Source organism: Soonwooa sp. T0.1_25 (assembly GCF_057652215.1).
Window position 1 is genome coordinate 1 of sequence record NZ_JBYFBZ010000012.1, and the last position, 55179, is coordinate 55179.

The window sequence follows — 55179 nt, forward strand, 5'->3', positions numbered from 1 at the left end:
CATATTTTATTAAAATCACTCAAAAAAAATAATACTTTTACAAAAACAAAAGTTGCACTAGCAATTTGAGACCACCATTTTTTGCTGAAACTTTAAGTTGTTGATGGTTTTGCAAAGCCAAATCCATCACTTTATATACGGATAGATCGCGAGATTCTTGAGCATAAGACAGTCCAAATGTTAGCATACTGAGTGCTAACATCGTTTGTTGTACCTTATTTTTCATTGTTTTCCTTGTTGTTATTTTGAAGTTTTTTCTACTTTAATTTTAAAAGGACAAAGTCAGCGCGCTAAACAAGCGTTTAAAATGATTCAGTTTACGTGTTTTGATGTTCAAAAGTAAGATTGAAATCTAAAATTGATTTCGATACTGAGAAGGACTCAAGTTTTCATGTTTTTTAAAGAAATGACTGAACGAATATTGATCACTGAATTTCAGATCGTTAGAAATCTCATTAATCGGTTTTAAACTTGAACTAAGTTGCGCCTTAGCTTCGTTCAAAACAAATTCATTAAGAATCTGAATAGCGCTTTTTCCGAAAACTTCTTTTAAAACCACAGTTAAATGCCGACTAGAAATCATTAAGCGCTGCGCGTAATATTGCACATTCCGCTCAATTTTAAAATTGCCCGTAACCAGTTTTATAAAATCGAACGCAATCTCCTGAGACCGTGACATTTTTTGTTTGGAAATTATACGTTGATGTGCGACAATATTGGCCAATTGATAAATTAACGCAGCAAATAAAGATTCAATAATTTCGATTTGATATTCTTGTTGGTCGATGTTTTCGATATAATATTGAATATTGAGAACGTTCTGCCATAAAGCAGGAAACTCGGATTCGCTTGCTTGATAGCCTTTCTTAAATTCGGCTCTGATACTTCGAAAAGCATGAAGTCTATTGAGTTTTAAGTTAAGTGTATCAAAGAAATTTCGATTATAAGCAACGATAAGAATATCGATATCTGGGCTGTATTCAAGGATTTCATAAACGGAAGTGCTGTCGATAAGAGTCACGCCGTTTTTATGAAGCGTGTACACATTGATCTGCTCACGAAGCTTGATGTAACCTTCCTTCAAAAACAAAAAAGCAGGTCTTGCGGGATGATACGGATGACCGACAACCAAATGCTCCAGAAGGTTTTCTTTGCTAAAAACTTTGGCTTCCTCGAAAATCATATTCTTACAATTTGTTCAAAAGTAAGAAAATTAAAATTGATCATGAATCTGGATTTTATACTATAGTAATTTTATTATTATATTAGCCCCGATAGAAGCGGCATCCTTTGAGGCGCCATGAGGCGGCGGAGCTTTGCGGAGCCGTCCGAGCGGCGCATTAAAGATATAGCGGATAGCGGGAAAAAGCTACAAAAAAATAATACAAAGCTTTTCGATGAAATCAATTGCTCCTAAAAGCAATAGACGTAGTTAAAAAGCTACCAACAAAAAAAAATAAAAGCTTTTCGATGAAAACAATTGCTCCTAAAAGCAACATTTATTTGAATTAAAAAAAACTGTTTTAGTATGCCAGCTTCTTTAACAGGCAATTGAAACATCTCACATTAAATGTATTTTCTATGAAAATAATTTACTAAAATTAATGTTCTGATAAAAAAACATAAATTAAACTGATGCAAATTTTATCTTTCAAAAAAACGCACTTGTTAAAATAGATTTTTCTTTAAGAAATAAACTAAATTTGCGTTTGACTTTATTAAAAACACAATAACAAAGAGCAAATTGTTCTTTACACGAAAAAAATATGACTGCAAGTAAAAAACGTATTTTAGTTCTTGATGGGCTAAGAGGTTTGGCAATTCTGCTGGTATTATTATTCCATGGTTACTCGGTGTGGGACGCGTACTATCCTTATAAAAGACAATTTTCGGAAATTATCTTGTTCAAATATGGAAGTCTCGGCGTTCAATTATTTTTTTTGATATCCGGATTTGTGATTTTGATGTCGGTTGAAAAGACACCAAATTATTGGAAGTTTTTGAAAAATAGATGGATTAGACTTTTTCCGAGTATGTTAATTTGCAGTTTTATCGTATATTTTACCGCAAGTTTTTTCTATGAAAGGCCTTTCGGAGTTCCAGAGTTAAAATCGCTTTTGCCAGGGATTACATTTATTAATAATGGTATTTTGGAAATGATTTTTAAAACAGATTTTCCTGTTTTAGAATTGTCATTTTGGTCGCTATATGTCGAAGTTAAATTCTACATCATTTTTGGTGCGTTATACTTTATGTTTAACAGAAAAATAGCATTGTTAGGCATCTTTCTTTTGTATTTGTCAGCATGCATTTTACAAATTCTTATCTTCCACAATCTTATCCACGAATCTGGATTATTGAAAACTTATATTGGATCTTTTATACATTTTGGATGGTTCGTCGCGGGTGCATTAACTTATATGTATTATCAAAAACCCGATAAAAAGAAGCTTGCGGCTATCATCTTTACAGTAGTATGCTCGCTATTTTATGCTTATAAATTCCAAGATTTGACATTACTAATCTATTTGATTGCGGTTAATCTGGTATTTTTTGCAGCATTGTTTTGGGAGAAGTTTGGGGCTATATTTTGTACAAGACTTTTTACATTTATTGGCTTTATAAGTTATCCGTTATATTTGTTGCACGAGAATATGCTAATTGCATCTATCATTAAAATTCATAATTATTTCCCACAAATACCATATTTTTTGTTGCCTATTTTATCGTCAATTTTCATCATAGTGCTAGCTTATATCGTTGCAAAATATCTCGAACCAATACTCCAAAAGCAGTTAAAAAAAATAATTTAATTTGTTGATTTTTCCCTTCTAATGCTAATATATATCACTGGTAAATGAAAAATTTTTCGCTTTTAAATTTAAACTTCAAACAATATCTTTGCGCATCGAAAAATTAGAATGGTTAATCGCAAAGTTTTAGAAAAATTATCGAATCGGGAGCTTAACAACTATCTGAAACCAGAAAGTCGTTACATTGCAGAAGCCATTGAAATGGCTTTCGAAATTCTAAAACAACGCAATGTTACTTTCGACACTTCCGAAACTGAGCGCATCAAATGTTTAATCGAAAATCGTCGCGAAGAAGAAATTAAAATCCAAGAAGAGAAATCGCTAGAACACAAAGATTACATCACAGAAAATCCTCACGCTTTTCCGTTGCAAAACCGTTATTTAATAACAATGTTTGCTTTGGTATTTGGTGCTTTTTCTGGAAGTATTTTATTAGCTTATAACTGTTTCAAACTCAAGAAAACATCGAGTGCTATTGGCGTTTTAATATTTGGATTGACTTTTAGCATCTTGCAAATTTTAGCTTTTCCATATCTCAAACCAATGTCAGATCACAACAATTTTTCCTTACGAAAAAGTCCCGAAATGTTATTTGCTGCAATTGGTTTTCTCATGTTATTATTTGTTTGGAATGAGGTTATCCCAAAGAAATTCGAGTACCGCCAAGCCTCATTTTTACTTCCATTTTTAGTTGCAGCAATAATGCTTTCAATTATTTTGTGGAATTATAACAACTGGTTTTCAAGCTTTTTAATTCATAGATTGTTGCAAGGTTTATTTTAAAACAAATTATACAGATTAGGCTTTTTTTGAGTATTTTTAAATTCACAATTAATTGAATGAAAAAAAACTTCTTAGCCTTGGTGGCATTTTTATTATAGCCATTATTGGATTAATTTATCTTTCGGGTTACAAAATTCCCAATACTAACAAACATCCTGAAAATCCGTATTTTCCAAAAACGACCAACTCAGATCAATTTGTAAACAGACAAGTTGACAGTCTTTATATTTACAACTATTATTTAATTCTGAAGACCGATTATATTTTAATCAATTATAAAAAAACCGACAACAATAATGACGAAGCTAGAATCGCTATTATCAAAAAAATAATCTAAAACCTATCTACGATTTCTATTCTAAAGGCAGTGTATCATATGGTTACGACGCAGAAAAAAATTGGGTTTATTTTAGTTCTGCATCAAGCGAAAATAAAGATTTGGAATCATTTGTTTTAGATATTAATACATTAAAAACTCATGATATAACAGAAACTGAATTTAAAAACAAAAAATTAAGTTTTGACGGAAATCTTATTGCAATAAAAATGGCTGGTGATAATGGCATCAATGTACATAATATTCAGCTTTTTGACAAAGCAGTTACTGGTAACAGTCTTGGTCGTATAAGCTATGGGACACCATCTTCTGGCGTTGAAGGGCGCGGAAAAGTTTACGAAAAAGACAGAGGCATCTTCACACAAAGTCGAGATTATTTCTTTAAAATGAAATTAAATAATGAAGAAGTCGAGTTCAAAACCAATTTGTTTTACAATTCGGATAATTATTTTGATGAGTTAAATTGTCCAAAAACTGACCAAGACACGTTACTATATTATTCGGACAAAAGATTCTATAAATTTTATAAAAAGAAATAGTATGAAGAATTTTAATTCAATTTATATATCAGTCATCATTTTTATGTAATTTGGTTGCAAATCTCATAAAGAAAAAAAGAAGATTGAAAAAGTAGCAACTTCGAGAACGGAAAATATTAAAAGTTATAAAAAAAACAATAGACAGCATCAACCAAAATTTTGCTTGGACTAAAACCAGCTTTGGACTTTACAAATCTAAAAACGGTGATTTGGCGTTAAAAGCCAACGAAGGCACCGAAGAAGGTATTATCATCGGTAAATATATTACTGAAATGGCTGATGGTCAACCACTAAAATCCGTAATCGATTCTGCAAATTTTTCTTATATTGGAAGTTCTTTTTACAAGGATAAAAACCATGTCTACACGCATTATATGATGGTGGATGGTGGTAATTTTTGGATTGTTGACAATGCTGATGTCAAAACTTTTCAGTTGTTGGGAAACTGTTATGCAAAAGACAAAAACAAAATGTTTACAGAACGAAATATGGACAAAGATACTATTTTCGATTATCGAAGCTTCCGAACTTGCGATGATTGCGAATGTTTTGCAAAAGATAAAAATGGTTACTACTTTTGGGATGAAAAAATTGACATCAAAACTATCGATAATAAAGAAACAGAAAGTATTATCAATAGATTGAAAAAATTGTAAATGCATGTAATAAAGCACAAGATGAAACTGACTTGGAAAAAAAATATTGCTAGTGACTATTCAATTTTTAATGATGCGCAAAAAATTGGAAGCTTACGCAAGGAAGATCTATTTACCGATAAAATCATTGGAAAGATAGGTACACAAGAATTTATGTTCTATAAAAAGAGCATTTTTGATAGTTCTGTAAGTTTTAAAAATACGGAAGATTCTAGCCAAATAGGAAACATTAATTTCAATATTTGGAATAACAAAGCGAACATTGAATTTGGAGGCCAACGTTACATTTGGCGGTACAACGATTTTCTCAACAACAAATGGATTATTGAAAGCACGACAGGCAACAAAGCTGAGTATACATCGAGTTTTAGCAATGGAGAAATCAATATTAAAGACGATGATCAACTGATGATTCTTTTAGGATTATATGTTAAAAAATATTATCAACGGAATACTTTCATCATATTTTTCGTTCTTTTTTTACCGATAATTTTACGAAGCATTCTTACTAATTAAAAGTAATTCCAGGCACAAAAACACGAAAATGAAACTAAAAATTACAGCTATTCTTTTACTAATTTTTGTATCACAAAAAAGCCTTGGACAAGTTTCTGACGAGCAATACCGCAACATTGTATACGACATAAAAGGTGATCTTAACAAAGATGGACTTGCTGACAAAGTTGTGGTTAGAGAAAATGACAATGACTCAAAACATCTGTATTTGTTGGAAATCTTTTTTAAAAATGTTGATGGTTCTTAAAAAAAAATTTTGAGATTGACTAAAGCTGTTACGCCAAAATTCCCAGGTGGAGGAGACATCTCTGACGTTAATTTAGAAAATCTTGAAATTAAAAATGGACTTTTAATTTTCACCAATCAACATATTAGAGGAAATTATGTACATAAATTTCGGTTTCAGAATGGAAATTTTGAGTTAATCGGCTTTACAGAAAATAATGCTTCTGCGGGTTATATAGAATATGTAGATTACAATCTTTCAACTGGCATTAAAATCAACAAACATATTGACTACCAAACAGATAAAGTATTAATGCATAAAAAATCGATTGAAAAACTAAAGCCACTTCCAAAACTTCAAGATTTTGAGCCTTTAGAATTTGTATATTAAAAACAATATTTATAACATTGAACAACGCTAAATTTCTCTAAAAATGCGCAATTTATATTTTTTATTTACTCTTACTATTTTTCTGTCTTGTGGACAAAATTCTTCAGAAATTAAACAATTTGACGCTTCATTGGTTGAGGTTATACCAGAGGCCAAAGCTGTCGATCTTGCGAATGACAAAACGCCACAACCGTCGCCAAATTCACCGGAAAATCCCGACCTCAATATTGATAAAAAAATCATCAAAAGCGCTAATCTTGATATCGAAGTTTCTAATATTGAAAAAGCCAAACAAGGCATCCAAGAAAGTCTAAAAAAGAACAAAGGCTACATCCAAAATGAAACCTTTAGCTCACGAGATGATAGAGATGTTGTTTCGTTTTTCATAAAAGTTCCGAACGAGAATTTTGATGCCTTGATTAATTCGTTTTCGACAGGTTTGGGAGATTTGATTTCTAAAAATGTAAAATCCGATGACGTCACCGAAGAATATACAGATGTTTCGATTCGACTAAATAACAAATTAGCCTTTCTTGAAAAATATCGTGATCTTCTAAAACAAACCAATTCTACAAAAGATATTCTCGAAATTCAGGAGAAAATAAGAGCTTTGGAAGAAGAAATTGACTCAGCGAAAGGCCGACTAAAATTCATTGATGATCGTGTTAAATACAGTACAATTGACATGACAATTGCGAAAATAAAACCTCAAAACTCGGTAACTTCCAAAATAGGCTTCGGAACCAAATTCTTGGATTCTATCTCTCAAGGTTGGAACAATTTTGTTGATTTTGTTTTAGGATTGGTTTCATTTTGGCCATTTTTATTGATTATTCCTGTATTAATATTTCTTTGGAAAAAATGGAAAGCAAGGAGAAAGAAATAATTAGTCTGAATTTAGGTAACTAACTCAACGTCAGTTCAAGTAGATTTTGAAAAAATCGCATCGAGAACTTTACTAAAAATAGTTCTCAACACGCTTCGCTACTCGAACTGACGGAAATTGTAATTTATCCCCAACTATCCTAGCCCCGATAGGAACGGCATCCTTTTGTGGTGGTGCGAGGCGACGGAGCGCAGCGGAGTCGTCCGAGCGACACTACAAAAGATATAGTGGATAGCGGGAATTGCTCCTAAAAGCAATCGACGTAGTCAAAAAGCTTCCATAAAAAATTGTAAAAGCTTTTCGATGAAATCAATAGCTCCAAATAAAAATCCTAACTAAAATTTTAGTTAGGATTTTTTTTATGTTTTTTAAAATTCTAAAATTGTCCGCCACCAAGTGCACGATAGAATTCGGTCATGGCTTGCAACTGTTGCAACTTGTCATTAACTGCAGATAATTGCGCCTGTAACAAGGCTTGTTCTGCTGTCAAAACATTAACGTAATTAACTTTGGATGAGTAAGTTAACAACTCATTACTAAAGTCAACCGTCTTTTGCAAAGATTCGATTTGTAGTTGACGTGTCGCCTCTTTAGATTTTGCTTTTTCGTAAGTTACCAAAGCATCCGAAACCTCTGCACCAGCTGTTAACAAAGTCTTTTCAAAATTGAGATAAGCTTGTTCTTTACGAGCTTCCGTTATTTTCACTTGCGCCTTGCGATTGCCTTGTTGGAAGATATTTTGGGTTAAAGTTCCGCCAACGGTATAAAACAACGACTCTTTGAAAAAGTCTTTAATATTTTTTGATGAAAGCCCTAAAGCAGCTGTAATATTAAGCGATGGATACACCTGCGCCAAAGCTACATTTTTGTTTTCGAAAGCTTGACGAAAAGCCATCTCAGCTGATAAAACATCTGGACGATTTTGCAACAACGACGCTGGCAAGCCAGTTCTGAAGTCCGACGAAACAACTTGCGAGTCAATACTATTTCTTTCAATATCTTTTGGTGCTTCGCCCATTAAAAGATTAAGGGCATTTTCGGTTTTTTGAATCTGAATTTCCAAATCTGGAATCATCAACTGCGCCGAATATAAATTAGCTTTACTTTGCTCAACATCCGCACCAGTCAAATACGCAGCGTCCATCAACAACTGCACAGCTTCGACATTTTTGGTACGAAGATCGACCGTTTGCTTTGTAATTTCTAACTGTTTATCCAAAGACAACAACTGATAATACAAACTTGCTGCTTGCGCCACCAATTGCGTTTGCACTGCTCTTCTAGCCGCTTCAGTTTGTAGAAAACCTGAGTAAGCAGAACGCTTCATTGCAGCCATCTTTCCCCAAATATCAACTTCCCAACCTGCAGAAACGCCCAATTGGAAATTCATAATGTCTGGCATCCTAAAATTGTTACCTTGCGCCGCCGCACTATTTTTGGTATCTTTTATAGAAGCAATCCCGTCAAGAGTTGGCAAATGATTGAGTTGCGATTGTTTGAAAACCGCATCCGCTTCATTAATTCTCGTTACAGCGATTTTTAAATCATAATTGTTCTCAATCGTTTTTTTGATGACACTTTGTAGTTTGTCATCAGCAAAAATTTGAGTCCAAGCGACTTTTGCCATAGATAACGAATCGGCGTTGGTTTGCTTTCTAAACAACGACTTATCCCAATCGGCTTTTACACTTGGTTTTTGATAGGTTTCCGTGACTTTACAAGACTGCATTAATCCCGCTAAAGCTATTGTGGAAACTATATGTGAAGTTTTAATTTTCATTGTAATAGATTTACTTGTGAGATTATTCGCTAAGTCTGTTTCCATAATCTTCTTCGAAAACTTTCTTGTTAGACACACGTTCTTGTAAATATTGGAAAATTGCAAATAACGCAGGAATAAATAATACCCCAAATATTGTCCCAACCAACATGCCGCCAATTGCACCAATACCAATTGATTGGTTACCAATCGCACCTGCACCACTTGCTGTTGCTAACGGAATTAATCCAAATATAAATGCAAACGATGTCATCAAAATAGGACGAATCCTTTGTTTAGCTCCAGAAATTGCAGCTCGACCAATACTGTAACCCATTTTACGAGCATCCAAAGCAAACTCAACAATAAGAATCGCATTTTTCGCCAAGAGTCCAATCAACATAATCAAGGAAATCTGCGTGTAAATATTGTTTGATTTACCAATCCAGCTTGAGAACATCATCGCACCAGCCAAACCAACTGGCAACGACAACATTACAGCAAATGGAAGTAAATAACTTTCGTATTGTGCCGCCAACAAGAAATAAACGAATACACAACAAAGCATAAAGATAAATACCGTCTGACTTCCAGAATTTACCTCTTCCCTTGTCAAACCTGAGAATTCGTACCCATAACCTGTCGGAAGCGTTTCTGCCGCAACTTGTTTTACAACTTCAATCGCGTCACCAGAACTATAACCCGCATTTGGTGTGCCATTAACTGACACAGAAGTAAAGAGATTAAAACGTCCAATTGCTTGCGGACCATATACCTTTTTAGTGGTTACAAAACGGCTAACTGGTGCCATAACACCTGCACTATTTCTCACCATCATCGAGTTGAGATTTTCTAAACTTTGACGTTGATCTGCTGGCGCTTGGTAAATAACACGATATTGTTTTCCAAACAAATTAACATTGGAAGAATATACTCCACCGAAATAACCTTGCATCACCGATAAAATATCATTAACTGTAAAACCAGCTGCTTTAGCCGTCGGCACATCAATATCGATCATATATTGCGGATAGTTTGGATTAAAAGACGTAAAAGCATTTTGTACTTCTGGACGGCTTTTCAGAGCGTTGATAAAATCGTTACTTACTTTTGTTAAATCTTCAATACTTCCACCTTTTTGATCCTGAACTTGGAATTCGAAACCAGCCGCATTACCAAAACCTTGAAGCGTTGGTCGACCAAAGAATACCAATTTTGCATCTTTAATACCTGCAGTTTTTTGATATAACCTTGCTAAAAGCGCTTGTGTACTTTCTTCTTTACTTTTACGTTCTGACCAAGGTTTTAATTTCAAAATTAACATACCATTGTTACTTCCCGATCCCGACATCATACCACGACCAGACACTTTAAGAATATGTGCCACTTCTGGTTCTTGTTTAACAATAGCTTCTACTTCATCAAGAACGGCTTGTGTTCTAACTTCATTTGCTCCCAATGGTAACGAAATATCAGCCATTACACCACCCATATCTTCTGACGGAACAAAAGATTTAGGCGTTGTATTCATTAACCAAATAAATATTCCTGTAAATGCTACAAGTCCTAAACCTGCAAGCCATTTTTTTCTTAATAAAAATAATACCCAAGTTGAATAACGCTTAACAAATGCATCGAAAATAGTATTAAAATACATGAAAAATCGTTGCATCACATTCATTTTTTTAGCTTCATGCGAATGTGGTTTTAAGAAAATCGCACACAAAGCTGGACTCAATGTCAAAGCGTTAACCGCCGAAAGTGCAATCGAAATTGCTAGTGTTAAACCAAATTGCTTATAAAATACACCTGCCGAACCTGTAATAAAACTTACTGGTACGAAAACGGCGGACATAACTAACGTAATACTGATGATCGCTCCACTAATCTCGCCCATCGCATTAACCGATGCACGAAGTGGCGATTTTTCACCTTGTTCCAATTTACTATGGACTGCTTCAACAACAACAATGGCGTCATCCACAACAATACCAACTGCAAGAATCAAAGCGAAAAGCGTTAGTAAGTTGATTGTAAATCCGAAAATATTTAGGAAAAAGAATGTACCAATAATCGCAACAGGAACCGCAATCGCTGGAATTACTGTCGAACGCCAATCTTGTAAGAATAAAAATACCACCAAGAAAACCAAGATAAATGCCTCGATCAAAGTATGTACAACTTTCTCGATAGAAGCGTCTAGGAAGTCATTCGCATTAACAAGCGTTGTCCATTTAACCCCTTTTGGAAAACCTTTTTCTGCATTGGTTAATACTGCTAAAGTCTGATTAATAACATCTTGTGCGTTAGATCCCGCCGTTTGCGAAATTGCAATACCAATACTCGGATTACCATCTGTAAAACTCTTCCCAGTGTAATCTTGCGCACCTAATTCTATTTTCGCAACATCTTTTAGACGAAGAATTTGACCGTTTTCAGTTCCTTTCAAAACGATTTCTTCAAACTGAGGAATCGTTGTTAAACGACCTTTATATTTTAAAGTGTATCTAAAACTTGTATTAGCCTCGTCTCCAACACTTCCTGGCGCAGCTTCTATATTTTGCTCTGCTAAAACAGTGTTAATATCCGAAGGAACTAAGCCATAAGCCGCCATTTTTTGCGGATCTAACCAAATCCTAACCGAATAATCTTTAGTACCAAAAACAGTTGCATCACCAACACCTGCTACCCTTTTAATCTGTGGAATAATGTTGATGTTCGCGTAGTTTTGGATAAAAGTTTGATCAAATTGCGGGCTTTCACTATACAATGAAAATATTAAAACATTGGAACTCTGACGTTTAACAACTGTAACCCCAGCTTGCGTCACCTCGCGAGGTAACAAACTGTTAGCTCTAGAAACTCTGTTCTGTACGTTAACCGCCGCAATATCAGGATTTATCCCTTGTTTGAAATAGACTGTAACCGATCCCGATCCATCGTTAGTCGCTGATGATGTCATGTACGTCATACCTTCCACCCCGTTGATTTGCTCTTCCAGAGGGACAATGACACTTTTTAAGATAACATCAGCATTGGCTCCCATATAGTTGGCATTAACTACAACTGTCGGTGGCGCAATATCTGGATACTGCGCTACGGGAAGCGTAAAGATGCCCAAGACTCCCAAAATGACGATAATGATGGAAATTACCGTCGAAAGTACTGGACGTTCTATAAATTTTTTAAACATAAATCTTATTTAAAATTCAGAAAACTCTCAAATAATTAGTTCTTCAAAGTTGCTTGAAGAGTGGTTTCTTTAGGTACAATTTCGGTGTCATCTTTTAGTAAACCAACACCTTGTACAACTATTTTATCACCAGCTTTTAGACCAGAATCTACGGCATAAGTTATACCGTCTGGAAGCTCTGTAATTTTAATTTCTTGAGATTTTACTTTATTGTTAGCTCCTACAACGTATACAAAAACCTTCCCTTGAAGTTCGTAAGTTGCTTTTTGTGGAATAACAATGATATTTTCTAAATTGTTCGGAAGTAAAATCGTTGCGCTATAACCACTTCTTAACAAGCCTTGAGGATTAGTAAATGCTGCACGCATACTAAAAGATCCAGTACTTGGATCTACCAAACCACTTATAGATTCTAGCTTTCCTTTTTCGTTATACATCGTGCCATCAGAAAGACGAAGACTTATCAAAGGCGTATTTTTTATTTTTTCTTGAATTGAAGCGCCAGGAGAATGTTTCAAAAAGTTAAGCTGATCTTTTTCATTAATAGAAAAATAAGCAAATATTTTTGAGATATTTGAAACTGTTGTCAAAGCTTGTGAAGTACTGGCACTCACATAGCTACCAGCCTTTAACGGAAGTGTTCCTACAACTCCAGACACAGGACTTGTAATTACCGTATAACCTTGGTTAACTTTCGCATTAGTCAATTGTGCTTGTTGTTCAGCAAGACTTGCTTGTGCCGCTTTTAGATTAAGTTGTGCCGCTTGCAATTCGTAAGCAGAAATAATCTTGCGATCAACCAAAGGTTTAGTTTTTGTCACTTGCATTTGCGCTGTCGCCACCGCAGCTTGTGCACTGTTAACAGAAGCTTGCGCTACACGAACCATCTGTTCATATTGAGGATTACGAATTCGGAACATAGACTGTCCTCTGCTTACCATTTGTCCCTCATCCACATAAAGATTCTCGATAAAGCCATCAATCTTCGGTCGTATTTCTACATTTTCCACACCTTCTAATCTTGCTGGATATTCGGTATGATTATCTGCTGCTCCGGCTTTCGCAACGATATATTCATAAGGTTGCGGTTTGGCATCCTTCTGCGCATCAGGCTTCTTATCTTGTGAACAAGAGACTGCAATAAGCGCCGAAGCCGCCATCAGTATCGATATTCTTCTCATAAATATTAAAAAAATTAAATGATTTGCTAAAATAAAGTTTTAAAATCAAACAATCGATTGATTTACATCAATAAAAACAATTAAAGATAATAGATATTATGTATCGAAGAGCATTGTGACACTATGTTTAACGTTTACTTAACAAAAAAATCCGAAAGCTATAACTTTCGGATTATCGGTAATATTTCATTTTTTTGAAGGGCAAAACGTTTTTGATCGTTTTCTGAAAAATTTTGAGAATAATAATTAATATCAACCTCAAAACCAACACTTTTTAATCGATCAAAATAATCCATCCCATACCATCTGACATGGTCGTATTGTCCAAAATGCTTCTGCCTTTCTTTAGGATCAGTAATACTAAAATCTTCATAAGTCTCGGCTAAACTGTTCTTCATTGGGACTTGTACAATTCCCCATCCGTCTTTTCTCATCACACGATACAACTCTGACATTGCTTTTCTGTCATCCACAATATGTTCTAAAACATGATTACAAATAATAACATCAAAACTATTGTCCTCAAACGGCAAATCCAAAATATCGGCTTTAACATCAACAATCGGCGAATACAAATCCGCAGAAGTGTAGTCAAGATTTTTCATTTTTTTGAAACGACGAAGAAACTCCTGTTCTGGCGCAATATGAAGCACCTTAATATTCTTTGAAAAAAACTCTGTTTCATTCTTTAGATACAACCACATTTGACGATGTCTTTCCAAAGATAAGGTCCCTGGTGACAATGCATTTTCGCGTTGCTTACCATAACCATAGGGAAGAAATTTTCTATAAGATTTACCATCTATAGGATCCGTGAATCGGTCACCTTTAAAGATCTGATAAATCATGGGGCGTGCCAAAATACTAAGTTGAATTAGCATTGGTCTTGGCACTTTATTAAGAAGAAATTTTGCTATTTTTTTCAAATGAAATAAACTATATTTTACTTTAAATAAATTTTACAATAATTTAATTAACAACTATTTATAAATTTTAATTAAAGTTATTTTTACAAAATTAAAAATCTAACTGGAATGCTTTTTCTTCATCCGAAACAATCCCTAAAGCATCATAAATATATTGGTAAGTTGATAGTAAAACAGGCTTACCTTTGATGATACAAACGTCATGCTCAAAGTGTGCAGAAGGAAGCATATCCAAAGTTGTAACCGTCCAACCATCATTATGGAATTTTACTTTTTCGGTTCCCATATTTGTCATCGGTTCGATGGCTAAAGCGATACCATCTTTCAAGACTTTACCACTTCCTTTTTTACCATAATTGGGCACCTGCGGATCTTCATGCATTTTGCGTCCCAAACCATGTCCTACAAGCTCTCTAACAACGCCATAACCCTCCTTCTCACAATGTACTTGGATTGCATTTGCAATATCACCGACACGCTTACCACGAATACATTGTTCAATACCTTTATAAAGCGATTCTTTGGTCACACGAAGCAATTTTTTAACTTCTTGAGACACTTCTCCGACTTCAAAAGTATAAGCATGATCGCCATAAAAATCGTTCATGTAAACACCACAATCTACGGACAAAATATCACCATCCTTCAAAAATTCATCATTCGGAATCCCATGCACTACTTGCTCGTTGGGAGAAATACAAAGATTTTTCGGAAAATCGTACATTCCTAAAAATGCCGGATAACCACCATGATCACGAATAAATTCGCCACCCAATTTATCTAAATAGTTAGTTGTAACACCAGGTTTAATTTCCTTCGCAAGCATACCCAAAGTTTTAGAAACCAATTGAGCGCTTTCTTTCATCAAGCGAAGTTCTTCTATTGTTTTTAACTGTATCATTATATTAAAAAATTAAAATGCTGATTAAAAAACCAGCATTAAAAATGTTTGTCTAAATATTTTACCAAAAAAGACCTCTCTTTTTTTCCTTTTTCATTTTTGAATAAGCGTGTACTTCTCCTCCAGCAACCTGAAACTCGATACGCTCTTTTACGATTTGATAAACTTCGCCCCAACCAGGGAAGCCTCCTAGATTACGATCGTCAATAAATAGATCGGCATCAATTTTACGACTTTGCGTTTCATTATCAAAAACTTCACCTTCAAAACTTGAATTAACAGCGTAAAATTCTAATCCATTTTTGCGACAAAACTCAACTGCATCGTTAAGTTCTTTACCATTACGGTATGTCCATAAAATTAGTCTATAACCTTCTGATTGTAACTTCTTTAAGGTGTCAAAAGCGAAAATTTTAGCCTTTCCAATTCCTGGATAAGCGTCATCTACAATTGTACCATCAAAATCAATCGCTAATTTTTTGTTGTTGATCATCATTATTTTAAAGCTTAAAAAGTATGCAAATATACGAAAAATAAAAGATTCGATAGTTTAATACAAAAACAAAATCCAACACGTTATCATGTTGGATTTGTAATATTTAAAGCGTATGAATTAAAATCTAACTTTTAACCCATTTGAAGTTATATTCTCTATCTGGCGTCGCTAGACGATCTGTAATACGTTGTAATCTAGAAGGTAATTTCATTAGATAATCTCTAGCTTTTTCTGCAGACTCATTAAGTCCACTGATGTTATCAATCTTCCAATCTACCAAAAGATCTTTTAAGATATCAATATAATCTTGTGCTGTATAAACCATGCAACGTTGTGCAGCATCTGAGAAGTGCTCCCAAAGTTCGCCTGCCTTTTGACCAGATTCTCTCATCAAATGTGCTGGCATAACGATTTTTTTACGCATCATATCTTCAAAAGCCAACATCATTTCGCTCGGATCCAATTCGAAAATCTTTTCTACGAAATGCTTATAAGCCTTAGCATGTCTCGCTTCATCCGCAGCAATAACACCACACATTTTAGCCAATTTGGTATTACCTGTTTGCTTAGCTAAAGTCCCAACGCGACGGTGCGAAATATTAGTCGCTGTCTCTTGGAAGCTCGTATATACGAAGTTTTTATAAGGATCCATACTCGTTTGCAAATCAAAACCGTCATTAATCAAATAATGGGTTGTAATTTCCATTTCGCGCATGTTAACACGCCCACATAGATAAAGGTATTTACCCAACAAATCGCCATGACGGTTTTCTTCAGCTGTCCAAGCTCGCACCCATTCTGCCCAACCAACTCGTTCTTCTTGGTTGATGCCGTCGATCCCCATAATCCACGATTCGTAACTAGGAAGTGCTTCTTCTGTAATACAATCTCCAATTAAAGTTACAAAAAGATCATAAGGCATTTCGTGCGCAAATGTCTGTAACTCATCCAATTGATCTTTAAAATCGGCACTAGATGTATCTGGCAAAAAGTCCGAGGGTTGCCATATCTTTTCAATAGGTGTGAGAAATTTCGATATGAAACTTGACATTTCAGTTTCTAAATTTTTCATCACCTCCTTCCTTACCAGTTTGTTATACATCAATATTTAATTTTAAGTTTTTGCAAAGTTAACAATATTATGCATAGGATAGCATCTAATTTTTTATTTTATAACGAAATTAAGTCAAAGACACCAAACTGTCGCCAGTCATGATTTCTGGTTTAGCAACGTTCATCACACTTAATATTGTTGGTGCAACATCGCCCAATTTACCCGGTTTTAATGTCCAAGTATGATCTTTGTCCATTACAATAAACGGAACTAAGTTGGTTGTATGTTGTGTATTAGGCGATCCGTCTTCGTTTTTCATAATGTCAGAATTGCCATGATCTGCCAAAATAAATACAGCATAACCATGTTCGTAAGCCATTGTAGCTACTTTTTCGATGCAAGAATCCACAACTTCCGCTGCTTTAACCGCTGCATCAAAAACACCTGTGTGCCCTACCATATCGGTGTTAGCAAAATTTAAACATACAAAATCAGCAGTCTCATGTTCTAGCTCTGGAAGTATGGCATTAGTAATATCATAAGCCGACATTTCTGGTTTTAGATCATAAGTTGCAACATCTTTTGGACTTGGACAAAGTAAACGTTTTTCTCCGCTAAACTCCGCTTCGCGACCACCAGAAAAGAAGAACGTAACGTGTGGATACTTCTCTGTTTCTGCAATTCTAATTTGGGATTTTCCATTTCTTTCTAAAACTTCGCCCATAGTATTTTCTAAAACATTTTCGTCAAAAACAACCTCAATGTTATGGAAAGTTTTATCATAGTTGGTCAAGGTGATATACTTAAGATTCAACCTATACATATCGTAATCTGGGAAATCTTTTTGAGAAAGAACTTCTGTAATTTCGCGACCTCTATCTGTTCTGAAATTAAAACAAATCACAACATCTTCTTCCTCTATGGTAGCGATTGGTAAACCATTTTGGATACAAACAATTGGTTTGATAAACTCATCCGACACATTATTTTGATATGATTTTTCAATAGCTTCTAAAGGATTTTTAGTTTCTTCTCCCTTTCCTTTTACCAATAGATCGTAAGCTAATTTTACACGCTCCCAACGCTTGTCGCGATCCATAGCGTAATAACGACCAATAACGGAAGCCAAACGTCCTGTCGACTGCTTCATATGATCTAGGAGTTCTCCAATAAAGTCTAATCCAGAGTGTGGATCACAATCGCGTCCATCGGTAAAAGCATGTACAAATACATTTTTTTCTAAACCAAAATCGTGCGCTGCGGTTAACAAAGCTTTAAGGTGATTGATATGCGAATGCACACCTCCGTTAGAAACTAGACCAATAAAATGAACTTTTTTATGGTTTAATTTTGCATATTCGAAGGCATCTTGAATTTCTTTTTGACTTCCCAAAGTGCCATTTTCGGCTGCCATATTTAGTTTAACAAGGTTTTGATACACCACACGTCCCGCACCAAGATTCATGTGTCCGACTTCTGAATTCCCCATTTGTCCCGCAGGCAAACCAACAGCTAAACCACTGGCTTCCAATGTTGTATTAGGAAAATTTTTGAGACAACTATCTATAAAAGGTGTATTGGCTTTTGCAAGCGCAGAAACTTCTGGATTAGTACCCAAACCCCAACCATCCAAGATGGCTAGTATCGCTTTTTTTGACATGATTTTGGAAATTTTTCTTCTACAAATTTAAAAAATAAGGCTTAAGAATTCTAGTAAAATTAATGTTTTTAGTTTCGATATTTTATTTATCTTTAAATTCTTTTTCAAAACATAAAAAATACAATGGACTTAAGAGACCAATTGAAAAACCTTTTCCCAGATCATGAAGAGCAAGATTTTGAAATGCCCGAGGAAAAGTTTCAACAAAAAGAAGCGCTCGTGTGCAAATTCGAAAAGAAAGGTCGCAACGGAAAACCCGTTACTTTAATAGAAGGTTTCGAAGGTAGCGAAGATGAGCTAAAAGCGATTTCTAAAAAGATAAAAACAACGCTAGGCATCGGTGGATCCGAGAAAGATGGCGTTATCGTCATCCAAGGTGACAACCGTGATAAGATTATGACTATCTTGAAAGATATGGGTTATAAAACCAAACGTGTCGGCGGATAATTAAAAATATATTTGTGTTTGAGGCATTGAAGATTTAAGATTTTCAATGCTTTTTTTATCAATTGGATTTCCTGTTAGGATTAAAGTTTTTAAATTTTTAAGAGAACTAACCTCTTCAGGAATCAGACTTAACTTATTGTTAGCCAAATTGATACTTTCAATTTTTTCTAGTTGACGTATGTAAGATGGTAATCTTTCGATATTGTTGTTACTAAGATTTAGAAATTCTAATTTTTTTAGTTTTAATAAGCTTTTAGGAAGGTTGATAATGGCATTTTCTTGAAGTTCTATATATTTCAATTTCTTAGGAAAGTCGATGTTTTCTAAATCATTAATCTGATTCATGGATAAATTCAAGTATTTCAACTCTTTTATTTTGTCAAGATTTTCAGGAATAAAACTAATCTGGTTGCCTTGCAAATTGATTTCCTTCAGATTTTTAATCTCAATTAAAGCTTCTGGAAAAACCGACAAATTGTTAGCATCGAGATGAATAACTTCCAAGTTTTGTAGTTTTGCAAGACTAGGGTTGACTTCTGTTAAAGCATTTAGGTTCATAAAAAACTCCTTCAACTGTGTCAATTCTGCAATATTATCGGGTATATATTTAATTCCATTTTTATTCAAATAAAGATACTCGAGTTTTTTAAGACTGAATATTTTTTCATCCATTTTCTCTAAATTATTTCCCATAAAATTTAGAAAAAACACCTCTTGAAAATCAGTGATTTCAGGCGGAACATTAAAGAGTCCTTTTTCGCGAAAACTTAAACTAAATATTTTTTCTTTCGACTTTTTTGCGTCTTCAACAGATGTGTAAGTCGGAAATTTGATTGGGTCTATCTGTGCATTATAAGCCTGAAAACTTAAAACAAAAAGGAAAAATTGAATCTTTTTCATAAATAAATAAAAGCTCCTGACAACAAAGTATCAGGAGCTAAGTTGCATTAATAATTACTTTTTCAAAAGTTTAACCGTTTTTTGGAAAGCTTCAGCTTCGATGTTAAGAATTAAAGATTTTGAAGCGTCTAGAGCTTTTGTTAAATCTAATTCTACATTCTTCTGTACACCGGAAATTTGTTTTGTGTAAACAATTTTTCCGTCGATGCTATAAGCTGTTAATCTGATATCTTTAAGTCCTTTATCCGAGGTAATCTTCACCAAACCTGACGTAGGATTTGGAGAAACTGTAATGTTATTATCAACATTTTGAGTTCCTAAACTTCCTGACGATCCCAAATTATCTTTAAGCGCAATAACGATTGTTGCAGATTTTCCTCTATAGTCAATTGTATTACCCGTCGCATCAACATCTGTAGAAATTGATGAATCTGGATGCTGAATCGAGAAGAAGCCAAACTTGTGATCTGGTGTAAAAGTAAGTCCTGTAGGCTCCGATCCTGAGGGCATTGAAGCAAATAGTCTTACTTTCGGGTTAGCTTGTGTATGATCTGGTGCAACTACCCAAATGTAATTTTTACCACCATCTTGTAATACCCAAAGATTTCCTAGTTCGTCGAATGTTAGGTTATCGTTACCATCTCCCCATTTTTCTGACATTGTACCATTTGCAGTTTCGAAAGAGTACACCGTGTTAAGACCTCCAACAAAAGTTTCTAGCTCCGAAGCTGTTGTACCATTATCTTTGAAACGATAGACTTTGTTAAGGCCTTTTGCTGTAAAATAGATTTTACCATCCAAAGGATTAATTTCCGCATCTTCGATCCCGTTGAATGCTGTACCACCTAGCGATTTTGCAAGATTCTGTGTATTGTTTTGATCTGCTTTCGTTTTGTTAGGCACTTGGATCCATTGCGCAGTTGTAACCACCGGATCGCCATTGCTAAGACCTTGATCAGCTTTTAAAACAAATAAATCTCCAGAAGACAAGTCATTAGGTGTATCCATCACAAACTTATAGAATAGATTAGTTCCACCATCTTCACCGTAATAAGCTACAGTCCCAGCATTATTAATTACCACATTTTCGTGATTCATGATACCCATTTGCCAAAGCTTACCTTGAGAACCATCTTGGTTTTTAGAAATAACTTGGGCTGTTGCAGGATCAATCTCTACCAACCAACCATAGTCTTTGTAACCATCACCATTGGTATCATTAGATGTTACAGATTCTTCAGCCGTCACTATTGTTCCCCATGGTGTCACGCCACCAGAACAATTTCTGATTGTCTGTACTAGACTTGGGGTAGAAAAATTAACACCTCTTGACCTTGTAAGCTCCCACAACTTCGTTGTCGCATTGTAGTTAATCTCAGCCATTGTAACTCCTCCTGGATTAGTCTCATGGTTAACCGAAAGATAACCATCAACGCTACTTCCATTTTTTGCAACATAACCTGTAAAATCGTTTTGACTACCAACTTTACCACCACCTTCGGTATAGTTATCACCTTCTTTAAGGATGAGCTGATACTTGTGTTCTGCTGGGATAATAAGTTTTCCGGTTTGCGAAGTTGGTGCGATGGACTTAAAGCAACTAATGTGCGTTCCTGTGCAAGAAGATTGGGCATTCGCCAATTGAGACATCATCAATGCTAAAGCAGCAACTGATAGTAATTTTGTTTTCATTTTTAACTTTTATTTTATTTCGAGGCAAAATTATTTCTTCTGCAAAAGCTTTCTGTTACGAGGATTTTAAGAATATGAAACCAAATTTTACTAAATCTAAAACTCAATGTTAACGTATGAATTTTACATTAATTCTTGTTTTTACTAATATCCGTAAGGCTTTTCAAAAAAATGATGAGTTGTCGTTTTTCGGCATCATTTAGGTTTAATTTATCAGAAGGAAGCGTTTGATTATTAACCTTAAGACCAAGTCCTTCGCCGCCACCTTCGTTATAAAAATCGACAACTTCTTCCAAAGTATTGAAAGCACCATTATGAAAATAAGGTTTTGTCAATTCGATATTACGAACTGTAGTTGTCTTAAAAGAGTGCTCGTAGATCCAAGAACTTTCTTTTTTAACAATGCTATTTGCTCTTCCTTTGTCCGCATCCAATTCTAATGGTTTTTTATTAATAGGAGCTTTTGTAACACCTAAAATTTCGGATTCGTTTTCATTAAAAAATGGTGGAACTAATCCTGAGAAATGTGGCACAAAATGGCAAGTCGCACAATTGGCCTTCCCCATAAAAAGATTAAAACCTTTTTTAGCATCATCAGAAATGTCTTTTTCATTCCTCATAAAACGGTCAAAATCGCTATCGAAAGAGTAAAGTGATGCCACATAAGAACTCAAAGCTTTAGAAAAATTCATTTTATCAACTTTTCCATTTTTAAAAGCCTTTCTGAAAGCTTGTTTGTATTTGGAATCGGATTTCAGTTTCTTCAAAATACTTTCGTAGCTTGTATTAAATTCATGTTCGTTATAAATAACATGCTCAACTTGTTGCTCCAAATAAAAAGCTCGCATGTCATAGAAAAATCGTTTTGCAAAAACAGCATTATAAAGTGACGGCGAATTCCTCAAAACCGTTTTGCCCTCTACATTACTTGGCGACTTGACTTTAAGATCTGTGAATGCATTCTCGGGAAGATGACAAGTGGCACAACTCATTTTTCCGTTGTCGCTGAGACTTTGATCATAGAAAATAGTTTTCCCAAGACTTCGCAAATCCTTATTATCTTCAGATTCTTTTAATAATGTAAAAAAATACGGGTTAAGAAAATCGCTACTAAAAAAGCTTTTGTTACCAACATTCCAACCAGAAAATTCTTTTAGATCGTCAGGATTTCCATCCCAACTTCCTAATTCTTCATACAAAGGCTGAACTATTTTTTTATAAAATTCGATTCGGTCAAAGCTTTCAAAATCGATATTTTTAGAGAGATAAACATCAGCCAAATCAAAAAATTCATTGGCTTTTTTAACATCAAAATTTTTGAAATAAGCATCATCATTCACGTATTTTTTCATTCCTAAAAAAGCATGACGCGCTTCTTCTGCAATATTCAGAGAGCCTGGCGTATCAAATCCTGTAACACCAAGACTGTAGATTCTTATGAGTTCTATCCTCAAAGGCAAGGTTTTGTTAGCGCCTTTGCTGATGCCATTTGTAGTGGCACTTAGATTAAAATTATTGTACTTATTAAACAACAAACCTGTTATTTCTTTGATTTGTTCTTTATTGTCTCTAATTTCATCTGAAAAAATAAGCTCGTCCAAAACCTGCAATCCTTCTGGTGGCAATGTATAAGATGTTGTACCAGCGCCTTCTAGACGATACAATGGCGCACTATTAATATTGGTTTTCACAAATTCGGGATAATGGTATGCGATATAGAATTCAATTTGTTTAAAACTATTTCGTGTGTTTTTTAAAGATTGTTGAAGTGCTTCAGTAGAGATTTTATCTTCATCAAACAACTGAACATCTGTTTTTAATTTCTCTAAAGCTTTTTTAAAATTGGAAAGTCCGATATTAATTGAGTTATTCTCTGCTTTATTGCCATTATAACTCTTATCAAACGACATTGCAGAAAATCCAATAACAATCACCAAAACATAGATAAAATACTTCATGAAAAATTTTTCCTACAAAACTATTGTTACCATATTATCTAGAGCTTAATCTTATGTTATGATATGTTTACATTTTTTTGATTAAATCAAGACATTATAAATATGACAAACGCAAGATCGATATATTAGTGTATATGTGAGAATATTTACTAAATTAGCACCTCTAAAAATTTTTAGACTTAAAAATTACCGAACGAATGCTGACTTCAATTCATTCCAAAAGCTTCTAAAACAGAGGTTTTTCAATAATTAAAAAAACAATAAAATATGCTTAATAAACTTGCAGCTTCGGAGCTGGTTCTTAACGACGACGGAAGTGTTTATCACCTTAACCTTTTACCAGAAGATATTGCTGACAAAATCTTGTTAGTTGGCGATCCCGATCGTGTACCGCGTGTTTCAAAATATTTTGACACCGTAGAAATTAAGAAAAACAAACGCGAATTCTACACGCATACTGGGACACTTCGTGGTGAAAGAATTACTGTTATGTCAACAGGTATCGGTACCGAAAATATCGACATCGTAATGAACGAATTGGATGCGTTGGTGAACATTGATCTTAAGAATAAAGAGTTCAAAACAGAACATAAGTCTTTGGATCTTTTCCGTATGGGGACTTGTGGCAGCGTTAATCCTGACATCCAAGTGGACAATCTTTTGGTGAGCAAAAATGTTGTTGGTCTTGACGGACTAATGCATTTCTATAGCGATTATAAGTTTGAAAACGAATTCAGTAAGTCATTTTTAGACAACTTCCCTTACGCTAATATTAAGCCAATGTTGTACTTTTCGGACTGTGCGCCAGAATTGCTAGATCTTTATAAGGATGCAAAATACCACGGTAATACGGCGACTTTCCCTGGATTCTACGCTCCACAAGGACGTCAATTGAGACTAAAAGCTTTGGATGATCAATTCTTAGAAAAACTTAACGATTTAGGAGTTTCTAACTTCGAAATGGAAACTTCGGCAATCTATGGACTTTCAAAATTATTAGGACACAAAGCTATTACTGTTAACTGCGTTATCGCGAATAGAAGACGTGGCGAATTTGCTGCAGATCATCATGCTTCAGAAAAAATGATGATCGAATGGGTGTTAGAACGTGTTATTAAATAAGTTCGTGACTCTCATTTAATCCAAATAAAACAGCCTAGATTTATGTCTAGGCTTTCTTTTTTTTCGGTTTTAAAATAAAAACTATCTCGCATGACAATCCAAAATATGGTCATTAACCATACCTGTCGCTTGCATGTGCGCATAGATAACTGTCGATCCAAGAAATTTGAATCCTCGTTTTTTCAAATCTTTTGCTAAAGCATCCGAAGTCTCAGTGGTTGCAGGAACGTCTTTCAGAGTTGAAGGTTGATTAATAATCGGTTGATTATCGACAAATCCCCAAATATATTTTGAAAAACTTGCAAATTCTTTTTGGACTTCTATAAAGCGTTTCGCATTATTTATCGTTGCTAAAACTTTTAACCGATTTCTAACAATACCAGTGTCAGCCATCAACTCTTCCACTTTTGCATCATTATATTCAGCTATAATTTTGTAATTAAAATTGTCAAAAGCTTTTCTAAAATTTTCTCTTTTTCTTAAAATCGTAATCCAACTAAGTCCAGCTTGGAAGCTTTCTAAAACCAAAAACTCAAAAAGTGTCTCGTCATCATAGACTGGTTTTCCCCATTCGTTATCGTGATAGTCCATATAAAGCTCGTCTTTGCCACACCAACCACATCTTATTTTTTCCATTTTTGTCAAATTTTAGTTAAGAAAAGTTTGTGAAAAAATAAGAAATATTTTAACATCCATTATAACTATGATGGAATATATTTTGAAAATACTACTAACATCAAACATTAAATATTTAAAACAATGGACAATCAAGATTATAACAAAGCAAAAGAAGTTGTTAACGATGCAAAAGAATCTCTTAATAGCTTTGCAAACAACTCTCAAGAGAAAATTACAGAATTAGCGAATCAAGCTAAAAACTATATTGATGAGCAAAAGAGAAACAACCAAGAACCTAGCAAAGAAGGATTTTTTGATCAAATAAAAAACTCGGTTGCTAATGCTTGGGATGAGACCAAAGATTTCGCAGAAAAAGCTTGGCAAACGACAAAAAATACAACGTCAGAGCTTTACGAAAAAGCAGCTGATAAAACTGAAGAAATTAAAGATAATATTGCTGACAAGCTAGATTCTAATAAAGAAGAATAAGCCAAAAAACGTTTTAATATTGACACACTATCATTTACTTAAGAGGAATTTATAATTCCTCTTTTTTATGTTTAAGAATAAAATTATCTTTGGAAACCTAAATTTTTAAAATGACACTTAAATCTTCTTTTCTTATCGCTGCCACTTTTATAACCAAATTGTGCTTTAGTCAAACTGCAAATCCATATTATGCGTCAATTAGCAATCAAGTGACACAAAATAATATTACAACTAATCTTCAAGAATTTGAAAATATTGGTGTCAAAACTACTGGAAGTGCAAAATTGACACAAGCTTTAACCTGGCTTAAAACTAAATACACAGACTTTGGTTACAGTGCTTCAGAAATGCAAGAACATAGTTTTAGTTACCAAGGTACAACCTCCAAAAATTTAATCATAACAAAAACTGGGACCAAATACCCAGATACTTTTGTGATTATCTGTGGGCATTATGACACGATTAACGGTCCTGGGACTAATGACAACGGAAGTGGTGTTTCTGTGATTTTGGAAGTAGCCCGACTTTTAAAAAATATCGAAACGGAATATTCTATCAAATTCATCAATTTTGCAGGTGAAGAACAAGGTCTTATCGGGAGTTCGGCTTATGTCAAAAATGTTGTCAATGCTACAAATCCAAAAATGAATATTAAACTGGTTTTTAATATTGACGAAGTTGGTGGCGTAGCTGGTAAAGTCAACAACCAAATCATGTGCGAACGCGATGAGAGTAACTATGTGAGTTCTAACAATGCAGCATCCAATACGGTTACGCAGCAGTTAATGTCTTACGTAAGTCTATATTCACCATTGCAACCAAAGTTGTCGCACGCTTACAGTTCGGATTATATGCCGTTTGAAAATAATGGTGAAGTAATTACTGGTTTCTACGAAGCTAATGAAAGCAGTCAACCGCACTCTTCTGGCGATACATTCGCAAAGTTAGATCCTGTATATATTTTTAATGTTGCTAAAGCTGCTACTGGCGCAATGATGCATTTCGCAGGTGCAAAAAACCAAACGATGGCAGTTTGTACACCCGAAGATCAAGTCAAAAGTCTAAAGATTTCTCCAAATCCCGCTAACGATTATATTACTTTAGAATTTTTAAATAAAAAACTTAAAGATTATAATTTTAGTATCGTTGATGCTTCAGGCAAAACAGTTTTAAACATTAAAAATGAAGACCGCATTAACATTAAATCCTTAAGAAAAGGAGTCTATTATGGGACTTTATCAATAGACGGAATTTCTCACACCAAAAAAATATTGGTAGATTAAGAGAACATTTCATGATTAAATGATTAATTAATAATTAGTACAATTTTTGTTACCTTTGCCCTATGCAAAAAATTCTTATAGTAGAAGACGAAAAAGCCATTTCAGGCGTTCTTCATAGTATTTTATCAGAAGAGCTTACAGATTACGAATTCGAAATCGCTAACGACGGGCTCGAAGCCTTAAAAATTCTTGAAAAAGAAGATTTCTCATTGGTTATTTCTGATATCAAAATGCCAAAACTTTCTGGTACCGAATTACTAAAAGAAACCATGCAAATAAAACCAGAAACTACTTTTGTTATGATTTCTGGTCATGCCGATATCGACACAGCTGTTAATTGTCTTAAAGAGGGTGCTTATGATTTCATATCAAAGCCTATCGACATTAACAGATTGATTACCAGCGTTAAAAATGCTTTGGATAAAGGTAATCTACAGAAAGTTAATAAAAGCCTAAAATCAGAAAACAACCAACTAAAAAAGAAAGTCAACAAAAAATATCAAATGATTGGTAATTCTCCAGCTTTGAAGATGATCCAGGATATGATAGAAAAAGTGGCAGCTTCTGACGCTAGAGTTTTGATTACAGGACCTAACGGTGCTGGTAAAGAATTGGTTGCGCACGCGATCCACGCACAAAGTGAAAGATCGAAAGGTCCAATGGTTGAAGTTAACTGTGCGGCAATCCCGTCAGAACTTATTGAAAGTGAATTATTTGGACACGTTAAAGGATCTTTTACAGGAGCTATTAAAGATAAATCTGGAAAATTTGAACAAGCTAATGGCGGAACAATTTTCTTAGATGAGATTGGTGATATGAGTTTGGTAGCACAAGCTAAAGTGCTTCGTGCATTACAAGAAAGCAAAGTATCTCCTGTTGGTAGCGATAAAGAAATAAAAGTTGACGTTAGAGTTGTAGCAGCGACTAACAAAGATTTGCATAAAGAAATTGCGGACGGAAAATTCCGTGAAGACTTGTTCCACAGGCTTTCTGTTATCGAAATCCATGTTCCAGCATTGGATGATCGTAAAGATGACATTCCTCTTTTGGTGGAGCATTTTGCAAAAAACATCGCTGATGAACAAGGAAATGCTGCGAAAAAATTTGATGATAAAGCCATTGCGGCGCTTAAACAATTCAGTTGGACTGGTAACATCCGTGAGCTTAGAAACGTTGTAGAACGTTTGGTTATTTTGGGTGCTAATCCGGTTTCGGCGGAAGATGTTGCTAATTTTGTGAGAAAATAAACGATTTTAATATTCTATGGAAACCGCAGAACTTTAAAATCTGCGGTTTTTTGTTTTAAAAATTTAATAATATATGAAGTTTCTTGACTTAAAATATACTCGCGAATCTCTAACCTTAGCATTGCCAGTAATGTTGACGCAAGTGGGACAAGTTTCCGTTAACTTGTTCGACAACATTATTGTCGGCAAGTTGCTTGGCTCGCAAGCATTAGCTTCGGTATCTTTGGGAAATGCGGTGTTCTTTTCGATTTTTGTTTTAGCATTAGGATTTTCTTTTGCAATTCCGCCTTTGGTTTCGGAAGCGAAAACTCAAGAAAAACATTCGGTTATTAATAATGTTTTTCGTCACGGTTTCGTGATTAATATGACTGTTGGGATTATACTGATGTTAGCGTTAACGTTAGCACTTCCACTACTCTATCATATGGATCAGCCAAAGGAAATCATCCCCGATACCATTGACTTTTTGCACATAATGGCGATTAGTATGATACCTTTTATGATGTTCCAAACTTTACGCGAAGTTTCGGAAGGTCTTAGCTATACGATTGGTGTAACGAAAGCCACAATTCTTGCTAATATCATTAACGTAGTTCTTAATTATGTGTTCATAAAAGGCATGTTCGGACTTCCAGCAATGGGCGTTCAAGGATCGGCTCTTGCCACTTTAATTGCGAGAATTTTCATGGTAGTTTTCCTTTACTTTGTGATGGTTAAAGAGCCAAAAACAAAACGCTATATTAAAGAGTTTAGTCTTAAAATATCGGAGTTCAGCAAGTCAATGTTTAACAAAATGATTAAACTTGGACTACCAACCGCTTTACAGATGTTTTTCGAAGTAACAGCTTTTGCGGGTGCAGCTTTTATTTGCGGATTAATAAGTGCTAAAGATATCGCATCACACCAAATCGCCTTGTCGATGGCATCCTTTACTTTTAATCTTTGTATTGGTTTTAGTGTTGCATCAACCGTTATGATTGGTAATCGACTCGGAAATCATGATTTTGTAGGTTTAAGAAAAGTTGGAATCAACAATCTTAAAATGGCATTTCTCTTTATGATATTTTGTGGTTTAATCTTTATTAGCTTTAGAGATATTTTGCCACATTTCTTCACGAAAGAAAGCGATGTTGAAGTTATTACATTAGCATCACAATTATTAATAATCGCAGCACTTTTCCAATTGTCAGACGGTATCCAAGTCGCAGCATTAGGCGCATTGAGAGGCATACAAGATGTCAAAATCCCAAGCATTATTACCTTTGTTGCGTATTGGATTTTCACAATTCCATTGGGTTATTATTTATGTTATGTTCAGAAAATGGGCGCACTCGGTATGTGGATTGCTTTAGGAATTGGGCTGACGATCTCAGCTGTACTTTTGGTGACAAGATTTTTAAAACTTTCATCGCGATTAATTCATTCAAAATAAAATATTTAAAAACACAATATGCAAGTAGATATTAGAAAACTTTCGATAGACGATTACGACGAATTGGCAACAGCCATGCAAAATGCGTATCCCGATATTGAAGATAATGTGTGGACAAAACGCAATATCCAAAAATTAACTTCTATCTTTCCTGAAGGGCAGTTGTGTATTACAGTTGACGGAAAATTGGTTGCTGCTGCACTTTCTATCGTTGTACAATATGAGATTTTTGGAGACCAACATACCTATGACGAGATTACAGGGCAAGAGAGCTTTAACACGCATAGTAATATCGGTAATACACTTTATGGTATTGAAGTTTTTGTCGATCCAGAATATCGTACATTAAGACTTGGCCGAAGATTATACGATGCGCGTAAAGAATTATGCGAAATTAAAAATCTAAAATCCATTATCATAGGTGGAAGAATCCCAAATTATCACCTGTATAGCAATGAGTTATCTCCTCGCGAATACATCAAAAAAGTTAGATTAAAAGAAATCTACGATCCAGTCCTTAGCTTCCAATTATCAAATAACTTTTCTCCTCTAAAAATATTAAAAGGTTATCTAAAAGGTGATGTGGAATCCAAAGAATATGCAGTTCTTCTACAATGGAATAACATCTACTACACGTCCAAAAAGAATACGATGCAAGATAGCGTTATCCGACTAGGTTTGGTACAATGGCAAATGCGTCACTTCAAAGATATCGAAGCTTTTTATCAACAAGTTGAATTCTTTGTTGATGTTTTGGGAAGTTATGAGTCCGATTTCTGTGTATTCCCAGAATTGTTTAATACGCCTCTGTTGGCGCAGTTTAACCACATGCATGAGCGTGAAGCAATGGAAAAGCTTGCCGAAATGACAGAAGAAATTCGAAATAAAATTTCGGAATACGCCGTTAGCTACAACGTGAATATCATTTCGGGGAGTATGCCAATCATGGAAGATGGCAAAATGTTTAATGCCAGTTATCTTTGCCACCGCGATGGAAAAATCGACGAATATCGAAAAATCCATATTACACCTAACGAAAGACGCTATTACGGAATGCAAGGTGGTAACGAGATAAAAGTTATTGACACCGATTGCGGAAAAATTGGTATTGTAATTTGTTATGATGTCGAATTCCCAGAACTACCTAGGATTCTTGCTGATCAAGGCATGAAGATTTTATTTGTACCTTACTTAACAGATACGCAAAACGCCTACACTAGAGTTAGAAATTGCGCAGCTGCTCGTGCCATCGAAAACGAATGTTACGTGGCTATAACCGGTTGCGTTGGTAACCTACCTGGTGTTAGCAATATGGATATACAATTTGGTCAAGCAGCCGTTTTCACGCCGTCCGATTTTGCATTTCCTTCCAATGCTACAAAAGGTGAAGCCACACCTAATACCGAAATGACTTTAATTGTCGATGTCGATCTTAATCTGTTAAAAGAATTGCATTACAACGGCGCAGTACAAGTCATGAACGATCGTCGAAAAGACCTTTATGAAACCGTAAATCTTCAAAATAAATATTAAATTAGGTTTTAGACAAAAAAATAATAACTCATAACTTGTAAAAAATGTCTATTAAAGAACAATACCAACATATCAAATCTCAACTTCCAGAGGATGTCACTTTGGTCGCGGTTTCTAAGAATCATCCCATTGAAAAAATCCACGAAGTCTATCATCTGGGGCAACGCATTTTTGGAGAAAACAAAGTCCAAGAAATGATGGAAAAACAACCCAATCTTCCGTCGGATATCGAATGGCATTTAATTGGGCATTTGCAAACCAACAAGGTGAAATATATTGCGCCTTTTGTTGCGATGATACAAAGTGTTGACAGCGAAAAATTACTTAGTGAAATCAACAAACAAGCTGAGAAAAACGAACGCACAATAAAAGTTCTTCTTCAAGTTAAAATCGCTGAAGAAGATACCAAAACAGGTTTTGAAGTTTCAGAAGCTAAAGAATTATTTCTAAAATATCTTCAAGGTGAATTTCCAAATATTGAAATTGTAGGCTTGATGGGAATGGCAAGTTTTGTAGATGATAAAGAACAAGTCAAAAGAGAATTTTTGTTCTTAAAAAGATTGTTTGACCAATTGTCGATACAGAAAAAATTAGACGTTTTGTCAATGGGAATGAGTGATGACTTCCCTCTCGCCATCGAATGTGGTGCCAATTCTGTTCGTGTTGGTTCTGCGATTTTTGGACAACGGGTTTATTAAAAATTAAAAGAGACTGTCTCAAAAGGACAGTCTCTTTTTTATGAAAAAAGGCTATCTCACTTTTGAGACAGCCTCTTTTATGGTAAGCTTATTACTTCTTCGGCACTATTACAACAGGTGGCTCTTTGACTGAGTTTTGTCTAGATAATACAATATTATGAGGTAGAGGGTCTGGTCTCTCGGAGGCAGGTTTTCCCCAATAAAAACAATCAGTATCTATCCAGTCATTATCTTTAGAATATGTCCATTGTAATTTTGTTTTTGTAGAATCTGTAAAATTTATTGCAATATCACCTGTTATTCCACAAAGATCCTTATCAATATATACTAATGAATATTTAGTATTGTATCTCCTAAAGTTAATACCATTTATTTTTGCATTATTATCAATAACTGTTGAGTTATCGAATAATACATTTCCTATATTATCTATCACCTTAAATTTTCCAACAAGATAATCCTTATAATACTTTAAAGAAGAATCATAATGATTTGTAATTTTCTTAAATGTAATAGATATTTTTTTATTATTCCAAGTTCCTATCCAAGTTCCTGTATAAGCTGAAAGCTCATTGTTAATATCCTTTTCATAAGAGCCTTCAATTATTTCATATGAGGTTGGACGAAGCGATAAGGTTTGTGATTTACAATTTACAAACCCAAAAAGTAAGAGAATTCCTATTATATTATTTTTCATATATCTGTATTTTATTTTTATGGACAAGGTGTTGAAATTACTGGATTATTTTTTCCGTTATATTCAAGTTTTGAAGCCGAACTACTGGTAATTTTATAAATTTCTAAACCATCAATATTAACAATTTCTTTAATAAATTGGGTGAAAATTTTTTCAACTATTGAAGGATTCATTAATTCATCTATTGTCAACCTATTATATTGATTTTCATACCAAGTCTGCCATATTGCTTTGGTATCACGACTTACAGAACCTGGCCAAGAGTTATTGTTATATTGCAACATATAGTTTCCGTTGGAGGTGGTAACAACAGAATAGGCATTGGTATAGCTACCAGTATAGCTATTTGCTTGTGGCATAAGATGGTTAATAAACGTTCTGATATCTGTGGGAGAAAATATTTTTACTGGATGATTTCCTTTACTGTCTTCATTATTATGAGAATGCATTAGTCCTACTATACCACTTTTATCCACAGGCAAATCCATATTAGTTGTCCCCGGATAGTTTTCAACATCTACAAATCCGGACGGAAGATTATTTTCCTTTGGAGGATATCTTTCAAAAGCCCCTGTCTCGTGGTCTAGGTCAAAGATTTCAGGTTTATTAATCTTGTCATATTTCTCTACGAATCTCGGATTTCTGAACTTTTTCTTAATTTTAAAACATTGGCTTTCATTTACCCCAACATTTGGCTCTGTAATTACGCCTCCTCCACAAGGTCCATTACCACTTGTTGGATCAGTTGGGTTTTCAAAAGCTTCGGCTTCGCAGCCAGTAGAGCCTCCAGTACCACCACCATTGTCGCCACCACTACCTGTACCATCACCGCCACCACCTGTACCTTCGGATCCACAACTCCAGTAACTTATGGTATATACTTTTGGAGGAACAGCAGCTTTACAGTTTCCCCAATCATTTAGATTTTGTCGATCATGAATACCCTCACTACATTCATGCCATATCGTTTCTTCAGCATAGATACATCCTTTATTAACAATAGTTGTATTTCCTATGTCATAGATATGGACTTTTCCTTTGGGGTCAACAGGTAATTTTTGTCGTAATCTTTCAAGTTCGTCACTAGAAAAATTATACGAAAACATTAGTTGCTTATAACTCCCATCTGGCAGAGGGGTTAACACCAAATTACTAAGAATTTTAGGATTTTCATTATCAATAACTCTAAAAGTATAGGTATGATAATTAGGTCCATTCTCAATATAAATGACATGATCTGTGTCAATAATAAGACTATCATTAGTCCCAGCCTTGCTTTGATGTTTTAGTCTTTGTCGTGTATCTTCCAACAATGGTATTAATTTAGTTCTGTGGATACTTTCTTGCAAAGATATGCTCTTAGAAACCAATTTTGACCTTAGACTAGCAGATTCATTATTTTCCAACATAGTGTCTGTTCTACAACTTATCATAAGTCCCCCTATAAGAAGTAGACCTAGACATAACATTTGTAATTTTTTTCTCATCTTTTATTTTTAACGGTTTTTAACATCGCCAAGATAAAGCCTTTCCTCACTTAAAAAAAAAAAAAACATGAGATTTATCATTTGTATATGAAATATTCTTAACTTAGACATACTTCATAGTAAATTATCAACCATCTAAAACACAACATTATGGGACTAACTAACCTTAACAACACACATCTAACAGCTGCCAAAATCACCGATGCACAAGATGCGCTTACCGCGCTAGAGACTGCTCTACAAGACATACAAGTTAACCTATCGGCTGAGGATCGCAAAAAATATGGTAGCATAAACGAGCAGAACAAACTTTTTGTTAACAAAGTAGCCGATTTTAACAAGAATACCCCTCAACTAAGTGCCACAGATGTGGACTGGGCAGAGTTTGATAAAGACTATAACTCACGCCTAGTCTACGAAGGACTTATAGCAAGATTGCTAGCGGTAGCAACCAATCTACAAAATGCGAAAATCCTCCACGACTACGACAACTATCAAGCTGCGCTTACAGATTATGCCTACAGCAATTACAAACAAGGGACTAACACGCCGGGTTATGAAGTGAAGGTTAACGAGCTAAAGCAGTTCTTCACAAGAACGCCACAAGAGACTCCGCCAACAACCTAATACTGATAATAGGGGCGCCCGAAGCTAAAGCTTCGGGCGCTTTACATATCCCACAAGCCTTGGAAGCACAATCAACATCTTCCCAAGCCATATTATCCTATAAAATACACTTCTGTTGACGTTCTTTACCCATGTGATGAGGTTCTGTAGTATTCCGTTGGGCTTATGGACGACAAACTTCCGCTACTACAAGGTCGATTTTGACGTGTCGAACCCCAAACTTGGCATCGAGAACCTCAAAATTTTGATACAACACCCTGTCATTTGTATCCAGAACGTCAACACTTCTATCGATAACGCCAACACTTCTTTGCAGAACGTCAATTGACTTATTAAACTGCTAAAATTTTAAAAATTAGTAATAGTATTTAGTAAAAGAAAGCGATATCCTTCTTTATTAAAATAGAATAGACTTTAATTTTATACTTAAAAATTTGAAAATTAACAGTAAAAAAATCTACTTAGATAACAAAACCTCGTGATAAACCTTCATCACATCGCTAGCGACTTTTTCATCGCTAAAGTTGGCAAGAGCAAACTCATAGGATTTTTCGGCGCGGCGTTGTCTTTCGGATTCGTTGTCCCAAAGGAAATTAATCTTTGCTTTGATGTCTTTCACATTAAGCGGATTAACATAGACCGCATCCTTTCCGCCAGCTTCGGGCAGACAACTTAGGTTGCTGGTGATAACAGCAGTTTTAGAAAAATGTGCTTCGATAATAGGAATTCCAAAACCTTCGAACAAACTTGGATACACAAAAATATCCGCCAATTGATAAATACAAGCCAACTCCTCCATCGAAACGCCTTCCAAAAACTGAACTTGCGTTTCCATGTTTTCTTTTTTAATAAAGTTTAAAATTTGGTCGGCGTATTTGGTTTTTCGTCCAACAACAACCAACGGAATATCTGTATTTTGCAAAGCTTTAATCACCGTAAAAAGATTTTTGCGCTCTTCTATTGTACCAACATTTAACACAAATCGTTCTGGAAGATTGTATTTTGATTTGACCGTATTAAGCTCTTCTTGCGACTTTTCGGTTTTGAAAGCCGCATGACAACCTTGGTACACAACAACCACTTTTTCGGCTGGGACTTTTAACATTTCGATGACATCCTTTTTTGTTTGTTCCGAAATGGCGATAATTTTGTCAGCAGAATGCGCTGCTTTTCTAAACTTCCAAAAGTGAATTTTACGATCAAAAAAGGAATAGAATTTAGGATAATGAACAAAAATCAAATCATGAATGGTTACAATTTTTTGGATTGGTTTTTTATTCCATTTTAAAGGTAATTCGCCCGATAAACCATGGAATATATCTACACCGAGATTCTGCGCATCCTTCCCCATCTTGAATTGTCGCGCCATATTTCCTTTCGAAATTGGACTAAAACTTACCGACGGATTTTCAAGAATCGCTTTGCCACGTTCATTTTCACGTTTCGCAAGAAGCACGTATTTGTTCTCAGGAAAAAACTCTGATAACATCCTCACAAGGTCGCGCGAGTAATTGCCCAGTCCCGAAGTGTTATTAAAAAAACGTTTGGCGTCGTATGCGATTTTCAAAATCTGATTAATTTATAATATCAACAAAATCCTTTATTGTACAGTATTTTCGCTTGTTTTTGTCAAGCCAAGTGAGAAACGAATCAAACTTTTCGATCATCACTTTTCCTGTATCTTTTGTCGTAAAGTTAGGCAATTTAAATTCAGGATTTTTGATATCCGCAAATTCCCAAGGATGAAAATAAATATTGAGATAGCCATTATCCTTCCAACTTCTCTTAGCTAAATAACGGTAGATAAACTCTGGAAAATTATGAAAACTCAACCAAAACAAAGGCACTCGAAAATTAGGAGAGACCGAAGCAGGCAGTTGTACCACATCTTTTTTAGTAAAATAACGTTTACTAACACCAAAATTATTGTAACGACCTGGCAAATAGGTCGGATTAATCGACGAATTGTACGTATAACCCGCCGCACGCACTTCCTCTTCATCAACTGGACTCATGCGCGGCATACGAAGACCAACAACTTCAGTATCGAAAAGCTCCGACAGACGTTCTCGAGAACTTTTAAGATGTTCATTTTTAAAATCTGAATGGTACCAAGTATGACTTGCCAACTCGTGTCCTTCATCTAAAAGACGTTTGATAAGATCTTGATTATTCTCTGCAAAAACAACCGTCGAGAAAAAAGTCGCTTTGACTTTATGTTTTTTTAATAAATCCAAAATGGCAATTGTCCCATCTCTGGAAATTTGTATTTGTTGTTCGAATGATATCTGACCTTTATATTCTAAAGGCATGTCAAATTCTTCAATATCGAAACTAAGTAAAACCATGCTTAGAAGTTTTTTGACCTAATAATATAGGTTGGTCTTTGTTTTAGTTGTTTGAACATCTTGCCGAGATAACTCCCGATGATACCAAGGATAATAAGCTGTACACCACCGAAAAACACGATGGTCATAATGAGCGATGCCCAACCAGAGATTTCGGTTTTTGCAATAAAAGCATAAATGACATACGGAATATAAAGCAAGGAGATTCCTGAGAAGAAAAATCCAAGATAAGCCGCCATGTATAAAGGTTTTACACTAAAAGATGTTATTCCTGTAAATGCAAATTTTAGCATTTTATTAAGGTCGTATTTACTACTACCAGTAAAGCGTTGGTCTGCTTCGAAGTGGATAGCATATTGTCGAAAACCCATCCATTTGACCATCCCACGAAGAAAAACGTCGGATTCGCTCATGGTTTTCATACTGTCAACTACTTTGCGATCCATCAATCGAAAATCCGAACTTCCTTTTTCTAGTTCGACATCCGATAAAGAGCTTAAGATTTTATAGAAAAAATTGGAAGTTTTCTTTTTAAAAAATGAAATTTCTTTGGGATATTTTCTAATCGTATACACCAAATCATAACCGTCTTCCCATTTTTTAATCATTTCGGGAAGAAGTCGTGGCGGATGTTGTAGGTCGGCATCCATAGAAATCACCAATTGACCTTCGGCTTCGTCTAGTCCAGCTTTAACAGCAAACTGATGCCCAAAATTTCGAGAAAATTCAATGTATTTGACCTCTGCATGTTTGGATGCCAAATCTTCTAAAACGGCTTGTGTATTATCGCGACTTCCATCATTAACAAAGATTATTTCGTATTGATAATTCGGTAAGTTGCTAAAAACCAAATCAATTTCATGGAAAATCTTTTCGAGATTGCCTTCTTCATTATAGGCGGGTATAACGATGCTAACCTGCTTCATGATGTTACTTTATAATCGGTTTCAAAATTTCTGGTCATCAACTCGTAAATAATTCTTAACCAAACAACTGTACACGGTAAAGCCTTTAAAGAATATTTAAAAATATAATTCTCTTTTATAAACTTTGGAAACAAATCTGAGTTTGAAAAACATGTCAATAACAAAACAAAAACTAGTAATGCAATATCAATCGGCTTTTTCTCTTTCTGAATTAAAAACCAAATCATAACACCCGGAACTGCAATAATATAAGTTGGCGACTCTGATCCAGAACTAAATAACACCGTAAATAATAGAGTTGACGCTAAAATTAAAAGTTTAAAAGCAAGATGCTGATATTGTTTAATCCTGATATAAGGCAACGCAAACAACGGCAAACCAACCGCCAAAAATGTTAGGTTAGAAATGTTCGCATCTTGTAAAAGTCTGCGCACCAATCCCATAACAGAAATATCTTGATAACTGTCTAGCACTTGGTTATGACCGTTTTTAAGTTTAAGCTCTGTAAACCAATCAATATAAGCTTGCACCCCAAAATGTGGTGATGAATACGCCATCGGAATTATAAAAAATAAAATACAAAACACCCCCAAAGCTAAAATGAATTTAAGTTTGTTTTTAATAAAGAAAAAAGCGGAAAGCCCTACAATGCCATAGATTTTCACAAAAACACCAATCGCTATCGCTAAAGCTGATTTCACTTCTTTTTCTTTATAAATATAGGTTGCAGAAAGTATCAAAAGTCCCGTCAATGCAACATTAAACTGCAAACTAACCGAAGCTGTAATAAATTCTTGCAAACAAAGCCACAGAAAAAAAGCTTTATTTTTTGAAGCAAATGGTAAGCTTTTGACAGCAAAAAGAAAGACCAAAGTATTGGCGACATTCCATAAGGTGATGCCCATCCAATCTGGCATAATTGCAAAAGGCGCAATCAACGCACTAAAAATAATCCCATAATGATTGCAATCAAAATATAAGTCGGGATAATGCGCATACAGATTCCGCTCCTTTAACGTATTAAAAAACACGTTTTTAAAAATCAAATAGTTATTGTAAGCGCTAGGTCCTCTTTTGTATTTTGACAAAGCAGACGCAACACTTACAATAATATAGATAATCCCAATATACTTAGGATTTGAGATAAAATTTAGGAATTTGGTTTTCAAGATTTGGTTATTAATTTTTAAAAAAATCAAATTCTAAACAGCAACATTGTTCTCACGCAATGCATCGTTAAGAGAAGTTTTTTTGTCTGTCGACTCTTTTCTTTGACCGATGATTAACGCGCAAGGCACTTGATATTCGCCAGCTGGATATTGCTTGGTATAACTTCCTGGGATCACTACAGAACGTGCAGGCACACGACCTTTAATCTCGATTGGTTCCGGACCAGTCACATCAATAATTTTAGTAGAAGCCGTTAATACAACATTTGCGCCCAAAACCGCTTCTTTCTCCACATGTACACCTTCTACAACAATACATCTAGATCCGATAAAACAATCGTCTTCGATGATAACTGGTGCAGCTTGTAAAGGCTCTAAAACGCCACCAATACCAACACCACCAGAAAGGTGAACATTCTTACCGATTTGCGCACAACTACCAACTGTAGCCCAAGTGTCCACCATCGTTCCGCTATCTACGTAAGCACCGATGTTAACGTAAGACGGCATCATAATAACACCACTAGCAACAAAACTTCCGTGTCTTGCAATCGCGTGAGGCACTACTCTAACACCTTTTTCAGCGTAATTTTTCTTTAACGGGATTTTATCATGGAATTCGAATGGTCCAACCTCGATCGTTTCCATCGTTTGGATCGGGAAATAAAGTACAACTGCTTTTTTCACCCATTCGTTAACTTGCCATCCGTTGCTAGTAGGTTCTGCAACGCGAAGCTCTCCTAGGTCTAGTTTTTCAACAACATTTCTAATCGCATCGGTGTATTGAGAATCTTTTAGAAGTTCTCTATTTTCCCATACTTTTTCAATCGTTTCTTTTAATTCCTGTAAAGACATAGTTTTATATTTACTTTATTTAATACAATTTTGGGCGTGTCCCTATGTTTTTGTCAACAGCAAATGCAATCGCCAAAAAACAAGCGGGTCGGTCTACGCACAGTCGCTTTTCTTGTGCTAGCTTCTGCTTCGCTTAGCCACCACAAGAAAGAGCTCCGACAATGTGCTTCGCCCTCACGCTAAGATAATCGCAAAAATAGTAAATTTAAAGTACGCTACGCGCAAAAAGAAAAGCTTTATTCCAATAAGCTTCATTAAGGGACGAAATAATCACACCTTTGCTTGTAGAAGCATGAATAAACTTGATTTCGCCACTGTTTTCGATATTATTGACAATCCCAACATGCGAAACATTTCTGCCACCTGCGGTTGCAAAAAAAAGCAAATCTCCAGGTTTAACTTCCTCCACACGAATCGAAGATCCAATGTCAGCTTGGTCAGAAGAACGACGTGGTAATTTGTAACTATTATCTTCAAAAACCTTGGTTACAAGACCAGAACAGTCAAAACCAGTTTTGGTATTACCGCCATATTTATAAGGTACACCAAGATATTGTTGTGCATCTTTAACAACATCATTACGTTCACCAGAGACTTGAGAAGTATTGTTAGAGGTATATTTTTTTAGATTAACATTGGACTTGGAAGAAGCAGACGATTTGTATTTGGATCGACTTACATTTTTCGAAGTCGAACAAGAATACAAAGTCACAAAAGCAATAAAAATATAGACTAACCTTTTCATTAAAGATCTTTTACACATCCCAAATATAACGAAAAAAGCTAAAGTTTAGTTTGTTGAGCCCACTTTTTTATGTTAATGTTGTCAAAAATTTTACGTTAATTAAAATTTACATTTAAGCATTATGCAATAAAAAAAAATTACACCAGTATTAATTATATTTTTTGTTATTTCTTGTCAAAGTAAAGTAGTAATTAATGAAGATAATAGAATGAAAACCGCACATCTGAAAAATAATCTAAAACAAGGAAAATGGAAAATCTACAAAGACAAACATTAATTGTCAGTAGGAAAATTTTCAGATAGTAAAATGACTGGTATTTGGAAACATTATCACGCAAATGGAAGACTTCATCAGATTGGAAAATTTAAAGATGTTAAACAAAATGTTGTTTGGAAATTTTATTATGATACAGGAGAATTTACGGGAACTGGAACTTTAGAAAATGATAAAATGATTGGATTATGGAAATGGTATCATAAAAATGCTACTCTTTAGATCGAGAGATTATATGAAAACCAAAAACTAATGAGTATAAAATCATATTTTGACAAAAATAGTATACCGTAAAATTTTGGCGAAATAATAAATGGTAATGGTTATTTATTAGATCATGATGTATATAACGAAACGGATAAAGTAGAAAAATACGAATAAAAAAAGGGTTTATATGTAAAAGCCATTCAGTAAAATTTAACTGGAAATCATCTTGCTCTATATTAACTAAAATTTGCTTACTTTAGCGTCCAATATTTCTAATTTGGGGGATTAGCTCATCTGGCTAGAGCGCAACGCTGGCAGCGTTGAGGTGATCGGTTCGAGTCCGATATTCTCCACAAAAAATCCCTAAACATTTTAGTTTAGGGATTTTTTATTCAAAGCCTACTACGAAGCTCATTTTTGTTGACATTTGTTTAAAAACATCTTCATAATCTTTTTTTGTGATATAAAGACTGCTTCTGTATTAGGGGATTCAAGTTTTTTCAAAATATATTCTTTCTGAGTTTCGGATAAATTATTGTCATCAATGGTATGAAAATTTCCTGATGAAATTAAAGCTATAATTCGATCTTTCAAAATCCATTTTCTAATTTCAGTATCATAATATTGATGTGATGTAACTTTTAGATCAGCTTTTCCGTATTGTTTATCCATCGCTATTACAAAAGTTGCAACTTCAGTTTTTTTCAAATTATCTTATGTAGATGCTAACATCAAAAGATTATTATATAGATCAGTAATTGCGCTAACATCTACAAACTTTAAATTTTTGAAAAAACTCAAGTTAAAATCATCCGCCCAAAAATTCATCCCGCCAGAACCACATTTGAGATACATAATCTCATAATACTTTCCCATTCGAAAATTGCTTCCCGTAACATGTATCGTATAAGCTTTTGATTGAAAAGAATAAATGGGAGAAACGCCAGCTTATATTGTTTATGGAAGTCAGATCATTCTGCCTTCATCGATTTAGCATAATATTTTTTAGCATTAAAATCTTTAAGATTAAGTAATTCCATATTAAGATTTCCATCTTCTAAACTAGAATTTGATTGACAAGAATACAAACCAAAAGTCATAATGACTAACAATAGACCTAAATATTTTTTAATTTTCATACTTTTTATTTTTAAACTTTCTCGACTTTTCTTGGCATTAGACTTACGACAATCAATATTACAATATGCATAACAATCACAAACATTGCGAAAACTTGCTTTTCAAGTGCATGTCTTGCGACTTCTCTTCTTAAGGCTTGGTCTACATCTATTTGATTTATTAAAATAGTTTTTTCGCACTTATCAATATCTGTACGTTCATTAATTTCGCATTTTTGTTGCGCGGCGTATTAATCATTTTTATTCGACGGGATATCCAAAGATCCAATTTGGTTAGCAACAAACCAACCAGAAACAGAAATTGTTGCCCAACAAAAAATAATAGCAATTTTGTTTTATACTAAACATGTAGGCGAAATTAATTTATAATTTTGAAAACCTCTACTAATTATTTTTCAAAAAAATCAGCAATATAATTTTCAATTTTAGCGACTGAATTTCAATTTTCACAAGTTTTATGTATGTCAAAAAAAAATCGAGACCCATATAGGACCTCGATTTCTGTAAAACGTAAAATTTAAAATATGAAATTATTTTTGGTTCTCTTGTAAATAAGCATCAATTATTTCGAAAGCTTTGGATTCTTCCCTCAAATCTACTTTCAACATCATATTGGTTGCAGTTGGCGTACTCATAAAAGATAAATAACTGTTATCAACCTCACTTTCTATCCCAGCGGCTTCTAGTTTGGATTTTATTAGTTGTATCTCCTGTTGATTACTGCTTTCGAATACCGACACTTTTGTTATAACATTCATAAAACATAATTTTTATTCAACTTCATTTAATTTTCTATTCTTAAAATTACAAAATTAGAAACAAAACAACAAATATTTTATAATTATTTTTCTGTTAAAATTTTATCAATCTTGTCTAAGACAATTTGCAACTCCTCTACTTTGACGTTAAGATGCGGTCTAAAGCGCAAAGATTGATCTCCACAAGTTAATATAATTACACCTTCATCATAAAGTTTTGACTGTAACAAATTTCTCGTTTCGCGATCTTTAAGGTCAAATGCACACATTAATCCTTTACCTCTTGCTGCAAAAACGTCGTCCGGGAATTTCTGTTCCAAAGTTTTAAGACCATTTAATAAATAGTCTCCTGCTATCTTTGAATACTCAATTAAATTCTCTTGCTCGATAACTTCCAAAACCAATTGAAAACGTAGCATATCAATAAAGTTGCCTCCAAAAGTCGAATTAATACGAGAGCTTTCTGTAAAAACATGCTGCTCTACCATATTCATTTTGTCTTTGTTAGCAAGGATGCCGCAAACTTGCGTTTTCTTGCCGAATGTAATAATATCTGGATTTATGCTCGATTGTTGGAAAGCCCACATTGTGCCGGTCATTCCAATACCAGTTTGTACCTCATCAAAAATTAAAAGAATGTCATTCTCATCACAGATTCTTCTTAATTCAATAAAGAACTCATCACGGAAATGATTGTCGCCGCCTTCCGCTTGGATTGGTTCAATAATGATACAAGCCACTTTATCAGGATTTGTCAAAATCGCTTCTTCAATATTTAACAATGCTAAACTCTCGTTTCTCATTGTTTCTTCAATACCTTCATCGGTTATTGGATAATTGATTTTCGGATTGATAATTCTTGGCCACTCAAACTTCGGAAAATATTGATATTTACGGGGATCCGATGTATTTGTCAAGCACAGTGTATAACCACTTCTGCCGTGAAAAGCTTGCTTGAAATGGATTGCCATACTTCCTTCCGTTTTAATATCTTTTTGCCAGTTACGTCTCGTTTTCCAGTCAAAAGCTGCCTTCAAAGCATTTTCAACTGCCAAAGCGCCACCTTCTATAAAGAAGCAATACTCTAATTCTTTCGGGATTGCAACGCGCTCGAACACCTCCATAAAGTCAGCATATTCTTGCAAATAGACATCACTAAGTGTTGGCTTATAAACTGCCATTTTGCCCAGCCATTCTGCTCTTTGCAAAACATAAGGGTGGTTGTATCCGATAGACGCCGAAGCAAACATCGAAAACATATCGAGATATTCTTTTCCTGTCAAACGGTCAACAATCCAAGAGCCATGCGATTTTTCGTAATCCATTACAAAATCGAAGCCGTCAGCCAAAATATGCCTTCCCAAAACTTCTTTCACTTCGTTAGCTGTAATTGTACTCATATTAATTTTTATATTTTGATTTGGTAATATTTATTAATTTAAAGTTTGGTGTTTTTACAAGTCGAATTTAATGCCTTGTGCTAGTGGAAGACCTGTAGAATAATTGATGGTATTAGTTTGGCGTCTCATATAATACTTCCAAGCGTCAGAGCCACTTTCGCGTCCGCCGCCAGTTTCTTTTTCACCACCGAAAGCACCACCGATTTCTGCTCCAGAAGTTCCGATGTTAACGTTTGCAATACCACAGTCAGATCCAGCTTGTGACAAAAATAATTCGGATTCGCGAAGACTTTGTGTCATAATCGCAGAACTCAATCCTTGCGGAACATCATTTTGCAAAGCAATTGCTTCTTCTAAAGTTTTATATTTAATTAAATAAAGAATCGGCGCAAAAGTCTCATGTTGAACGATTTTATAAGAATTTTGAACCTCAGCAATACAAGGTTTCACATAACAGCCACTTTCGTAGTCCGCTCCTTCTAACACGCCACCTTCAACAACAAAGTTGCCGCCTTCAGCTTTACATTTTTCAATCGATTCTAAATATTGATTAACCGCTTGCTTGTCGATAAGTGGTCCAACGTGATTGTGTTGATCTAACGGATTTCCGATTTTTAATTGTCCATAAGCTTTTACCAATCGGTCTTTAACCTCATCATAAACATCTTCATGAATAATCAAACGACGAGTCGATGTACAACGTTGTCCAGCGGTACCAACAGCGCCAAATACAGCGCCGATAATGCTCATATCCAAATCTGCTTTATCAGAAATGATAATTGCGTTATTTCCACCTAATTCCAAAATACTCTTCCCAAAACGAGCTGCGACATTTTTGTTAACTTCACGACCAACTCTCGTCGAACCAGTGAAAGAAATAAGAGCCACTTTTTTATCATTTACCATTTTGTCACCGATAACGTGATCCGCCACTAAAAGGTTAGAAATACCTTCTGGCAAGTTGTTTTCTTTGATAACTTCTGCAATAATATTTTGACAAGCAATTGCACACAAAGGTGTCTTCTCAGACGGTTTCCAAATGCAAACATTACCAGCGATCCACGCTAACGCTGTATTCCAACTCCATACTGCTACTGGAAAATTAAAAGCTGAAATAATACCAACTACTCCTAGTGGATGATATTGCTCGTACATACGATGACCAGGTCTTTCCGAGTGCATCGTAAAACCATGAAGTTGTCGAGAAAGTCCAACTGCAAAGTCGCAAATATCAATCATCTCTTGCACTTCGCCCAATCCTTCTTGTAAAGATTTACCCATTTCGTAAGAAACAAGTTTTCCTAAATCGTCTTTGTAATGTCTTAGTTTTTCTCCGAATTGACGAACAATCTCGCCTCTTTTAGGAGCAGGAATCATTCTAAATTCTAAAAATGCCTTCTCTGCTTTTTCGATAACTTTATTATAATCTGCTTCAGAACTTGTTGTGATACTCGCAATCTCTTGACCATCTGTCGGCGATTGACTTTTAATAACTTCTCCTGTTGCAAAAAAATCAACACCTGTAGAACTTCCTAAGTTAGTAGCATTGATTCCTAAATTTTCCAATGATTTCTGAATTGAAAATTGGTCTCTTGTATTCATTATATATTTTGATTTGTCTGATGCTAAAGATAGACAATAATTTTCAAATCCTAACAAATATCATATTTGGAAAGACTGAAATTAAATTTAAAAATGTTCAAAAACTCAATAATGATGGGATTAAACCTAAACTAACAAGCGTTTGTTAAATTATTTATAATAAATCTAAATAATATTGTTTAAATGAAAATCATCTTATAAATTTGCAGAAATTAATGTGATGGAAAACGAGAACAAAAATTCTAAACTAAAACTTTGGTTCAAAAGAGTTGGTATTGGTGGTTTGATATTTTTTACAGCGAAAGGTCTCGTTTGGCTAGCCGTTTTCTATTATGGCGCCGACGCTGTTTTTGGAAGTTGTGCCCAGAAATAAAAAATTCGTTACCAGTTAGTAACGAATTTCTTTTTTTGTAAATAATTCATCTATTGAAAACTTGCCAGGTCCTATGAGAAGGATGACAAGATACATAACGAAATAAAGTACCGCCATTTCTTTAACAGCGTACGGATCGGCACCATGTGCCACAAAGATTGCAACTAGCATTGTAACTATTAATATAACACTAGCAACTCTTGTTAAAAGCCCTAGAATTAGCAAAACAGAACATATAACTTCTGCAAATACTACTAGCACCAAAGTTATGATTGGACCAAGTCCCAAAAAATCCATAAACTGAATATCACCATTAGACATCAGTTTTTCTAATTTTGGATAACCATGCGACAACATCGAAGCTCCTGCAAAAACACGCAAAATTAGTGCTGCTATATTTACTAAGCTTGGATTATTTTCGGAAGAAATCAGTTTCATTAGTATGTGTTTAGTTCAAATCTATAAAATAAGTTTCAAAAAGCCTATCTATAACCGAAATTTTTTAGATCGCGTTCGTTTTTACGCCAATCTTTCTTAACTTTTACAAAAAGATTAAGATGGATTTTTTTACCGAAAAACTTCTCTAGATCAACACGTGCTTCTGTCCCAACTTTCTTTATCGCATCACCTTTGTGACCTATGATAATTCCTTTTTGAGAGTCACGTTCAACATAGATTATTGAGTCAATCAAGATAACGCCTTCTTTTTCTTTAAAAATTTCCGTCACTACTTCTACCGAATATGGGATTTCTTTATCGTAGTTCAAAAGGATTTTTTCACGGATACATTCATTAACGAAAAAACGTTCTGACTTATCTGTAAATTGATCTTTATCGTAGTACGGTGGATTTTCTGGTAAAAGCGATTTTAACTTAGGAAGAATATACTCTGTATTATAAGCCTTAAGCGCTGACACTGGCAATATTTCCGCTTTCGGAATTTTGTTATGCCAATATTCCACTTTTGCTTCCAATTCGGCTTGGTTACTAAGATCAACTTTATTTAACAACAATAAAACAGGAACCGGAATTTTATTTAGTTTATCAATCAAAAATTCTGATGGCTCTTCTTTATCCATCGCATCTACGATAAAAAGAAAAACATCGGCATCTTGAAGACTTTCTTTTACAAAATCCATCATCTTCTCCTGAAGCCCATATTTTGGATCGAGAACACCTGGTGTGTCCGAGAAAACGATTTGCAAATCGTCTTCATTATAAATTCCGAAAATTCTATGTCTGGTGGTTTGCGCCTTTTGCGTTACAATCGCCAACTTCTCTCCCATCAATTGATTAAGAAGTGTAGATTTACCAGCATTTGGCTTACCAACTATATTTACAAAACCTGCTCTATGCATTTATTTAATTCTTTAAAGATTTGCAAAGTTAAGGATATTAAAATGTAAATTCTAATTTTAAATTCTAAACCAATCTGACTTCCGACATCCCATCAAATTTCCTTACATTTGAGCCTTCAAAAAATAGAATTTTAAAACATGTTTAGTCCTCAAGAACTTTCTGAAATCACAAAACTATTAACACCAGACCACAACATCGTTATCACGACGCATCATAATCCTGACGGCGACGCGGTGGGTTCTAGCCTTGGACTTTATCATTTTTTAAAAACTAAAGGTATCGAAGCAACAGTTCTTACACCCAACGATTTTCCAAAATTCCTAAAATGGATGCCCGACGCAAAGAAAATTGTTATAAGTGAGTATAAGAGAAAAATAGCTGGAGAAGCTCTGTATAACGCAGATGTTGTATTTTGTCTTGATTATAATGCTACTGCGCGAGCTGGCGTTATTGGAGAATGGGTAAGAAAATCACATGCTAAAAAAATCCTTATCGATCATCATCAAATGCCAGAGAATTTTGATTTTGTATATTCTGATACTAGCGTCCCTGCAACTTGCCAGATGGTTTATCATTTCATCGAAGCTTTAGGAGAAGAAAACGTTGTTAATCAAGATATTGCGGAATGTCTTTACACAGGAATTATGACTGATACGGGCGGTTTCAGGTTCCGATCTACAAGTGCGACAACACACCGAATTGTTGCCAACCTCATCGAGAAAGGTGCTGATCCTGCAAAAATCACTAGCAATACTTGGGACAATAACACTATTTCTAGGTTAAATCTTTTATCTCTTGTATTGGGAAGAATTGAAGTTGTTAAGGACGGAAAAGTCGCAATACTTTGGCTAAAACGTGAAGAGCTAAAATCTCTTGGTTTCGAAAAAGGTGATACAGAAGGTTTCGTTAACTATGGTTTAAGCATCGCAGGAACCAAAATGGCTTCCTTTTTTATGGAAGATTTGTATGAGGATTTTATTAAAATATCGTTCCGTTCCAAAGATGATGTTGACACCAATCAGTTTGCTAGAAAGTATTTTAATGGTGGCGGACACATTAATGCATCAGGCGGCAAGTATCTCAAAAATATTGAACACACAATCGAAGATTTTAAAAATATAATAGAAAAAGAGGATTTTTAGTCCTCTTTTTTATTGCCTAGTTTTAGAAAAAATTTTTCAAAATATTGATAAGATAAATGCGCAAACAAGAGCGTCATCACAATATTAGCTATAATAAAAATTAAAATAAAAACTCTAAAATCTATTGTCTGATAAGGTATAAATTTTAAAACAACAAAACCTACAACTTGCAAAGCAATAGCATGAAGCATGTATATACCATAGGAGATTTTCCCAAAATATTTTAAAGTTTTATTTTCTAAAAAAGGAATTGGTTTCGCAATTAAACTAACAATTAATAAAGGAAACAATAAAACACTTACTAGTTGATATATCCACTCTGAGGTATTTTCTAGTATCCAATTAGATGAAAAGTAAAATACAACAATAGCATATATTAAAAATTTAATCCAATTCGGAAAATTAAAATTAGGATTATTGACTACAAATATTGCAAATAACCCACTCACCGAAAAATAGTAAAAATACAATGCGTATTTCTTTAATAATTCAACAATATCAAAATTATAAAGTACAAAATATACAATACTAAAAATAGCTAAAAACCATACTACTTTATGTTTTGAAAACAACAAGAAACAAGGCGCAATTAACAGATAAAACTGTTCTTCTATCCCAATTGACCACAAAACCTCTATAATACCACCTGGCTCATAAGTTCTTAAAACATTAGAAAAGAAAGTTCCACCTAAAAAAAATGCTTGTAAATAGGAGTAATGTCGCTCGTACTCAAATCCAAAACTAGGTAAAATGTAGTTATAGTAAAGCAAACCAAAAAACAATACAAAATAATACAACGGAAAAATTCTAAATATTCTTCGTTTATAAAATTGTTTTATTGATACTGTTCCTGTATTTTTCTTTTCGAGATAAAGATTCCTGATTATCAAAAATCCACTTAATGAAAAAAATGCAAAAACAGCTTCTGTTCCTTTTCCAAAAATTGCCCATTCGGTGTTACTTGGAAAACCTCTTTTCTCTGCAAATTGCAAAACATGAAAAAGCAGCACCAAAATCGCCAAAAAAAAACGTACTGAAGTAATGTTGGGTAGATTATTCTTCATCCAGCAACTCAGCATTAATTATTTCGGCACAAATACTTGGTTTTTCCCATTGTCCATTGTGTCCACAATCAAGCAAATAAGCTTTTATATTATCACGTTCTGGCAGTTCGGAAATGGTTTTAACAGCGTTAACAGCATTATCGAATCTACCTTCTATTAAAAGGATTGTTCCATCAAACTGTTCTAAAACCGACTTTCTGTTTGGACGATCTTTCATACCTTTTTGTGAAGCCAAAACGCCATCAACATTTGCGGTGTAAGCAATTTCTTTAGCTAATTGTATTTTATTTTTTAAAGTGCGACGTGCTTCGGGACCAAAGAAGTTTGGTATACCTGCATTGACGTATGCTTTGTAATTTTCTTCTATTAATCTTAAGCTTTTTTCGCGGATATTTTTCTTCTCGTCATCATCTTCAAAATAAGTCGAAAAAAATAAGGTAAAACTCTTCAAAAGTTCAGGATATTTTTCAGCAAAAGCCAAACTAATATAACCTCCCATCGAATGTCCTAACAAATGAAATTTATTTATTTCTAAATGATCCGTTAATTTTTTAATTTCATCAGCAAACAATTCCATGCTTTGGATCTCTGTAATCGGAGAGGATTTTCCAAAGCCAGCAAGATCAACTTTCACCAACTGAAAATCATCTGATAAATGCGAAATCATATCATCCCAAATCTCAAGATTCTCCATAAAACCGTGCAACAAGACCAGCGTCTCTCTTCCCTTTCCTGAAATTTCGTAATGTAACATATTTTGTTTTTTCCAAATTTAAACATAATCTCCTAAACAAAAAACCTTGAGAATTTCTCAAGGCTATTTTAATTTGTCATCGTAGATTTTGGTTTCCCAATCTCGCATATCTGCGATGCCGTAATGTTGACTTTTCGTAAGCGCCATCTCATCCAGCGCATCCACAAAGTTTTTGTAATTAGCATCGTCTGTTGGTTTGATAATCACTGTAAAAATACTTGGATTTTTAGCAGCTTTCTTTGCGCGTTCGATAAGATTTGTAAGTCCAAATTTATCAAATGACACTTCTTTTAATAGATCAGACGTTAACGATTTTTGATCCAATTGATGATAAAAAACACGATTGTTTTCGCCTAAAATAAGGGTAATCGAATTACTAAGATCAATTTCGTTGCCTCGTGATTCTGTCGTTGCCGGCAGACTTAGGTCGACAACATTAGGTTTGTTAAAATTAGTTGTAAACATAAAAAAGGAAATCAATAGAAAACCCAAATCGACCATGGGTGTCATATCCATTTTCAATAGATTTTTTCGACTTCTAACTTTAGAATCCGTCTTTACATTGGGTTGAAAATCTGCCATAGCTGTAATTTTTAAGATTAAACGATAATTTGATTGAGTTCTGACAAAGAATTTTGTCTTGAGAATCAAAATGCAAATTTCGTACCCAATATTAAAATTTGTTAACCACCATATAATAAATTAAAATTTAACTCAATTTATTAGCAGTTTTAAAACAAATAATAAAAATAATTAAATTTTTAAAAATCGACGATCTTGTCGCAACGGGAAAATACCAAGAATTTGATTATTAGAATCCACCAAAACATGAACAACAGAACGTTCTACAACATTTAGTTTTTCGTCTTTTATAAATTTTGACACTTTCTTTTTACCATTAAAATCTTTTGGGAAGAAAATATCGCCAGTTTCCATTTGTCGCAATCGCAACGGAAGTTTTATCAATTTAGCATCAAATTCCCATTCTGAAAACTTAGAAGTGTCGGGCATTTTTAGAATAACAGAATCAGCAGTTTCAATAATATTTAATTCAAATTCTTCAGATTTTATCTCATTTTCTAAACTTTGAATTAAAAGCTCTTCTCGACCAATTTTAATATGATGAGAATTAGTTTTAAAAGACTTTCCGTTTTCGGCTTCAAAGATTTTTTCAATTTCGGTTTTATTATTAAATCCGAAACGAGTTAGAATTTCATACTTAACAAAATAAGATTGAGCGGCTAATTTAGTTTTATCCAAAATTAAAAAGACTGAATTCTCTTTGACTAAATTTTCAAAAATAAAATCAATTTGTGAATCTATGAAGTCCTTCGATTCTTTAATAATAGAAATCGATGTTTTAAAATTTTCAAGAAAATCTTTGTTAACCTCATTTAACAAAGGCGTTATTTGATTTCTAATTTTATTTCTAACAAAAATAGTCTCAGCATTGGTATAATCTTCGCGATATTCTATTTGATTTTGTTTAGCATAAACTTCAATCTCTTCACGCGAAAACTCTAACAAAGGACGAATGATGTTTTCTGTCTTTTCAGGAATTCCTTTTAAGCCTTTAAGACCAGCAGCTTTGGAAAGATTGATTACAAAAGTCTCTAATTGATCGTTGAGATGATGCGCTGTAACTAAAAAATCGAGCTTATTTTTTATTAAAATTTCCTTAAAAAATCGGTACCGAATTTCGCGCGCCCAATTTTCAATGGAGTTTTCGGGTTGCTTATCTTTTTCAGAAACATCATAAAGGTGAAATTTTATTTTATTTTTTTCACACCAAGATTCGACCAAATTTTGATCCAAGTTAGAATCCTCATTTCTAAGATGATAGTTAACATGAGCGACTTCAAAACTAAGTTGCAATTGGTGGCACAAATCCAGCAAAACCATAGAGTCAACTCCTCCGCTAACTGCTAAAAGGAATGTTTTTTGATGCGCTTGTGGAAGTAACTTCTCTAGAGATACGCCAAAAGTAAAGGAACTAAGCAAAGTTATTACTAAGTTTTACGTTATAATTATAGCAAAGATAAGCCTTTATTTAAAAGCATTTTGTAAATTTGAAAAAATCTAAAATCATACAGTATGAGATTAATTAAAATTCTAGGTATCGCTGCAATGACAATTACAGCAACCTCGTGTGTTAGTAAAAAACAATTCGACGCACTGAATCTTAACTATCAGCAATGTATCAACGACGCAGCCGAAAGACAAAGACAAATCCAAGATTTGAATAGCAAAAACTCTGGTCTTCAAAGTCAAAATGACTTGCTGATGGGACAAAACAATGCGCTGAAAAGCTCTTTGGACGCTTGTCTTAGCAACTCTGGAAAAAGCTCGACTAACATTGATAAATTGGTTGGCGAGATTAACGCTTCTAACAAATACATTAAGCAATTAATTTCGACAAACTCTAAAAACGATAGTTTGAACTTGGCTTTATCTAACAAGCTAAAACGTTCTTTAGACAATATCGCAGATCAAGATGTTGATGTTAAAGTACTTAAAGGTGTGGTCATGATTTCGTTATCAGACAAAATGCTTTACCAAACTGGTAAATTCGAAGTTCTTCCTGCAGCTCAAGAAGTTTTAGGAAAAGTAGCGAAAGTTATCAATGACTACGATACTTACAGCGTTCTTATTGAAGGTAATACAGATAATGCAACGCTTAACAGCACATCTGTACCGAGAGACAACTGGGACCTTTCTGCACTTCGTGGTACCGCAGTTGCTAAAGTTCTTCAGACACAATTCGGGGTTAATCCTAGCAGAATTACAGCTGGTGGACGTTCGGAATACAATCCTAAAACAACCAACGCTTCTGTATCTGGACGTGCTGAGAACCGTAGAACGGAAATCATCATTATGCCTAAGCTAGACGAGTTTATGAAACTTATGGACATCGCGCCTAAGAAATAAGCTTGCTACAAAGCAATATTAACAAAATCCTACAGAATTTCTGTAGGATTTTTATTTTCCGTAATTTTGAATAAGAATCTAGAACAATGAGCTATTTCGAAGAGTTAGACTTACCAATGGACCGCTATCTAGAAGCGAATGCTTCGAGCGAACCTGAAATCCTAAAAAGACTACGCAAAGAGACTTACCAAAAGACAACGCAACCACACATGATCTCTGGGTACTTGCAAGGTCGTTTGTTAAGTATTATTTCTAAAATCATGTCTCCCAACAATATATTAGAAATCGGGACTTTCACCGGATATGCGACTTTATGCTTGGCGGAAGGACTTGATAAAGATGCAAAGATTTATACTTTAGACAAAAATGAAGATCTAGCTTACATTCCTAAAAAATATTTTGCAGAAAGCGACTTTGCTAATCAAATAGAGTTTATTCTTGGTGATGCTCGACAAAAAATCAAAGACCTAGACGTTACTTGGGATTTGGTATTTATCGATGCCGATAAAGAAAGCTATGTCGAATATCTCGAATTAATTAAACCAAAGCTAAAATCTGGCGGTGTCATCTTAATAGACAATGTCCTTTGGTATGGCAAAGTTTTGGAAGAAAATCCTAGCAACAAATCCACACAACAGATAAAATTAGTTAATAAAATTGTCGCAGAAGACCCAGATTTCGAAAACCTAATCTTACCTTTGCGGGACGGTATTCATTTAATCCGAAAAAAATAATGGAACAAGGAATTTGTAACGTATCAATAGCACCAATAAGAGCCGAAAATAGTGACCGAAGCGAAATGGTTACTCAGATGCTTTTTGGCGAATCTGCCAACATTTTGGAAGTCAGAAATAATTTCACCAAAATCAAAATGCACTACGATGGCTACGAAGGTTGGATGGATACCAAACAAATTACACCCGTTTCGCACGAGTTTATCAGCAATCGCAAAACCAATTACATCAAAGAAACTTTCGATGCAGCAGCGACCGAAAGTGGCAACATTCTTTTGTCGCTAGGTGCGGAAGTGACCTACAAAACACCCGAAGTTGTGCGTAGCCACGATAAGCGCGAAAGCATCGTTATTTGTGCTAAAGAATTCTTGAATGTGCCTTATTTGTGGGGCGGAAAAAGTTTTTTCGGTTTAGACTGCAGTGGTTTTACGCAGATGATTTACAAAATACACGATATAAAAATCCTTCGAGATGCCTCTCAACAAGCCGAAAGCGGCGTGCCTCTAACCTTTTTGGAAGAAGCGCAGCCAGGTGACCTTGCGTTTTTCGACAACTCTGAAGGGAAAATTGTCCACGTTGGTATCATTCTCGAAAATCAAAAAATCATCCATGCACATGGAAAAGTCAGAATCGACGATCTGGACTCGATGGGGATTTTCAACAAAGGTCAAAACAAGCACACGCACAAACTTCGCTTTATAAAATCTTATTTTTAAAGGTAGTATCTCACTAACTGTGTAAGTTGAAAAGTTATTCTGAAAAATTTTGAGCCCTCAAAGCTCAAAAAAATTTTCGGAAACCTAACGAAGTGGTTCGGCGAAGCCAAATAACTTTTTACTATTTTTAAACATTATAC

58 protein-coding genes and 1 tRNA gene are annotated in these 55179 nt (G+C 34.5%); 25 read left to right on the forward strand and 34 right to left on the reverse strand.

Annotated features, from left to right (window positions below):
• Positions 1 to 37 precede the first annotated feature (37 nt).
• Both AC23MB_RS12220 and AC23MB_RS12225 read right to left on the reverse strand, forming a co-directional pair.
• Positions 38 to 226: a hypothetical protein gene (locus AC23MB_RS12220; protein ID WP_313031498.1), complete on the reverse strand. Its 189-nt coding sequence runs from the start codon at positions 224 to 226 to the stop codon at positions 38 to 40.
• Between the two features lie 126 nt (positions 227 to 352).
• Positions 353 to 1183 (reverse strand): helix-turn-helix domain-containing protein, encoded by an 831-nt coding sequence (locus AC23MB_RS12225; RefSeq protein ID WP_374329499.1) that lies wholly within the window; start codon positions 1181 to 1183, stop codon positions 353 to 355.
• 583 nt (positions 1184 to 1766) lie between these two features.
• Here AC23MB_RS12225 and AC23MB_RS12230 point away from each other — a divergent pair.
• From AC23MB_RS12230 to AC23MB_RS12270, 9 genes are all read left to right on the forward strand, one after another.
• Positions 1767 to 2813: an acyltransferase family protein gene (locus AC23MB_RS12230; RefSeq protein WP_487787419.1), complete on the forward strand. Its 1047-nt coding sequence runs from the start codon at positions 1767 to 1769 to the stop codon at positions 2811 to 2813.
• Between the two features lie 108 nt (positions 2814 to 2921).
• Entirely contained in the window at positions 2922 to 3596 is a 675-nt protein-coding gene (locus AC23MB_RS12235) for a hypothetical protein (protein ID WP_487787420.1), read from the forward strand.
• A gap of 52 nt (positions 3597 to 3648) precedes the next feature.
• Positions 3649 to 3933: a hypothetical protein gene (locus tag AC23MB_RS12240; RefSeq protein ID WP_487787421.1), complete on the forward strand. Its 285-nt coding sequence runs from the start codon at positions 3649 to 3651 to the stop codon at positions 3931 to 3933.
• 101 nt (positions 3934 to 4034) lie between these two features.
• Positions 4035 to 4472 carry a hypothetical protein gene (locus tag AC23MB_RS12245; RefSeq protein ID WP_487787422.1) on the forward strand — a complete coding sequence of 146 codons (438 nt, stop codon included), beginning with the start codon at positions 4035 to 4037 and terminating at the stop codon, positions 4470 to 4472.
• A gap of 209 nt (positions 4473 to 4681) precedes the next feature.
• Positions 4682 to 5128, forward strand: coding sequence for a DKNYY domain-containing protein (locus AC23MB_RS12250; protein WP_487787423.1), 447 nt, complete (start codon positions 4682 to 4684; stop codon positions 5126 to 5128).
• Positions 5129 to 5644 carry a hypothetical protein gene (locus tag AC23MB_RS12255; protein WP_487787424.1) on the forward strand — a complete coding sequence of 172 codons (516 nt, stop codon included), beginning with the start codon at positions 5129 to 5131 and terminating at the stop codon, positions 5642 to 5644.
• Positions 5645 to 5672: 28 nt separating this feature from the next.
• Positions 5673 to 5891, forward strand: coding sequence for a hypothetical protein (locus AC23MB_RS12260; RefSeq protein ID WP_487787425.1), 219 nt, complete (start codon positions 5673 to 5675; stop codon positions 5889 to 5891).
• Positions 5892 to 5900: 9 nt separating this feature from the next.
• Positions 5901 to 6260 carry a hypothetical protein gene (locus AC23MB_RS12265; protein ID WP_487787426.1) on the forward strand — a complete coding sequence of 120 codons (360 nt, stop codon included), beginning with the start codon at positions 5901 to 5903 and terminating at the stop codon, positions 6258 to 6260.
• Between the two features lie 43 nt (positions 6261 to 6303).
• Positions 6304 to 7146: a DUF4349 domain-containing protein gene (locus AC23MB_RS12270; protein WP_487787427.1), complete on the forward strand. Its 843-nt coding sequence runs from the start codon at positions 6304 to 6306 to the stop codon at positions 7144 to 7146.
• Between the two features lie 376 nt (positions 7147 to 7522).
• On the opposite strand, the gene AC23MB_RS12275 is transcribed toward AC23MB_RS12270, so the two are convergent.
• From AC23MB_RS12275 to gpmI, 8 genes are all read right to left on the reverse strand, one after another.
• Entirely contained in the window at positions 7523 to 8971 is a 1449-nt protein-coding gene (locus AC23MB_RS12275) for a TolC family protein (protein ID WP_487787428.1), read from the reverse strand.
• On the reverse strand, positions 8949 to 12098 hold the full coding sequence (locus AC23MB_RS12280; protein WP_487787429.1) for an efflux RND transporter permease subunit: 3150 nt from the start codon (positions 12096 to 12098) through the stop codon (positions 8949 to 8951). Before AC23MB_RS12280 ends, AC23MB_RS12275 begins: the two co-directional genes overlap by 23 nt.
• Positions 12099 to 12133: 35 nt before the next feature.
• Positions 12134 to 13279 (reverse strand): efflux RND transporter periplasmic adaptor subunit, encoded by a 1146-nt coding sequence (locus AC23MB_RS12285; protein ID WP_185116700.1) that lies wholly within the window; start codon positions 13277 to 13279, stop codon positions 12134 to 12136.
• 158 nt (positions 13280 to 13437) lie between these two features.
• Positions 13438 to 14205, reverse strand: coding sequence for a class I SAM-dependent methyltransferase (locus tag AC23MB_RS12290; protein ID WP_487787430.1), 768 nt, complete (start codon positions 14203 to 14205; stop codon positions 13438 to 13440).
• Positions 14206 to 14296: 91 nt separating this feature from the next.
• Positions 14297 to 15106 carry a type I methionyl aminopeptidase gene (gene map / locus AC23MB_RS12295; protein WP_487787431.1) on the reverse strand — a complete coding sequence of 270 codons (810 nt, stop codon included), beginning with the start codon at positions 15104 to 15106 and terminating at the stop codon, positions 14297 to 14299.
• Positions 15107 to 15167: 61 nt separating this feature from the next.
• Complete coding sequence (locus tag AC23MB_RS12300; RefSeq protein WP_487787450.1) at positions 15168 to 15599, reverse strand: BT0820 family HAD-type phosphatase; 432 nt, start codon at positions 15597 to 15599, stop codon at positions 15168 to 15170.
• Positions 15600 to 15726: 127 nt separating this feature from the next.
• Complete coding sequence (locus tag AC23MB_RS12305) at positions 15727 to 16704, reverse strand: acyl-ACP desaturase (protein ID WP_487787432.1); 978 nt, start codon at positions 16702 to 16704, stop codon at positions 15727 to 15729.
• Positions 16705 to 16783: 79 nt separating this feature from the next.
• Positions 16784 to 18316, reverse strand: coding sequence for a 2,3-bisphosphoglycerate-independent phosphoglycerate mutase (gene gpmI, locus AC23MB_RS12310; RefSeq protein WP_487787433.1), 1533 nt, complete (start codon positions 18314 to 18316; stop codon positions 16784 to 16786).
• 123 nt (positions 18317 to 18439) lie between these two features.
• Between gpmI and AC23MB_RS12315 the strand changes: the two genes are divergently transcribed.
• Positions 18440 to 18763, forward strand: coding sequence for a translation initiation factor (locus AC23MB_RS12315; protein WP_079665420.1), 324 nt, complete (start codon positions 18440 to 18442; stop codon positions 18761 to 18763).
• Here the strand turns inward: AC23MB_RS12315 and AC23MB_RS12320 are convergent, their stop codons facing one another.
• The 3 genes from AC23MB_RS12320 to AC23MB_RS12330 form a co-directional block, all read right to left on the reverse strand.
• Entirely contained in the window at positions 18764 to 19663 is a 900-nt protein-coding gene (locus AC23MB_RS12320) for a leucine-rich repeat domain-containing protein (RefSeq protein ID WP_487787434.1), read from the reverse strand.
• A 54-nt stretch (positions 19664 to 19717) separates the two neighbouring features.
• Positions 19718 to 21355 (reverse strand): alkaline phosphatase PhoX, encoded by a 1638-nt coding sequence (locus AC23MB_RS12325; RefSeq protein ID WP_487787435.1) that lies wholly within the window; start codon positions 21353 to 21355, stop codon positions 19718 to 19720.
• Between the two features lie 128 nt (positions 21356 to 21483).
• Positions 21484 to 23313 carry a cytochrome-c peroxidase gene (locus AC23MB_RS12330; protein WP_487787436.1) on the reverse strand — a complete coding sequence of 610 codons (1830 nt, stop codon included), beginning with the start codon at positions 23311 to 23313 and terminating at the stop codon, positions 21484 to 21486.
• Between the two features lie 267 nt (positions 23314 to 23580).
• Here AC23MB_RS12330 and AC23MB_RS12335 point away from each other — a divergent pair, with 267 nt between their 5' ends.
• Positions 23581 to 24435: a nucleoside phosphorylase gene (locus AC23MB_RS12335; RefSeq protein WP_487787437.1), complete on the forward strand. Its 855-nt coding sequence runs from the start codon at positions 23581 to 23583 to the stop codon at positions 24433 to 24435.
• Positions 24436 to 24516: 81 nt separating this feature from the next.
• Here AC23MB_RS12335 and AC23MB_RS12340 read toward each other — a convergent pair whose 3' ends face one another.
• On the reverse strand, positions 24517 to 25071 hold the full coding sequence (locus tag AC23MB_RS12340) for a DNA-3-methyladenine glycosylase I (protein ID WP_374329483.1): 555 nt from the start codon (positions 25069 to 25071) through the stop codon (positions 24517 to 24519).
• Between the two features lie 123 nt (positions 25072 to 25194).
• Here AC23MB_RS12340 and AC23MB_RS12345 point away from each other — a divergent pair, with 123 nt between their 5' ends.
• The 6 genes from AC23MB_RS12345 to AC23MB_RS12370 all read left to right on the forward strand — a co-directional run bounded on the left by AC23MB_RS12345 (position 25195) and on the right by AC23MB_RS12370 (position 31735).
• Positions 25195 to 25542 carry a hypothetical protein gene (locus tag AC23MB_RS12345; RefSeq protein WP_313031568.1) on the forward strand — a complete coding sequence of 116 codons (348 nt, stop codon included), beginning with the start codon at positions 25195 to 25197 and terminating at the stop codon, positions 25540 to 25542.
• 110 nt (positions 25543 to 25652) lie between these two features.
• Positions 25653 to 26825, forward strand: a complete 1173-nt coding sequence (locus tag AC23MB_RS12350; protein WP_374329481.1) for a M28 family peptidase — start codon at positions 25653 to 25655, stop codon at positions 26823 to 26825.
• 62 nt (positions 26826 to 26887) lie between these two features.
• Positions 26888 to 28072, forward strand: a complete 1185-nt coding sequence (locus AC23MB_RS12355; protein WP_313031574.1) for a sigma-54-dependent transcriptional regulator — start codon at positions 26888 to 26890, stop codon at positions 28070 to 28072.
• Positions 28073 to 28145: 73 nt separating this feature from the next.
• Positions 28146 to 29504 carry an MATE family efflux transporter gene (locus tag AC23MB_RS12360; RefSeq protein WP_487787438.1) on the forward strand — a complete coding sequence of 453 codons (1359 nt, stop codon included), beginning with the start codon at positions 28146 to 28148 and terminating at the stop codon, positions 29502 to 29504.
• An 18-nt stretch (positions 29505 to 29522) separates the two neighbouring features.
• Positions 29523 to 31037: a nitrilase-related carbon-nitrogen hydrolase gene (locus AC23MB_RS12365; RefSeq protein WP_409507068.1), complete on the forward strand. Its 1515-nt coding sequence runs from the start codon at positions 29523 to 29525 to the stop codon at positions 31035 to 31037.
• 44 nt (positions 31038 to 31081) lie between these two features.
• On the forward strand, positions 31082 to 31735 hold the full coding sequence (locus AC23MB_RS12370; protein WP_487787439.1) for a YggS family pyridoxal phosphate-dependent enzyme: 654 nt from the start codon (positions 31082 to 31084) through the stop codon (positions 31733 to 31735).
• A gap of 91 nt (positions 31736 to 31826) precedes the next feature.
• Here AC23MB_RS12370 and AC23MB_RS12375 read toward each other — a convergent pair whose 3' ends face one another.
• Entirely contained in the window at positions 31827 to 32432 is a 606-nt protein-coding gene (locus AC23MB_RS12375; protein WP_487787440.1) for a DUF6705 family protein, read from the reverse strand.
• A gap of 17 nt (positions 32433 to 32449) precedes the next feature.
• A complete protein-coding gene (locus AC23MB_RS12380) occupies positions 32450 to 33919 on the reverse strand; it encodes a hypothetical protein (protein ID WP_487787441.1) in 1470 nt (489 codons plus the stop codon).
• Between the two features lie 150 nt (positions 33920 to 34069).
• On the opposite strand from AC23MB_RS12380, the gene AC23MB_RS12385 reads away from it, so the two are divergent.
• Complete coding sequence (locus AC23MB_RS12385) at positions 34070 to 34546, forward strand: hypothetical protein (protein ID WP_312322926.1); 477 nt, start codon at positions 34070 to 34072, stop codon at positions 34544 to 34546.
• Between the two features lie 457 nt (positions 34547 to 35003).
• On the opposite strand, the gene AC23MB_RS12390 is transcribed toward AC23MB_RS12385, so the two are convergent.
• The 6 genes from AC23MB_RS12390 to AC23MB_RS12415 form a co-directional block, all read right to left on the reverse strand.
• Complete coding sequence (locus AC23MB_RS12390; RefSeq protein WP_487787442.1) at positions 35004 to 36113, reverse strand: glycosyltransferase family 4 protein; 1110 nt, start codon at positions 36111 to 36113, stop codon at positions 35004 to 35006.
• A gap of 7 nt (positions 36114 to 36120) precedes the next feature.
• Positions 36121 to 36894: a polysaccharide deacetylase family protein gene (locus tag AC23MB_RS12395; RefSeq protein ID WP_312322922.1), complete on the reverse strand. Its 774-nt coding sequence runs from the start codon at positions 36892 to 36894 to the stop codon at positions 36121 to 36123.
• Positions 36895 to 36896: 2 nt separating this feature from the next.
• The gene (locus AC23MB_RS12400) at positions 36897 to 37820 is read right to left on the reverse strand and encodes a glycosyltransferase family 2 protein (RefSeq protein WP_313031883.1); all 924 of its coding nucleotides are present in this window, start codon (positions 37818 to 37820) and stop codon (positions 36897 to 36899) included.
• Complete coding sequence (locus AC23MB_RS12405) at positions 37817 to 38989, reverse strand: glycosyltransferase family 87 protein (RefSeq protein ID WP_312322920.1); 1173 nt, start codon at positions 38987 to 38989, stop codon at positions 37817 to 37819. Before AC23MB_RS12405 ends, AC23MB_RS12400 begins: the two co-directional genes overlap by 4 nt.
• A gap of 33 nt (positions 38990 to 39022) precedes the next feature.
• On the reverse strand, positions 39023 to 39844 hold the full coding sequence (locus tag AC23MB_RS12410) for a 2,3,4,5-tetrahydropyridine-2,6-dicarboxylate N-succinyltransferase (protein WP_312322919.1): 822 nt from the start codon (positions 39842 to 39844) through the stop codon (positions 39023 to 39025).
• A 205-nt stretch (positions 39845 to 40049) separates the two neighbouring features.
• Positions 40050 to 40589: a C40 family peptidase gene (locus AC23MB_RS12415; protein WP_374330418.1), complete on the reverse strand. Its 540-nt coding sequence runs from the start codon at positions 40587 to 40589 to the stop codon at positions 40050 to 40052.
• 277 nt (positions 40590 to 40866) lie between these two features.
• On the opposite strand from AC23MB_RS12415, the gene AC23MB_RS12420 reads away from it, so the two are divergent.
• Both AC23MB_RS12420 and AC23MB_RS12425 read left to right on the forward strand, forming a co-directional pair.
• The gene (locus AC23MB_RS12420; protein WP_374330421.1) at positions 40867 to 41085 is read left to right on the forward strand and encodes a toxin-antitoxin system YwqK family antitoxin; all 219 of its coding nucleotides are present in this window, start codon (positions 40867 to 40869) and stop codon (positions 41083 to 41085) included.
• Between the two features lie 264 nt (positions 41086 to 41349).
• A tRNA-Ala gene (locus AC23MB_RS12425) sits at positions 41350 to 41423 on the forward strand.
• 58 nt (positions 41424 to 41481) lie between these two features.
• Here AC23MB_RS12425 and AC23MB_RS12430 read toward each other — a convergent pair.
• The 6 genes from AC23MB_RS12430 to amaB form a co-directional block, all read right to left on the reverse strand.
• Positions 41482 to 41778, reverse strand: a complete 297-nt coding sequence (locus AC23MB_RS12430; protein WP_374330424.1) for a hypothetical protein — start codon at positions 41776 to 41778, stop codon at positions 41482 to 41484.
• A 6-nt stretch (positions 41779 to 41784) separates the two neighbouring features.
• Positions 41785 to 41946, reverse strand: a complete 162-nt coding sequence (locus tag AC23MB_RS12435) for a hypothetical protein (protein ID WP_487787443.1) — start codon at positions 41944 to 41946, stop codon at positions 41785 to 41787.
• Between the two features lie 95 nt (positions 41947 to 42041).
• A complete protein-coding gene (locus AC23MB_RS12440; RefSeq protein WP_374330429.1) occupies positions 42042 to 42209 on the reverse strand; it encodes a hypothetical protein in 168 nt (55 codons plus the stop codon).
• A 530-nt stretch (positions 42210 to 42739) separates the two neighbouring features.
• Positions 42740 to 42967 carry a DUF2007 domain-containing protein gene (locus AC23MB_RS12445; protein ID WP_313214532.1) on the reverse strand — a complete coding sequence of 76 codons (228 nt, stop codon included), beginning with the start codon at positions 42965 to 42967 and terminating at the stop codon, positions 42740 to 42742.
• An 83-nt stretch (positions 42968 to 43050) separates the two neighbouring features.
• Positions 43051 to 44367 carry an L-lysine 6-transaminase gene (lat, locus tag AC23MB_RS12450; protein ID WP_487787444.1) on the reverse strand — a complete coding sequence of 439 codons (1317 nt, stop codon included), beginning with the start codon at positions 44365 to 44367 and terminating at the stop codon, positions 43051 to 43053.
• Between the two features lie 54 nt (positions 44368 to 44421).
• Entirely contained in the window at positions 44422 to 45969 is a 1548-nt protein-coding gene (gene amaB, locus AC23MB_RS12455; protein WP_313031901.1) for an L-piperidine-6-carboxylate dehydrogenase, read from the reverse strand.
• A 220-nt stretch (positions 45970 to 46189) separates the two neighbouring features.
• Here amaB and AC23MB_RS12460 point away from each other — a divergent pair, with 220 nt between their 5' ends.
• Positions 46190 to 46342, forward strand: a complete 153-nt coding sequence (locus AC23MB_RS12460; RefSeq protein WP_185116701.1) for a hypothetical protein — start codon at positions 46190 to 46192, stop codon at positions 46340 to 46342.
• A 15-nt stretch (positions 46343 to 46357) separates the two neighbouring features.
• Here AC23MB_RS12460 and AC23MB_RS12465 read toward each other — a convergent pair whose 3' ends face one another.
• Positions 46358 to 46780, reverse strand: a complete 423-nt coding sequence (locus AC23MB_RS12465; protein WP_312324391.1) for a DoxX family protein — start codon at positions 46778 to 46780, stop codon at positions 46358 to 46360.
• Positions 46781 to 46824: 44 nt separating this feature from the next.
• A complete protein-coding gene (gene era / locus AC23MB_RS12470; RefSeq protein WP_300671221.1) occupies positions 46825 to 47700 on the reverse strand; it encodes a GTPase Era in 876 nt (291 codons plus the stop codon).
• Between the two features lie 138 nt (positions 47701 to 47838).
• On the opposite strand from era, the gene AC23MB_RS12475 reads away from it, so the two are divergent.
• Entirely contained in the window at positions 47839 to 48843 is a 1005-nt protein-coding gene (locus AC23MB_RS12475) for a DHH family phosphoesterase (protein ID WP_487787445.1), read from the forward strand.
• Here the strand turns inward: AC23MB_RS12475 and AC23MB_RS12480 are convergent.
• The 4 genes from AC23MB_RS12480 to tilS all read right to left on the reverse strand — a co-directional run bounded on the left by AC23MB_RS12480 (position 48840) and on the right by tilS (position 52662).
• Positions 48840 to 49907: an acyltransferase family protein gene (locus AC23MB_RS12480; protein ID WP_487787446.1), complete on the reverse strand. Its 1068-nt coding sequence runs from the start codon at positions 49905 to 49907 to the stop codon at positions 48840 to 48842. The two genes, AC23MB_RS12475 and AC23MB_RS12480, sit on opposite strands and share 4 nt — an antisense overlap.
• Positions 49897 to 50661: an alpha/beta fold hydrolase gene (locus tag AC23MB_RS12485; protein WP_312323668.1), complete on the reverse strand. Its 765-nt coding sequence runs from the start codon at positions 50659 to 50661 to the stop codon at positions 49897 to 49899. Before AC23MB_RS12485 ends, AC23MB_RS12480 begins: the two co-directional genes overlap by 11 nt.
• A 63-nt stretch (positions 50662 to 50724) precedes the next feature.
• On the reverse strand, positions 50725 to 51243 hold the full coding sequence (locus AC23MB_RS12490) for an ExbD/TolR family protein (protein ID WP_312323667.1): 519 nt from the start codon (positions 51241 to 51243) through the stop codon (positions 50725 to 50727).
• Positions 51244 to 51414: 171 nt separating this feature from the next.
• Complete coding sequence (gene tilS / locus AC23MB_RS12495; RefSeq protein ID WP_312323665.1) at positions 51415 to 52662, reverse strand: tRNA lysidine(34) synthetase TilS; 1248 nt, start codon at positions 52660 to 52662, stop codon at positions 51415 to 51417.
• A gap of 93 nt (positions 52663 to 52755) precedes the next feature.
• On the opposite strand from tilS, the gene AC23MB_RS12500 reads away from it, so the two are divergent.
• The 3 genes from AC23MB_RS12500 to AC23MB_RS12510 all read left to right on the forward strand — a co-directional run bounded on the left by AC23MB_RS12500 (position 52756) and on the right by AC23MB_RS12510 (position 55039).
• Positions 52756 to 53589 carry an OmpA/MotB family protein gene (locus AC23MB_RS12500; RefSeq protein ID WP_487787447.1) on the forward strand — a complete coding sequence of 278 codons (834 nt, stop codon included), beginning with the start codon at positions 52756 to 52758 and terminating at the stop codon, positions 53587 to 53589.
• A gap of 86 nt (positions 53590 to 53675) precedes the next feature.
• Complete coding sequence (locus tag AC23MB_RS12505; RefSeq protein ID WP_487787448.1) at positions 53676 to 54323, forward strand: O-methyltransferase; 648 nt, start codon at positions 53676 to 53678, stop codon at positions 54321 to 54323.
• Positions 54323 to 55039 carry a C40 family peptidase gene (locus AC23MB_RS12510; RefSeq protein WP_487787449.1) on the forward strand — a complete coding sequence of 239 codons (717 nt, stop codon included), beginning with the start codon at positions 54323 to 54325 and terminating at the stop codon, positions 55037 to 55039. Before AC23MB_RS12505 ends, AC23MB_RS12510 begins: the two co-directional genes overlap by 1 nt.
• Positions 55040 to 55179 lie beyond the last annotated feature (140 nt).

Excerpts from the sequence above, each read along its gene's own strand:
- AC23MB_RS12300 (WP_487787450.1), bottom strand. The coding sequence starts at position 15,599 with ATGATCAACAACAAAAAATTAGCGATTGATTTTGATGGTACAATTGTA.
- AC23MB_RS12505 (WP_487787448.1), top strand. The coding sequence starts at position 53,676 with ATGAGCTATTTCGAAGAGTTAGACTTACCAATGGACCGCTATCTAGAA.
- AC23MB_RS12285 (WP_185116700.1), bottom strand. The coding sequence starts at position 13,279 with ATGAGAAGAATATCGATACTGATGGCGGCTTCGGCGCTTATTGCAGTC.
- AC23MB_RS12415 (WP_374330418.1), bottom strand. The coding sequence starts at position 40,589 with ATGAAAAGGTTAGTCTATATTTTTATTGCTTTTGTGACTTTGTATTCT.
- map (WP_487787431.1), bottom strand. The coding sequence starts at position 15,106 with ATGATACAGTTAAAAACAATAGAAGAACTTCGCTTGATGAAAGAAAGC.
- AC23MB_RS12320 (WP_487787434.1), bottom strand. The coding sequence starts at position 19,663 with ATGAAAAAGATTCAATTTTTCCTTTTTGTTTTAAGTTTTCAGGCTTAT.
- AC23MB_RS12375 (WP_487787440.1), bottom strand. The coding sequence starts at position 32,432 with ATGAAAAATAATATAATAGGAATTCTCTTACTTTTTGGGTTTGTAAAT.
- AC23MB_RS12475 (WP_487787445.1), top strand. The coding sequence starts at position 47,839 with ATGTTTAGTCCTCAAGAACTTTCTGAAATCACAAAACTATTAACACCA.
- AC23MB_RS12485 (WP_312323668.1), bottom strand. The coding sequence starts at position 50,661 with ATGTTACATTACGAAATTTCAGGAAAGGGAAGAGAGACGCTGGTCTTG.
- AC23MB_RS12410 (WP_312322919.1), bottom strand. The coding sequence starts at position 39,844 with ATGTCTTTACAGGAATTAAAAGAAACGATTGAAAAAGTATGGGAAAAT.
- gpmI (WP_487787433.1), bottom strand. The coding sequence starts at position 18,316 with ATGTCAAAAAAAGCGATACTAGCCATCTTGGATGGTTGGGGTTTGGGT.
- AC23MB_RS12380 (WP_487787441.1), bottom strand. The coding sequence starts at position 33,919 with ATGAGAAAAAAATTACAAATGTTATGTCTAGGTCTACTTCTTATAGGG.
- AC23MB_RS12350 (WP_374329481.1), top strand. The coding sequence starts at position 25,653 with ATGACACTTAAATCTTCTTTTCTTATCGCTGCCACTTTTATAACCAAA.
- AC23MB_RS12335 (WP_487787437.1), top strand. The coding sequence starts at position 23,581 with ATGCTTAATAAACTTGCAGCTTCGGAGCTGGTTCTTAACGACGACGGA.
- AC23MB_RS12220 (WP_313031498.1), bottom strand. The coding sequence starts at position 226 with ATGAAAAATAAGGTACAACAAACGATGTTAGCACTCAGTATGCTAACA.
- AC23MB_RS12385 (WP_312322926.1), top strand. The coding sequence starts at position 34,070 with ATGGGACTAACTAACCTTAACAACACACATCTAACAGCTGCCAAAATC.
- AC23MB_RS12330 (WP_487787436.1), bottom strand. The coding sequence starts at position 23,313 with ATGAAGTATTTTATCTATGTTTTGGTGATTGTTATTGGATTTTCTGCA.
- AC23MB_RS12355 (WP_313031574.1), top strand. The coding sequence starts at position 26,888 with ATGCAAAAAATTCTTATAGTAGAAGACGAAAAAGCCATTTCAGGCGTT.
- AC23MB_RS12280 (WP_487787429.1), bottom strand. The coding sequence starts at position 12,098 with ATGTTTAAAAAATTTATAGAACGTCCAGTACTTTCGACGGTAATTTCC.
- AC23MB_RS12490 (WP_312323667.1), bottom strand. The coding sequence starts at position 51,243 with ATGGCAGATTTTCAACCCAATGTAAAGACGGATTCTAAAGTTAGAAGT.
- era (WP_300671221.1), bottom strand. The coding sequence starts at position 47,700 with ATGCATAGAGCAGGTTTTGTAAATATAGTTGGTAAGCCAAATGCTGGT.
- AC23MB_RS12460 (WP_185116701.1), top strand. The coding sequence starts at position 46,190 with ATGGAAAACGAGAACAAAAATTCTAAACTAAAACTTTGGTTCAAAAGA.
- AC23MB_RS12225 (WP_374329499.1), bottom strand. The coding sequence starts at position 1,183 with ATGATTTTCGAGGAAGCCAAAGTTTTTAGCAAAGAAAACCTTCTGGAG.
- AC23MB_RS12325 (WP_487787435.1), bottom strand. The coding sequence starts at position 21,355 with ATGAAAACAAAATTACTATCAGTTGCTGCTTTAGCATTGATGATGTCT.
- AC23MB_RS12305 (WP_487787432.1), bottom strand. The coding sequence starts at position 16,704 with ATGTATAACAAACTGGTAAGGAAGGAGGTGATGAAAAATTTAGAAACT.
- AC23MB_RS12395 (WP_312322922.1), bottom strand. The coding sequence starts at position 36,894 with ATGGTTTTACTTAGTTTCGATATTGAAGAATTTGACATGCCTTTAGAA.
- AC23MB_RS12480 (WP_487787446.1), bottom strand. The coding sequence starts at position 49,907 with ATGAAGAATAATCTACCCAACATTACTTCAGTACGTTTTTTTTTGGCG.
- AC23MB_RS12340 (WP_374329483.1), bottom strand. The coding sequence starts at position 25,071 with ATGGAAAAAATAAGATGTGGTTGGTGTGGCAAAGACGAGCTTTATATG.
- AC23MB_RS12360 (WP_487787438.1), top strand. The coding sequence starts at position 28,146 with ATGAAGTTTCTTGACTTAAAATATACTCGCGAATCTCTAACCTTAGCA.
- AC23MB_RS12235 (WP_487787420.1), top strand. The coding sequence starts at position 2,922 with ATGGTTAATCGCAAAGTTTTAGAAAAATTATCGAATCGGGAGCTTAAC.
- AC23MB_RS12370 (WP_487787439.1), top strand. The coding sequence starts at position 31,082 with ATGTCTATTAAAGAACAATACCAACATATCAAATCTCAACTTCCAGAG.
- AC23MB_RS12270 (WP_487787427.1), top strand. The coding sequence starts at position 6,304 with ATGCGCAATTTATATTTTTTATTTACTCTTACTATTTTTCTGTCTTGT.
- amaB (WP_313031901.1), bottom strand. The coding sequence starts at position 45,969 with ATGAATACAAGAGACCAATTTTCAATTCAGAAATCATTGGAAAATTTA.
- AC23MB_RS12230 (WP_487787419.1), top strand. The coding sequence starts at position 1,767 with ATGACTGCAAGTAAAAAACGTATTTTAGTTCTTGATGGGCTAAGAGGT.
- lat (WP_487787444.1), bottom strand. The coding sequence starts at position 44,367 with ATGAGTACAATTACAGCTAACGAAGTGAAAGAAGTTTTGGGAAGGCAT.
- AC23MB_RS12440 (WP_374330429.1), bottom strand. The coding sequence starts at position 42,209 with ATGAAAATTAAAAAATATTTAGGTCTATTGTTAGTCATTATGACTTTT.
- AC23MB_RS12345 (WP_313031568.1), top strand. The coding sequence starts at position 25,195 with ATGGACAATCAAGATTATAACAAAGCAAAAGAAGTTGTTAACGATGCA.
- AC23MB_RS12510 (WP_487787449.1), top strand. The coding sequence starts at position 54,323 with ATGGAACAAGGAATTTGTAACGTATCAATAGCACCAATAAGAGCCGAA.
- AC23MB_RS12315 (WP_079665420.1), top strand. The coding sequence starts at position 18,440 with ATGGACTTAAGAGACCAATTGAAAAACCTTTTCCCAGATCATGAAGAG.
- AC23MB_RS12500 (WP_487787447.1), top strand. The coding sequence starts at position 52,756 with ATGAGATTAATTAAAATTCTAGGTATCGCTGCAATGACAATTACAGCA.
- AC23MB_RS12445 (WP_313214532.1), bottom strand. The coding sequence starts at position 42,967 with ATGAATGTTATAACAAAAGTGTCGGTATTCGAAAGCAGTAATCAACAG.
- AC23MB_RS12275 (WP_487787428.1), bottom strand. The coding sequence starts at position 8,971 with ATGGAAACAGACTTAGCGAATAATCTCACAAGTAAATCTATTACAATG.
- AC23MB_RS12465 (WP_312324391.1), bottom strand. The coding sequence starts at position 46,780 with ATGAAACTGATTTCTTCCGAAAATAATCCAAGCTTAGTAAATATAGCA.
- AC23MB_RS12255 (WP_487787424.1), top strand. The coding sequence starts at position 5,129 with ATGCATGTAATAAAGCACAAGATGAAACTGACTTGGAAAAAAAATATT.
- AC23MB_RS12400 (WP_313031883.1), bottom strand. The coding sequence starts at position 37,820 with ATGAAGCAGGTTAGCATCGTTATACCCGCCTATAATGAAGAAGGCAAT.
- AC23MB_RS12260 (WP_487787425.1), top strand. The coding sequence starts at position 5,673 with ATGAAACTAAAAATTACAGCTATTCTTTTACTAATTTTTGTATCACAA.
- AC23MB_RS12435 (WP_487787443.1), bottom strand. The coding sequence starts at position 41,946 with ATGGGAAAGTATTATGAGATTATGTATCTCAAATGTGGTTCTGGCGGG.
- AC23MB_RS12365 (WP_409507068.1), top strand. The coding sequence starts at position 29,523 with ATGCAAGTAGATATTAGAAAACTTTCGATAGACGATTACGACGAATTG.